We start from the raw sequence: 57,541 nt of genomic DNA, 5'->3' as shown, positions 1-57,541 counted from the left end.
GCGCAGAACGTCGACCAGTACAAGGACAAGCTCGCACCGGGTCAGTACGCGATGTTCAAGCGCTACCCGGAAACCTACAAGATGCCGGTATACCCGTCTCATCGCGGTTCTACCGTGCCGGATGAGGTGTTCGCCGCCATCAAGAAAAACGCCACCAACACCAAGCTGGTGTCCGGTGGCAACGGCCTGGAAAACTTTGAAACCGCCATTCCGTTCCCGATTCCAAAAAGCGGCGTTGAAGTCATCTGGAACCACATCACCCGCTATCGGGGTGGTAGCGTGACCCGTCTGGTGGCCCAGGCCACGCCACAGCCGAACGGCTCGTTCAGCCTGGTGTACTTCCAGGACCAGTTCGTGTTCCGTGACAAGATGAAGGACTACGATCCGGCGAACCCGGGCAACATCCTGTTCTACTACAAGCAGAAAGTGCTCGCCCCGGCACGTCTGGCCGGTGGTGTGCTGCTGGTGCACGAAACCCTCGACCAGGTGAAGGAACCACGTTCGGCGTGGGTCTACAACGCCGGCCAACGTCGAGTGCGTCGTGCACCACAAGTGTCCTATGACGGCCCGGGTACCGCAGCCGACGGCCTGCGTACTTCCGATAACCTGGACATGTTCAACGGTGCACCGGATCGCTACGACTGGAAACTCGAAGGCAAGAAAGAGATGTACATCGCCTCCGACAGCTACAAGCTCGACGATCCGAAGCTCAAGTACTCCGATATCATCAAGGCCGGTCACATCAACCAGGACCTGGCTCGTTACGAGCTGCGCCGGGTATGGCATGTGGTTGCCACCTTGAAGGAAGGTCAGCGCCACATCTACGCCAAGCGTGACATCTACATCGACGAAGATACCTGGCAAGCGGCGGTGGTCGATCACTACGACGGTCGTGGTCAACTGTGGCGCGTCGCCGAGGCACATGCCGAGGATTACTACGACAAGCAAGTGCCGTGGTACGCCCTGGAAGCCTTGTACGACCTGCAATCTGGCCGTTACCTGGCGCTGGGTATGAAGAACGAAGAGAAGTCGTCGTATGACTTCGGCTTCACTGCCACTACCAGCGACTTCACCCCGGCGGCATTGCGTCAGGACGGTATTCGCTAACGAGCACCGAAACGAGGCCGCACCCTCTGGAAACGCCCCGACTGGTTCGGGGCGTTTTTTTTTGCTTGTAGACTTTTTGTAGCCATTTGTAGCAATTACCTTCATTCCCTATCCGTTTACGGCTAGTCTGCGGACATCTGCAACGCCGCCACCCGCAATTCAAACAAGAGCCGGCTATGACTGATTTGTCTACACCCCCAGGTTCTGCACAGGTTGCCGTCGCGACATTCGACGGGCGGTTTTTCCGTCCGCCGTTGCCCGACGGCCATGTGCTGCGTCCACGTTTGTGCGAGCGTCTGAGTGCCGGGCTTGCAGGGAGGTTATTGCTGGTCAGTGCCCCGGCAGGGTTCGGCAAGAGTTCGCTGGCGGTGGAGTTTTGTCAGGGATTGCCGGCGCACTGGCAAAGTCTCTGGCTGGGGTTGAGCCCGCGAGACAGTGACCCGGGACGCTTTCTCGAGCGGTTGTTGGAAGGCCTTCAGGACTATTTCCCGCAGCTGGGCAGGCAATCCCTCGGGCTGTTGAAAATGCGCCAGCGCCATCAGCCGTTCGCATTCGAAGAATGGCTCGACGGCTTGCTCGACGAACTGGCCGTACACCTGTCCACGGCGACGCCCTTGCTGCTGGTGCTGGATGATTACCACCTGGCTCAGGGGCCGGTGCTGGACCGTTGCCTGCAGTTTTTCCTCAATCATCTTCCCGATGGTTTGCTGGTGATGGTCACCAGCCGCCAACGTCCCGACTGGCACCTGGCGCGGCTGCGGCTATCGCGGCAGCTGCTTGAGCTGCATGAACAGGATCTGCGCCTGACCCACGACGAGGCCTTGAGCCTGCTCGACCGGCACAGCAGCTCCTTGCGCGGTGAGGCACTGGAAAACCTGATCCAGCGCAGCGAGGGCTGGGTTGCAGGGTTACGCTTCTGGCTGCTGGCGGCTTCGGAGGCGGGCACCGATGGCGCGCTGCCGCAATCGTTGCATGGCGGGGAAGGGCTGATCCGCGATTATCTGCTCGAAGAAGTCATCGATTGCCTGCCCGCCGAGGTCCAGTCGTTCCTTTATGACACGGCGCCCCAGGAGCGTTTCTGCAGCGAACTGTGCGATGCCGTTCGCGATGCCCATGACAGCGGAGAGATCCTGCGCTTCCTGCTGGCCCATCAAGTGTTCCTGGTGCCACTGGACGAACACGGTCATTGGTATCGTTATCACCATCTGTTTTCCGATCTTTTGCGCACGCGGCCGACGTCCCAGTCGATGGTGCCGGCCGCGAGCCTGCACCTGCGTGCCTGCCGCTGGTTCAATGCCCAGGGACTGCTCGATGAGGCGGTGGAGCAAGCTTTGCGTGCCGGTCACCTGGACGTGGCGGCGAACCTGGTGCAGAACCTCTCCGAAGAGCAGCTGCTGGCCGAGCAGAATGTCGGCATGTTGCTGCGCTGGAAAATGGACTTGCCCGACAGCTTGCTGATCAGCACGCCGCGCCTGATTGTGCTGTATAGCTGGGCGCTGGGCTTGGCTTGCCAGCTGGATGCTGCCGAAGAGCTGGCCAGCCATTTGAGCCGCTTCCTGCCCGCGCCGTCGGCCACCGCCCAGAAGTCCATGCTGGCTCAATGGCTGGCGTTGAGTGGCATCATTGCCCGTGGGCGCGGCAATCGCGAACTGACGCTGCAGTACTGCCGCGAGGCATTGGATAGTCTTCCGGCCAAGCGTTACGGCCAGCGCCTGATGTGTCTCTCGACCTTGTCCAACCTGGCCATTGCCGATGGTGATTTATGGCGGGCGCGGGGGCTGAACCGCGAATCGCTGGAACTGGCGCAACGTGTCGGCAACCCGTTGTTCGAAGCGCTGGCGCACTACGATCGCGCACGGGTGCTGCAAGCGCGCGGAGAAATCTGTCGGGCACTGGAAGAGGTCCGTCAGGGCCTGCAACGCCTGCAGAGTTTGTCTGCACAGCGGCTGTATGCGGTTCGTGCCCGGCTGACCTTGTACGAAGGCTTTTTGCTGGCCCTGCGCATGCAGCCGCAATTGGCGCGGGTGCGCTTGCAGGCCGGCCTGAGCGAGGCGCGCGCCTGTCGTGACATCAGCGTGCTTATCGGCCACTGCGTGATTGCCAGGCTGGAAGGCAGCAGCGGAGAGTTCGCCAAAGCCTTTGCCGAATTGGCCGAAGCCGAGCGGCTCATGCACATCTGGGACGTGCCGCCGATCTACTACCTGGCCATGATCACCCTGGTCAAATGTGAGCTCTGGCTGGCCCAGGGGCGTACCGATCTGGCCGAAGCCTGGCTGGCGCGCCTGGGGCAGACTTACAACGGCGAAAACGCGGCGGCACCGCCGGAGTTCCATCCGCAATTGCCGCTGCATATCGAATTGCAGCAAGCTTTGCTGGACGTCATCCAGGGCCAGCCGATGCTGGCCGAAGGGCGTTTGAATGCGCTGCTCGAACATGGCCAGCAAAGCGGTCGGCAGATGCTCAGTGCCATGGCACTGACCCAGAAAGTGGCGTTGTTGCTGGGCAGCGGACGGGAGCCGGAAGCACGCAAGGCACTGGTCCAGGCGCTGGACGCCGCTGGCGGAGGCGTGCTGCAACCCTTCGAGGGCTTGCTGGCCGAGCACCCGGACTGGCTGCGTGGGCAGCTTCAACAGTGTTCGCCAACCCCTGTTTCCCTGAGCCTCAGTGAAAAACTTCCGGCATTGACTGCCCGCCCAGGACCGGAATCCTGCGCGACTGCGGAGCAACTCAGCACGCGGGAATTGGCGGTTCTGCGATTGATCGCCCAGGGCTGTTCGAACCAGGAAATCAGCGATCAGCTGTTTATTTCCTTACACACGGTCAAGACCCACGCCAGCCACATCAACAGCAAACTCGGGGTCGAGCGGCGTACCCAGGCCGTGGCGCGGGCGAAGGAATTGGGGGTGCTGGGTTAAGGATTTTTCACGTTACACATCGCGGCCATTGGCTGGATACTCAATTGTGCGAAAATCGCCCGTCCCCCGTTTATCGAGCAGGCCCCCGATGTCCCAGCATCCCACCCTCATCCGCGAAACCTTCCCCGTCGGCCCTTTGCAGTGCAACTGCACGATCATCGGCGATCCGGTGACGAAAAAGGCCATCGTTGTCGATCCGGGTGGAAATCATGAGCTGATCCTGGCGCGTCTCGATGCCCTGGGGCTGAAAGTGGTCAGCATCATTCACACCCACGCGCACCTCGATCATTTCCTGGCTTCCGGTCAACTCAAGGAGAAAACCGGCGCAACCTTGCATCTGCACAAGGAAGACCAGTTTCTCTGGGACAACCTGGAAATGCAGTGCCAGATGTTCGGTGTGCCCTTCACCCCGGTGCCGTCCCCGGACCGCTGGCTGGCCGATGATGAAGAGCTGGCCTGCGGTTGTGGCGTGGCGCTTCACACGCCTGGGCACACACCGGGGTCGATGAGTTTCTGGTTTGCCGATGCCAAGCTACTGATTGCCGGTGACACGTTGTTCAAGCGTGGGGTAGGGCGCACGGATTTGTGGGGCGGCGACCAGGCGACCATCGTGCGTTCGATCAAGCAGCGTTTGTACACCCTCGACGAAGAGGCGACGGTGGTGGCCGGGCATGGTCCGGACACCCGTCTGGGCGATGAAATGCGCGAAAACCCCTTTGTACGGGCCTGATTTGTAACGAGCGGAATTTTTGTTCCCGGAAGTGATCCAACACCCGCAAAGGCTGTGCCTTGGTCCGTTGCACCACAGAATGCAAAAAAGTAGGAGCTATACATGTTCACCACGCGTCGTTTGATTATTGTCGCTACGGCTGTGGCCGTTTTGTCCGGTTGTGCCTCGCCCAACCCTTACGGCGGTCAAGGCCAGGCTCAGGGGCAGGCGGACAGCGGCTCCGAAGGCATGAGCAAGACCGCGAAGTACGGTGGTCTCGGCGCTCTGGCCGGTGCGCTGGCCGGTGCTGCGATCAACCACGATAACCGTGGCAAGGGCGCGCTGATCGGTGCGGCAGTGGTCGGTGCTTCGGCGGCCGGTTACGGCTACTACGCCGACCAGCAAGAGAAAAAACTGCGCGCCAGCATGGCCAATACCGGTGTTGAAGTTCAGCGCCAGGGCGACCAGATCAAGCTGATCATGCCGGGCAACATCACGTTCGCTACCGATTCGGCCAACATTGCCCCAAGTTTCTATCAGCCGCTGAACAACCTGGCGGGCTCGCTGAAAGAGTTCAACCAGAACCAGATCGAAATCGTGGGCTACACCGACAGCACCGGCAGCCGCCAGCACAACATGGACCTGTCCCAGCGTCGTGCACAAAGCGTGGCCACCTACCTGACCTCGCAAGGGGTCAGCGGTGCCAACCTGAGCGCTCGTGGTGCGGGGCCGGATAGCCCGGTTGCCAGCAACGGCGACGCCAATGGCCGGGCGCAGAACCGTCGTGTAGAGGTTAACCTCAAGGCGATTCCGGGCCAGCAGTATGGTGGTCAGCAGCAAGGTCAGGTTCAGCAGTACCCTTGATCGCCTGATTGAACCCCAGGCGTAAATAAACCGCCCGATCCTCATCAGATCGGGCGGTTTTTTTGTGCGCGCTTATCTCTTATCTGTAGGAGCTGCCGGAGGCTGCGATCTTTTGATCTTGCTTCTGAAAATCAAAAGATCGCAGCCTCGTTGCACTCGACAGCTCCTACAAGAAACCATCCATATCCACATCAATGAAGAATCCAGAAACGAAAAAGCCCCCGGATAATCACTCGTCCGGGGGCTTTTTCACACCTGCAGCCTGATTACTTCTTCAGGCCGTAATGCTCATCGAGCATGCCGGGCGCGTTCGGGGCTTTCGGTGCGTAGTCGCGCGGCGGCTCCTGATCGCGCGGTGGCGTCAGGCGTTCACGGGGTGCCTGCGCTGCATCGGCGTGCAGGGAGGCCAGCAGGCGTTGGCGAGTCTGTTCGTCCAGGGCCAGGCGGTTGGCGCCCTCGGCGAGATGGTCCTGCACTTCCTGATAGCTCGCAGTCAGTTTCTTGACCAATGTCGCAGTGCTGTTGAAGTGGGTCACCACTTCGTTCTGATAACTGTCGAAACGTTCCTGAATATCGTCCAGCTGACGTTGCGTGCTGCTAGGCGCGGCATTCGGCGCAAGGCGAGCGATCAGGAACCCAATGGCGACACCCACAACCAGGGCAAGAGTCGGTAGCAACCAAACTAAGAGCGAGTGTTCCACGAGTCCTTCCTCTATAAACGGCTTTGCTTTACGTTAACGGCTCGAACCTGCGCTGTATACCGCGATTCACTCGCAATAGACAGCCACAGACAATTTGCTAGACGAGTCGACCCGATTCGAGGTCACGGAGTTCCTTCCTTGCTTATGCGCGAAACCCCTGTAGTGATTGATGGCCCGGTGGGTCAACTGGAAGCCCTTTACCTGGACAACGAGCAGCCTCGCGGCCTGGCGCTGATCTGCCATCCGAACCCGGTACAGGGCGGCACCATGCTCAACAAAGTGGTTTCGACCCTGCAGCGCACTGCGCGTGACGCCGGGCTGGTCACCCTGCGCTTCAACTATCGTGGCGTCGGTGCCAGCCAGGGCTCCCACGACATGGGCACCGGTGAAGTTGATGATGCCCAGGCTGTCGCCGAATGGTTTCGCAGCAAACACCCGGAGTTGCCGCTGACCCTGTTCGGTTTCTCCTTCGGTGGATTTGTTGCAGCAAGTCTCGGCGGACGTCTTGAGGCCAAGGGCGAGCAGCTCAAGCACCTGTTCATGGTCGCGCCGGCGGTCATGCGCCTGGGGGACCAGGATCAGTTGCCGCAGCGCGGCGAGTTGACCTTGATCCAGCCGGAAACCGACGAAGTGATCGATCCACAAGTCGTTTACCAATGGTCCGAGAAGCTCGAACGTCCCCATGAGCTGCTGAAAGTGGCAGAATGCGGACACTTTTTTCATGGCAAGCTGACCGATCTCAAGGATCTGATCCTGCCGCGTCTCTCGAATTGATTGCAGTCTGACAAGCGATTACCCATGACGACTCGTACCCGTATCCTCACCGGCATCACCACCACCGGCACGCCGCACCTGGGCAACTACGCTGGCGCCATCCGCCCGGCGATCGTCGCCAGCCGTGACAGCAATGCCGATTCGTTCTACTTCCTGGCCGACTACCACGCCCTGATCAAGTGCGATGACCCGCTGCGCATCCAGCGCTCGCGTCTGGAAATCGCCGCGACCTGGCTGGCCGGTGGCCTGGATGTCGACCGCGTGACCTTCTACCGCCAGTCCGACATCCCGGAAATCCCCGAGCTGACCTGGCTGCTGACCTGCGTCGCCGCCAAGGGCCTGCTCAATCGCGCCCACGCCTACAAGGCTTCCGTGGACAAGAACGTCGAGACCGGCGAAGACCCGGACGCTGGCATCACCATGGGCCTGTACAGCTACCCGGTGCTGATGGCGGCGGACATCCTGATGTTCAACGCGCACAAGGTGCCGGTCGGTCGCGACCAGATCCAGCACGTGGAAATGGCGCGGGACATCGGCCAGCGCTTCAACCACCTGTTTGGCCAGGGCAAAGAGTTCTTCACCATGCCCGAGGCGTTGATCGAAGAGAGCGTCGCCACGTTGCCGGGCCTGGATGGCCGCAAGATGTCGAAGAGCTACGACAACACCATTCCGCTGTTCTCAAGCGCCAAGGAAATGAAGGACGCGATTTCGCGGATCGTCACCGACTCCCGCGCGCCGGGTGAAGCCAAGGATCCTGATAACTCGCACCTGTTCACCTTGTTCCAGGCATTCGCCACCCCGGCGCAGGCCGACGAGTTCCGCAGCGAATTGTTGCAGGGCCTGGGTTGGGGCGAGGCGAAGAATCGCCTGTTCCAGCTGCTCGACAACGAATTGGGTGAATCCCGCGAGCGCTACAACCAGTTGATCGAGCGTCCGGCGGATCTGGAAGACATCCTGCAACACGGTGCGAAAAAGGCCCGTGCGGTAGCGACACCCTTCCTCAATGAACTGCGTGAAGCGGTGGGCCTGCGCTCCTTCGTTGCTCAGACTCAAGTCGCGGCGACCACCAAGAAGAAGGCCGCGAAAGCCGCACGTTTTGTCAGCTTCCGCGAAGACGACGGCAGCTTCCGTTTCCGTCTGCTGGCGGCCGATGGAGAGCAACTGCTGCTGTCGCGCAACTTCGCCGACGGCAAGACCGCCGGTCAGGTGACCAAGCAACTGCAATCGGGTCAGCCACTGGACGTACGCAGTGAAGAGCTGAATTTCAGCGTCTGGCTTGAGGGCGAGTGCGTTGCCGACAGCCCGGCCTTTGTCGACAGTGCTGCGCGTGATGCTGCCGTCGAGGCTTTGCGCATCGCCCTGACGCCGGTTCAGGAATAAACAACGGTCCGGCCCGACCAAGGGCCGATTGCCATTCCTCGGGGCCGTCGCTACAGTGTCGGCCCGTTTTTGTTGCCTTGCTAACGAATTATGACGCCCCTAGAACGATATCAAGCTGATCTGAAACGCCCGGAATTCTTCCATGATGCCGCGCAGGAAACTGCCGTGCGTCATTTGCAGCGCCTGTACGACGATCTGGTCGCGGCTGAGCAAAACAAGCCGGGCCTGCTGGGCAAGTTGTTTGGCAAGAAGGATCAGACCCCGGTCAAGGGTCTGTATTTCTGGGGCGGCGTAGGTCGCGGCAAGACTTACCTGGTGGACACCTTCTTCGAAGCGCTGCCCTTCAAGGAAAAGTCCCGTACCCACTTCCACCGCTTCATGAAGCGCGTGCACGAAGAGATGAAAACCCTGGGCGGCGAGAAAAACCCGCTGACCATCATCGCCAAGCGCTTCGCCACCGAAGCCCGGGTCATCTGCTTCGATGAATTCTTCGTTTCCGACATCACCGACGCCATGATCCTTGGCACCTTGATGGAAGAACTGTTCAAGAACGGCGTGACCCTGGTCGCGACGTCGAACATCGTGCCGGACGGCCTGTACAAGGACGGCCTGCAACGCGCGCGCTTCCTGCCGGCCATTGCGCTGATCAAGCAGAATACCGAGATCGTCAACGTCGACAGCGGCGTCGACTATCGTCTGCGTCACCTCGAACAAGCCGAGCTGTTCCACTATCCGCTCGACGAAGCCGCCAACGAAAGCCTGCGCAAGAGCTTCCGTGCGCTGACGCCGGAATGCACGGCAGCGGTCGAAAATGACGTGCTGATGATCGAAAACCGAGAAATTCGTGCCCTGCGCACCTGCGATGACGTGGCCTGGTTCAACTTCCGTGAACTGTGCGACGGCCCGCGCAGCCAGAATGACTACATCGAACTGGGCAAGATCTTCCACGCCGTGCTGCTCAGCGATGTCGAGCAGATGAGCGTCACCACCGACGACATCGCCCGGCGCTTCATCAACATGGTCGACGAGTTCTACGACCGTAACGTGAAGCTGATCATTTCTGCCGAAGTCGAACTCAAGGATCTGTACACCGGCGGGCGCTTGAACTTCGAGTTCCAGCGTACCCTGAGCCGTCTGCTGGAAATGCAATCCCACGAATTCCTGGCCCGGGCGCACAAGCCGTAAGCGTTTAAATCGGTAGAGCGATTCGGAAAATGAAAGAGGCCTGCAAATGCAGGCCTTTTTTGTCAGCGAAAATCGCCCTCCCACAGGTTTGTACATTGTTTTGAAGTCAAATGCCTTCGTTGAGATACCGCTCAAGCTCGTGCTGCCGTTGGCAACCGAGTAGCAGCCAAAGCAGAATCCGGGCCTTTCGCGGACATAGAAAACCCGCCATCGATGCACCCTTGCGGATCAAGTCCATCTCCCCGCCGTCAAAACCGTAAGAGGCACGTGCGGTGGAGCCGGAACCGGTTCGGGTCGCAATGATCACGGGGATTCGTTCGGCAATATGCTCAATCCTTGTCGCCCAGCGCTGCGAGATGTGGCCGGCGCCAAAACCGCTGATCACCAGCCCGTCGTAACCGAGTGCGAAAATATTCTCCAGTAGCAGGGTGTCGGCCGAAAGTGAGGCTTCAAGCAGCGCAACTTTCTGTGTGGTCTGTTGCGGCAAAGGCAACACCGTGCGTGGCCCCGGCGGGCGCAGGTAGCGAACACGGTCTTCCAGCAGCAGGCCTGCGGGCCCCACAACCGGAGAGGAAAACGCCTGCAATGCCAGCGAATCGGTTTTGCGAACGCTGCACGCTTGATGAATCTGTCCGTTCATCACGACCTGGACGCCGCGCTGCCGGCTGTTCTGCGCCAGGGCAACGCGACATGCATCCAGCAGATTGGCCGGTCCATCGGCACCTGGCTGCGCTGCGGAACGCATGGCGCCGGTCAGCACCAAGGGGGTGTCGTAGGGCCACAGGTAATCCAAAAACACTGCGGCCTCTTCGAGGGTGTCGGTGCCTTGGGTTATCACGACCCCAGTAGCGCCCTTTTTGACCTGAAACTCAGCCCAGGACAATACGTCCAGCAAAAACTCGAAATCCAGGGATGCACTGGGCAGCAGGCCGAGGGTCTCAACGGTGACTCCGGCCAGCGTCGTCAGTTCCGGTATGGAGGTCAGCAGGGCTTCGCCGCTGACGGTCGGGATGACGCCTTCACCGGCATTGCTCGCTTGCATGCTTACCGTGCCGCCAAGTGCCGCGATGGACAGTTTGGGCAGGTCCATGGGATACCTCGCTTGTTTGTAATGAAAAGTGGCTGTATTCGCTTTTGAGGCCGCGATATAGCTGAATGGCTGGCACGTTAATCAGCGATCAGAAAGCCGATCAGCGGCACGATCAGCAGTGTGCTGATGGCCATCGACATTACATTGGCGATGTAGGCGTGCATGTCGGCCGGTAATTTTTTGGCAATCACACAAGCCAGCGGTGGTGCGAGCAATGCCCCCAGCAGTGCACTTGAGACGATAATCTGCCAGCTGCCGCCATAGGCCAGAATCGCCGCGGGCACCACTGAAACCAACGGGATGTAAGTGGGATACCAGCCGCGCAACATCCATTGTCGACGCCAGATCAGCACGCCGATGGCCGAGGCCAATGCCTGCGCACCGATGATGTGCAGTAACAGGCCCGATCCGTACGCGGGGCTTGAAGGGTTCAAGCTGTACGCCAGCAATGCACCCAGTATCAGGCCAAGGCTGGCCAGTTCATTGCCGAAGAACGGTGCTTCGGAAAAGTCCGCCAGAATCCGGCGCAGGCTCCAGAAGACGCCATAGTCGGGCGCCTTGGCGGTGGCGATCAAGGTGGGGGGCGTTTGCGAAGGCCTGGATTTCACCAGGTTCGGCCAATAGCGGCAGAACAGAAACGCCAGGACGCTGGCAACCGCCATGCCCAGTACATTGCCAATTACCGCAGGCAGGGCCAGCGGTTGGCACACGTAATTGACGATCAGCAGGCACATCGGTGTGACGAGTACGGCGCCCATGAGTGCGCCGTTGATCGTGACCTTCCAGCCTCCGCCAAACATCAACACCATCGCTGCTGGCAGCGAGACGAATGCTACGAATGTGGGTTGCCAGGTTGTGGCTGTCACCGTCCAGCCCCATAGCAGATTGCTCAGCAGCAGCCCGAGCAACGAGCTGGTGACCAGCCAGGGCCAAAGCCCCGTTCCATAAGAGATGGCAAATCCTTGCCAGGATTTCCCCGTTCGATTCGCCCAGTAAGCCAGATATGCGCCCGCCAGCAGACCGATCGAGGCGAACTCGTGCTTGTAGAAAGCCACCTCGCTGATGTCACCTAACACCCAGCGCAACCAGGCACTCGGTTCGGGTAGCAGCGATACCATGTCGCCGTAGCCGGGCCAATGCGCTCCCCAGAAAGTACGGTTGCTGAAAGAAAGCCAGACGATCAGCAGTGTCGCGCCGATTATTAGCAGGACGACGGCTGTATCAATTGGTGATTTGCGCGATGGTTGGTTTTTGTCGGTTGTAACTTCCATGCGATAGGCCTCCTGATCAACGTGGGAGGCAAGGGTGTTGGGTGTAGCCGAGCATCTGATCGTAAAGATCGGATCGGCGATCGCGATGCAGATCGTTCAGGTTGTTCCAGATGGGCGCACTGCGGGAGCTGGTCAGGTCGACATCGGCAAACAGGATTTCCTGCTTGTCTGCCGAAGCCACGGTGCCAATCGGCCAGCCGTTGGTTCCGGCAATCAACGAGCAACCCAGGTAGCGCGCGCCGCGCTCCTCGCCGATTCGGCTGGCAGCAGCGATAAACACATTGTTGACGTGAGCGGCGGTCATCGTCAGATAAGACGCCATGCACTTACCGGCATCGTCGAACAGCGGCGGCGGTGTCCAGACCCAGTTGTTCAGGCTGCAAATGATATCCGCGCCTTGCTGGGCGAGGATCCGTGGCACTTCTGGGAACCAGATGTCCCAGCAGATCAACAGCCCGATGCGGCCGATCGGTGTGTCGAAAACCGGGAAACCCAGGTCGCCGGGGGTGAACCAGAGCTTCTCCAGATTCCACAAATGGGCTTTGCGGTACTTGCCGATAAAACCGTCTGGTCCCACCAGAACACCGGTGTTGAAGAGTCGCATGCCGTCGCGTTCGGCCAGACCGGCCACGAGGTAAACGTTGTGTTCGCGGGCGAAGTCGATCCAGCACTGCACGCTTGGTCCGTCGGGAACCGCTTCGGCATGGGCGAAGGCATCCTGTCGATTGCTGAAGAAATAGCCGGTATTGGAAAGCTCGGGCAGAACGATGAGATTCGCCCCGCCGTTTACCGCTTCAAGCGCCAATTCCAGGCTGCGACGCAGATTACCTGCACATTTCTCGATGCCGACTTGTGGATCGAATTGCACGACTGCTACACGAGCAGGGCTTGTTGGCTCAGACATTCCGTCGTTCCTCTTTTTATTGTTTTTCAAGCTGTTAAATGGCGTGTGTATAAGAGGGGAATCAGGAATGGGGTGTAAGTCAGCTACTTCCGTTTAGGTCGTAGTCCTTGTCCGAAAATGGATCAGCGTGATGTTTGATGGCAGTGGGTGGCAGGCACGAGAGGTAGAGCCATGTATTGCGTGCATGGCTCTGGAGCGGGGATGTGATCAGGTTTTGAGTTGGTAGTGCGGGTAGTCGCTCAAGGAAAATCCGCCATTGAAGGTCGCGGCGGTTTTGTTGCAGATATGAATCACTGCATCGACAGCACCGCGAAAACATGGCTCCGTCCAACCGGCATCGACAGAAAATGATTCACCAGACAAATACAAGCCTGATACATGGGCGAGGTCCCGGTTGTACTTCATCAGGCCGACGGCATCGTAGTAGGTGCCCGGTCGGTAAAGCTTGGCACAGCCCAGAGCATTTTTATCGGTGATCCAACGCTGAACCACCGCTTGATCAATGCCGATGTAGGGAGAAATTCTCTCTTGGATATTGGTAGAGTTCATGAGTATGCGATCCAGCTCTTCGGCGCATTTTGATACCAATGCCTTATCGCTGAATGAGGCGAGCTTGGTTGCATCATCTTCCCAGGTATAACTTAGCAGGATTCGTGGATAAAACTGTCGGTTACGATGGCTTGCGGGATGTTTTTGTTTTTCGAGAGAAATGATTTCTTCAGCGGTGCAAACACTTTGCAGCTAGTTTCCCAGTGTGCGGTTTTGTAAGCGTTAATCGTCTCGAAAGGCAGCATCTCCCGGGTGAAGTTTTCGAGCTTGATTCGAGTTTCAATCAGCCAGGAGGGTAGTGTCATGATGACCGAGTCATAGTCATCAAATTGCTCCTGGATGTGCTCGGGTTGACTGTGTTTCCAGTTGTAATAGACGCGTATTTTTTGATTGGTCAGCTTTTCCAGTTTTGTGACGGATGAGTCGGTGAGAAGCCCATTGCTTCTTTCGAGGCTATGTTCGTAGATGGACCTTCCGGTTTCGTCGGTTTTCACAAACAGCAGGCATTCGTCCAACGCGGCGAGGCCGATGTAGCGGGGCTTGTCGAAACTCTGCCCCATTGAGTCAAAAACGGCTTTGCTATTCAGGTAGGGCGAATCCAGTGGATCGCCGTTTGAGTCCACTCGACCATGGATCAGTTGCAATTGGCTGCTGAAACCGAAAATCGCGGTACGCAGGGGGTAGAGGCAGCACACGTCGTAAAAAGCTCCCCAGCTACCGTCACCGATACCTATCGCGTAAAAAATTGCGGACTCTTGTGCAGTCATTCCCATTCCGCCGAAATCTCCGGGTGAGCGGCCATCCCAAGCTTCCAGTGCTGGCATGCTGACCAGGTCACGGAACGAGATACTCTCGTATTTTTCGACGATAGAAGCCCATGTGTTCTCCCATTCCTGGCTCGCATAAAGCTCCGCAACGTGGCGGGTCATGCGATCGGCAAAGGTTTTCCACTTGGAATAAACCTTTTGCAATTCATCGCCGGGAGGCGGTGTTTCGCCGTCTTCGTTTTTCCATATCAACATTTGCGGCGCCGATCCGCCGCCCATGCTGCCCTCCCGGAGATAGATGCCTGTCGAGCTAACCCATTGGCTACCGGGGTTGGCGAAGTCTGAAAACGCCAATTCAAATTGATTGGCGTAGTAAGCCATCAGCGACCGACCTTCTGTCGGCGACTCATCCGCCCGGTTGAAGAAGGGCATGCGCATGGCACCCATTTCAAACGGTGTATGACTTGTTGCTGAGTTTCGGCTACCGGGAACGGTCAGATGCCTGCCGCCGATGCGTCTGGATTGTTCGATGAGAGTGATATGGGTAAAACCGCAGCGATAGAGTTCTCTGGCGGCGGTCAGGCCTGTGACGCCGGCGCCGATGATGCAGATTTTATGTTGCGGGTCAGTTGCCCTGGCGATGCCGTTTTCCTGTTCTACCAGTGCACGATAGTCAAAGCACAAATCCGGCGGATTGGGAAAGCGAGCTGCCCATTTGTTTTTAGCCGAACGCTTTGTTCGGGCGGCCTCTTTGGCGATGTATGAAGGGTAGTTGTAGCTTGATCCGATAGTCACCTTTGATCTTCCCTGATGGTGTTTGAAGGGGAAGATGTTGAAGCTCTGGATGGCCTGCGTACATTAGTCGGACGAGATGCGTTGATGCTCTATATTCGTTTTTTATCGTAAGAAAAGACGCTGTATGGAGGTCACTGGCGTTTCCGCGCCCAGCGTGGGAATGCACGCCATGACCTTTTTTATCGCATGTCAAAGCGGAACGCAGAGCGTCTCTGGCTGCATTCGCACGTGAACGTGGAAATGCAGCCAGAGCAAGTTTGCGGGATTTTATGCAGCCTGCTGAAACTGCTGCCGATACTGGTTCGGCGACAGCTCCGTGTGCTGGCGGAACAGCCGTGCAAAGAAGCTCGCATCGTCATAGCCCACCTCATAGCTGATGGTCTTGATGCTCTTGCGGCTGCCGGACAACAAACCCTTGGCGGTTTCGATGCGCAGGCGCTGCAGATAATGCAGTGGCTTGTCACCGGTGGCGGTCTGGAAGCGGCGCATGAAGTTGCGGATGCTCATGCCGTGTTCGCGGGCGACGTCTTCGAAGCGGAACTTGTCGGCGAAGTGTTCTTCGAGCCAGTGCTGGATCTGCAGGATGATCACGTCCTGGTGCAGCTTCTGGCCGCCAAAACCGATGCGTCCCGGCGAGTAGCTGCGCTGCACCTCATACAGAATGTCCCGCGCTACGGCCTGGGACACATTGGCGCCACAGAAACGCTCGATCAGGTAAATGTACAGGTCGCACGCCGAGGTGGTGCCGCCGGCGCAGTACAGGTTGTCGGCGTCGGTCAGGTGTTTGTCCTGATTGAGCTGGACCTGTGGGAAGCGTTCGGCGAAGGCATTGAAGAAGCGCCAGTAGGTGGTCGCTTCCTTGCCGTTGAGCAGCCCGGCTTCGGCCAGCCAGAACACACCGGTGGCCTCGCCGCACAGCACGGCGCCGCGCGCATGCTGTTGGCGCAACCAGGGCAGGACTTGCGGGTAACGTTTGCAGAGGCTTTCAAAATCGTCCCAGAACGCGGGAAGAATGATGATGTCGGCGTTTTCCAGCCCGCCGTCCACCGGAATCATCACATCGCTGAAGGTGTTGACCGGTTTGCCATCGGGGCTGACCAGGCGGGTTTCGAACGCCGGTGTCAGGCCCTGGCCCAGCTGTTTGCCGTAGCGCAGGCTGGCGAGGTGGAAGAAATCCTTGGCTTGCATGAGGGTGGAAGCGAAAACCCGGTCGATGGCCAGGATGCTGACGCGCCGCAGGGGCGTGGAGGCTTGGTTAGACATAATTCAACTTTATTTTTATAGGGGGAAGTGGTCACCAGACGGCTGGATCGTCTTATTTTTTGTCGGATGTGTCCAGTGTCCTGTATCGGAAGCGAGGCATAGTCTCTGAAGGTCAACTCCTTCTAAAAACAAAGAAAAGGTGCCGCATGATCCCCAGAACCTTGTTCAGTTCCGAGCACGAGCTTTTCCGCGACAGCGTGCGGACGTTTCTCGAAAAGGAGGCGGTGCCCTTCCATGGGCAATGGGAAAAACAAGGCTATATCGACCGCAAGCTGTGGAACAAGGCAGGGGAGGCGGGGATGCTCTGCTCACACCTGCCGGAAGAGTACGGTGGCCTGGGGGCGGACTTTCTCTACAGCGCGGTGGTAATCGAAGAAGTAGGCCGGCTTGGCCTGACGGGTATCGGTTTCTCCCTGCACTCGGACATCGTGGCGCCGTACATCCTGCATTACGGCAGTGAGGCGCTGAAGCAGAAGTACCTGCCGAAACTGGTGTCCGGCGAGATGGTGACCGCGATCGCCATGACCGAACCGGGCGCCGGTTCCGATCTGCAGGGCGTGAAAACCACGGCCGTGCTCGATGGCGATGAGTATGTGATCAACGGCTCCAAGACTTTCATCACCAACGGCTACCTGGCCGATCTGGTGATCGTTGTCGCCAAGACCGATCCGAAGGCCGGCGCGAAGGGCACCAGTCTGTTTCTGGTGGAAGCCGATACGCCGGGCTTCGACAAGGGCAAGCGCCTGGAGAAGGTCGGGATGAAAGCCCAGGACACCTCGGAGCTGTTCTTCCAGGACGTGCGTGTGCCCAAGGAAAACCTGCTGGGCCAGGCCGGGATGGGCTTTGCCTACCTGATGCAGGAACTGCCCCAGGAGCGCCTCACAGTGGCCATTGGCGGCCTGGCTTCAGCCGAAGCGGCGCTGCAATGGACGCTGGACTACACCCGCGAGCGCAAGGCGTTCGGCAAGTCGATCGCGGATTTCCAGAATACCCGGTTCAAACTGGCGGAGATGGCCACGGAAATCCAGATCGGCCGTGTCTTCGTCGACCGCTGCCTGGAACTGCATCTGCAAGGCAAGCTCGACGTGCCGACGGCGGCGATGGCCAAGTACTGGGGCACCGACCTGCAGTGCAAGGTGCTCGACGAGTGTGTGCAGTTGCACGGTGGCTACGGGTTCATGTGGGAATACCCGATCGCGCGGGCATGGGCGGATGCGCGCGTGCAGCGGATCTATGCCGGGACGAACGAGATCATGAAGGAGATCATTGCGCGGTCGCTTTGATTCATTTTTGATGGCTGAAAAGATCGCAGCCTGCGGCAGCTCCTACATGGGTTTGGCGTAAACCCTGTAGGAGCTGCCGCAGGCTGCGATCTTTTAAAATTATGGCGCAGGATTCGGATGATCCTGGTGAATCGCCTCGATCCCCTCCAGCACTTCCTCCGACAGCTTCAAGTCGAAACTGGCGATGTTGCTTTCCAGTTGCTCCATGGTGGTCGCGCCAATGATGTTGCTGGTCACGAACGGCTGCTGCGTCACGAACGCCAGGGCCATTTGCGCCGGGTCCAGGCCGTGTTCGCGAGCCAGGGCCACGTACCGGCTGCAGGCCGCTTCCGACTGTGGGTTGAAATAGCGGCTGAAGCGGCTGTAGAGGCTCAGGCGACCTTTAGGCGGGCGGGCGCCACCTTCGTACTTGCCTGACAGGAAACCGAACGCCAGCGGTGAATAGGCGAGCAGGCCGCACTGCTCGCGGATGGCGATCTCCGCCAGGCCGACTTCGAAGCTGCGATTGAGCAGGTTGTACGGGTTCTGGATCGATACGGCGCGCGGCCAGCCTCGGGCTTCGGCCAGGGCCAGGAAGCGCATGGTGCCCCATGGCGTCTCGTTGGACAGGCCGATGTGGCGGATCTTGCCGGCGCGGACCTGTTCGTCCAGCGCTTCGAGGGTGTCCTCCAGTGGCGTCAGGTTGGCTTCGGTCTGGTGTTTGTAGCCCAGTTGCCCGAAGAAGTTGGTGCTGCGCTCCGGCCAGTGCAGCTGGTACAGGTCGATGTAGTCGGTTTGCAGGCGCTTGAGGCTGGCGTCCACGGCTTCGGTGATGTGCTGCCGATTGTGCCGCAGGTTCTTGTCGCGGATGTAATCGATGGTATTGCCGGGGCCGGCGATCTTGCTGGCCAGGATCCAGTCGGCGCGATCGCCGCGGCTTTTGAAGTAGTTGCCGATGTAGCGTTCGGTGGTGGCGTAGGTTTCGGCCTTGGGCGGCACCGGGTACATTTCGGCGGTATCGATGAAGTTGATCCCGGCGCTCTTGGCTCGTTCAATCTGGGCGAAGGCGTCTGCCTCGCTGTTTTGCTCGCCCCAGGTCATGGTTCCGAGGCAGAGGGCACTCACATTCAGATTGGTTCGGCCTAGCTGGCGATAGTCCATCGGGGTGCTCCTTGGGCAAAACAATCATAAAAGCAGGTTGAATTATTTTTCGCAATCTGCATAATTGCGCACCTCTTTCTGCAGTGGAAGTGATGCGCCGCCGCCGAAGAATCTTGCCGTTGAACGGACGCGCCGACCCGAGCCCCCGAAAGCGTCTGTATCCGGCTGCCTTTGACTTGTCAAAGTACGCACTATTCAGTAAGATCCGCCGTCTAATTTACAGGGCGGCCCCTGAGGCTATAAAGAATGAAGACTTTTACTGCTAAACCGGAAACAGTAAAGCGCGACTGGTTTGTCGTCGACGCTGCTGGTCAGACCCTGGGTCGTCTGGCCACCGAAATCGCGAGCCGTCTGCGTGGCAAGCACAAGCCTGAGTACACTCCTCACGTTGACACTGGCGACTACATCGTCGTAATCAACGCTGAGCAGATCCGTGTTACCGGTGCTAAAACCACTGACAAAATGTACTACTCCCACTCCGGTTTCCCGGGCGGCATCAAGTCGATCAACTTTGAAAAGCTGATCGCCAAGGCCCCTGAGCGCGTGATCGAGACCGCGGTAAAAGGCATGCTGCCTAAGAACCCGCTGGGTCGCGACATGTACCGTAAGCTGAAAGTCTATGCGGGCGCTGCACACCCACATACTGCTCAGCAGCCCCAAGAACTGAAGTTTTAACGGAATAGTACATTATGTCGGCGACTCAAAATTACGGCACTGGCCGTCGCAAGACCGCAACCGCACGCGTTTTCCTGCGTCCGGGTACTGGTAACATCTCCATCAACAACCGTTCGCTGGATAATTTCTTCGGCCGCGAAACTGCCCGCATGGTAGTTCGTCAGCCGCTGGAATTGACTGAGACTGTCGAGAAGTTCGACATCTACGTCACCGTGATCGGCGGTGGTGTGAGTGGTCAAGCTGGCGCAATCCGCCACGGCATCACTCGTGCTCTGATGGACTACGACGAGACTCTGCGCAGCGCCCTGCGTAAAGCCGGCTTCGTAACCCGCGATGCTCGTGAAGTTGAACGTAAGAAAGTCGGTCTGCGTAAAGCGCGTAAGCGTCCGCAGTACTCGAAGCGTTAATTCGCTTTCACGTTCAAAAAAGAACGCCCAGTTTCCTCACGGAGCTGGGCGTTTTTTTATGCCTGAGATTTATCAAAGAATTGCGCTGTGACAACTTGCCACATCCGTAGACGCCCTATACTCCAAGGCTTGAGGGTGGTGGGCTCCGGTAATTACCTTGTCAGAATTGGGGCTTTTCATTACCATTCGGCAAAATTTTTATAAGTACATAGTTTTACTTAGTAGATGCCTGATTTAACAGGCCACAAAGCTGATGGGAGAGGACTGAATGAGCAATGACGGCGTGAATACAGGCCGGCGTCGCTTCTTGGTAGCAGCCACATCCGTGGTGGGTGCTGCAGGAGCGGTGGGGGCTGCGGTCCCGTTCGTGGGGTCATGGTTTCCCAGTGCCAAGGCGAAAGCCGCTGGTGCACCGGTGAAAGTGAATGTCAGCAAAATCGAGCCAGGCCAGCAGATGATTGCTGAGTGGCGCGGTCAGCCGGTGTTCATCGTCCGCCGTACACCGGAAATCCTGGGGAATCTGAAAAAGATCGAAGGTGATCTCGCCGATCCTGATTCCAAACAATCGACGCAACCGGCTTATGTCAACCCGGAAACACGTTCGATCAAGCCAGAAGTTCTGCTGCTGATCGGCATTTGCACGCACTTGGGTTGTTCGCCTACTTTCCGTCCGGAAGTGGCACCTGCGGATCTTGGTCCGAAATGGGTAGGTGGATATTTCTGCCCGTGCCACGGCTCCCATTACGATCTGGCTGGCCGCGTCTACAAGTCGCAACCTGCGCCTTTGAACCTGCCAGTTCCCCCGCATTCCTATGAGACCGATGAGATCATTGTCATTGGCGTCGATACGGAGAAAGCGTGATGAGCAAGTTCATGGATTGGGTTGATGCGCGCTTTCCCGCGACCAAGATGTGGGAAGACCATCTCAGCAAGTATTACGCTCCGAAAAACTTCAACTTTTTCTACTTCTTTGGTTCCCTGGCATTGCTCGTTCTGGTCAACCAGATCGTTACCGGTGTCTGGCTGACCATGAGCTACACCCCGTCGGCGGAAGAGGCGTTTGCCTCTGTCGAATACATCATGCGCGACGTCGAGTACGGCTCGATCCTGCGTCTGCTGCACTCCACCGGCGCTTCGGCGTTCTTCATCGTGGTCTATCTGCACATGTTCCGTGGCCTGCTCTACGGTTCGTACCAGAAGCCGCGCGAGCTGGTGTGGGTCTTCGGCATGCTGATCTACCTGGCGCTGATGGCCGAAGCCTTCATGGGTTACCTGCTGCCGTGGGGCCAGATGTCCTACTGGGGTGCCCAGGTGATCATCTCGCTGTTCGGTGCGATCCCGGTCATCGGCAACGACCTGACCCAGTGGATTCGTGGTGACTACCTGATTTCCGGCATTACCCTGAACCGCTTCTTCGCCCTGCACGTGGTTGCCCTGCCGATCGTCATCCTCGGTCTGGTGGTACTGCACATCCTGGCGTTGCACGAAGTCGGTTCGAACAACCCGGACGGCGTGGACATCAAGAAGCACAAGGACGAAAACGGTATACCGCTGGACGGCATCGCCTTCCACCCGTACTACACCGTGAAAGATATCGTCGGCGTGGTGGTGTTCCTGTTCATCTTCTGCTCGATCGTGTTCTTCTTCCCGGAAATGGGTGGTTACTTCCTCGAGAAGCCGAACTTCGAAGTGGCGAACGCCTTCAAGACCCCAGAGCACATCGCTCCGGTCTGGTACTTCACCCCGTTCTACGCGATCTTGCGTGCGGTTCCGGACAAGCTCCTGGGTGTCATCGCCATGGGCGCGGCCATCGCTGTGCTGTTCGTGCTGCCGTGGCTCGATCGTAGCCCCGTCAAGTCCATGCGCTACAAGGGCTGGCTGAGCAAGATCTGGCTCTGGGTGTTCTGCATCTCGTTCGTGATCCTGGGTGTGTTGGGCGTGCTGGCTCCGACTCCAGGCCGTACGCTGCTGTCGCAGGTATGCACGTTCCTGTACTTCGCCTACTTCATTCTGATGCCGTTCTACACCAGGCTCGAGAAGACCAAACCGGTTCCGGAAAGGGTGACTGGCTGATGAAAAAACTATTTGCTGTATTGATGCTTGCTGCGCTGCCAGTGTTCGCTTTCGCAGCCGAACACGGTGGTCCTGAGCTGGAAAAAGTCGACATTGACGTTTCCGATAAGGCAGCCATGCAGGACGGTGCGCGTACGTTCGCCAACTACTGCATGGGTTGCCACAGTGCCAAGTTCCAGCGCTATGAGCGTGTTGCCGACGACCTGGGTATTCCCCATGAGTTGATGCTGGAGAAGCTGGTGTTCACAGGTGCCAAGATCGGTGACCACATGAGCATCGGCATGCAGCCTGCGGACGCCAAGGCCTGGTTTGGTGCTGCACCGCCAGACCTGACCCTGGTTGCCCGTGTGCGTGGCACTGACTGGCTCTACGGTTACCTGAAGTCGTTCTATGAAGATCCTTCGCGCCCATGGGGTGTGAACAACAAGGTCTTCCCGAACGTGGGCATGCCTAACGTCCTGGCCGGCCTGCAAGGTCGCCAGATAGTGGGATGCAAACAGGTTCCGATCGTCGAAGACGGCAAGAAGCAATATGATCCGCTGACCGGCACGCCGTTGACTCATGAAGCGTGCGATCAACTGACCATCGTGCCGAAAAGCGGTGCTCTGACTGAAGAGCAGTTCGATGAGAAGGTCAAGAATCTGGTAACCTTCCTGGCTTACTCGGCTAACCCGGTTAAGCTGCAACATCAGCGCATCGGTACGTACGTATTGTTGTACCTGGCGTTCTTCTTCGTATTCGCTTACCTGCTCAAGCGCGAATACTGGAAAGACGTGCACTGATAAAGCTTCAAGCTATTGCTGTTAATCGCGCGCGCCCAAGGGCGCCTCTGAATAGGTAGCGATACTGGTGATCCAGTCGTTACGGGAGGCGCCCTCTGGGCGCGCTCGTTTTTCCGCTTTCGATAATTTCTACAAGCGAGGAGGATCGCCATGGGCGTGACCAATCGGTTGGCCTGTTACTCCGACCCCGCCGACCACTATTCCCACCGAGTGCGCATCGTACTGGCAGAGAAGGGTGTCAGCGCCGAGATCATTTACGTGGAAGCTGGACGCCAGCCGCCTAAACTGATTGAAGTGAACCCTTACGGCAGCTTGCCCACCCTGGTCGATCGCGACCTGGCGTTGTGGGAGTCGACTGTGGTGATGGAATATCTGGATGAGCGTTACCCGCACCCGCCGCTACTGCCGGTTTATCCCGTGGCGCGTGCCAACAGTCGCCTGCTGATACACCGCATTCAGCGGGACTGGTGTGGTCTGGTGGATCTGATTCTGGATTCGCGGACCAAGGAGGCGGCCCGTGCCGTGGCTCGCAAGGAGTTGCGCGAAAGCCTGACGGGTGTGTCGCCACTGTTTGCCGACAAGCCGTTTTTCCTCAGTGAGGAACAAAGCCTGGTGGACTGCTGCCTATTGCCAATACTCTGGCGATTGCCGATTCTGGGTATAGAACTGCCGCGGCCGGCCAAGCCGCTGCTTGATTATATGGAGCGCCAGTTTGCGCGTGAGGCTTTCCAGGCGAGTCTGTCTGGTGTCGAACGCGACATGCGCTAAGGCTTAAGGAGCCGCTATGAACTCCAGTCGACCTTATCTGGTCCGCGCGCTCTATGAGTGGATTGTGGACAACGATTGCACCCCGCATATGCTGGTCAATTCCGAGTATCCGTCGGTGCAGGTGCCTCAAGGCTTTGCCAGTGACGGCCAGATCGTCCTGAACGTATCGCCACAAGCCGTGCGCCACTTGCACATGGACAACGAGGCGGTCAGTTTCGAGGGGCGCTTCGGTGGCGTGCCGCACACCTTGTACGTGCCTATCGCATCGATCCTGGGTATCTACGCCCGGGAGAACGGCCAGGGCATGGTGTTTGATCTGGAGTCGCCGATGGGCGAGGACGACGACATCGAACCGGATGACGACCTTCCGCCACCGGACAGCGAGCCACCGCGTCCAAGCGGTCGCCCCAGTTTGAAGGTGGTGAAGTAATAAAAAAGGCGATCCGGATGGATCGCCTTTTTTATTACTTCACCACCTTCAAACGATGTAGGAGCGAGCCTGCTCGCGATGGGCGTGAACGATGGCGCGGGCTGTCTGAATGGGCGCATTCACCGGACGTTTTTCGCGAGCAAGCTCGCTCCTACAAGATGTGGATCAATCGATGTACTCGAACAGCTTCACAATCTTCTGCACGCCGGATACGCCTTGCACCAGGTTGGTCGCCTGTGCAGCTTCCTGTTTGGTCAGCAGGCCCAGCAAGTAGACGATGCCGTTTTCAGTGACGACCTTGATGCGCGAACCAGGGATGTTCGCGTCAGCGAGCATCTGGGTCTTGATCTTGGTGGTCAGCCAGGTGTCGTTCTGGCGCGCCAGCAGCGAGGAGGGGGCCATGATTTGCAGCTCGTTGTGCACCTGCTTCACGCGCTGGACCGCGGCGGCGGCCTGTTCGGCCTTGGCCTTGAGGTCTGCGCGTGGCGTTTGCCCGGCGAGCAGCACGACACCGTTGTAGCTGGTGACGACGATGTGCGAGTCCTTGTCCAGGGCCGGGTCGGCCTTGGCGATGTTCACGCCAACCTTGGTGTCGATCAGGGAGTCGTCGATCTTGCTGCCCAGTGTGCGAGTGCCGCGGTCATCTTCAATGGGTGCTTCACGGCTGGCAGTCACCACCGAGGTGCAACCGCTGATGCCGAGGCACAGAGTCAAGGCCAGTAGGCCAAGGCGATTAGGGGTCATTCTTCACTCCCGAACAATTGGCTGTCGATCAAGTCGCAAAGGCAATGGATCGCCAGCAGGTGGACTTCTTGAATACGAGCGGTGACGTTGGCCGGTACGCGAATCTCCACGTCCTCGGGCAACAGCAGCGACGCCATGCCGCCACCATCACGTCCCGTCAATGCTACGACAATCATTTCGCGATCATGTGCGGCCTGGATCGCTTGAATTATGTTGGCCGAGTTGCCGCTGGTGGAGATAGCCAGCAACACATCGCCCGGTTGGCCCAGTGCGCGGATCTGCTTGGAGAAGATTTCGTTGTAGCTGTAGTCGTTGGCGATCGAGGTGATCGTCGAGCTGTCGGTCGTCAAGGCAATGGCCGGCAGGCTCGGGCGCTCGCGCTCAAAGCGATTGAGCAGCTCGGACGAAAAGTGCTGGGCGTCGCCGGCTGAGCCGCCGTTGCCACAGGAAAGCATTTTGCCTTCGTTGAGCAGGGCGTTGACCATGACCTGGCTGGCTTGCTCGATGTGCGGTGCAAGAACTTCCATCGCCTGTTGCTTGGTGTCGATACTGGCCTGAAAAAGCTGGCGAATTCGGGATTGCATGTCCATCTGTGTGACCTTAATTAGCGCGGCTGTTCGGCACGTGAATGTGCAGCCCGCAAAGCAAAGAGCAAAAGTGTTGGGTGATAGTGTCCGGTTCGTGATGCCGGTGATCAGCCGTCGAAGGCATTCTGTAGCCAGTTCAGCTGATCGAGGTGGCTGTCGATGGCAATCACGTCGAAGCGGCAAGGGGAATTGGCCCAGCGCGACTCGCGCTGAAGAAAATATTGCGCGGCGAAAATCAGCTTTTGCCGTTTGCGCTCATCGATGCTATCGAGCGCGCCACCCCATTGAGTGTCTTTTCGGTAGCGGACTTCAACGAATACTACTGTATCGCCATCTAGCATGACCAGATCAAGCTCGCCGCGTTTGCACCACCAGTTCTGCGCCAGCAGGCGCAGACCCTGTTGTTGAAGATGCTCGAGCGCGTGGCGCTCGGCATCCATGCCGCTTTGCTGGCGTGACCTGTCAGGCATCAGCGGGCGGTATCCGGCAGGCGCTGGATCTGGCCATTGGCGAACTGGGCCCATGGCAACTGGCGCACGACCCGCTGGCTCTGAGTCATGCCGAGGCTGCCCGACTCACCGTCGATGCGGCTGTCCGGCAGAGACTTCAGCTGGCCGAGGCGCGGTGCCAGTCGATAGGCGTCCACGCCCATGGCGTACAGACGTCCCAGGCTACCGGCGGCTTGTGGCCACTGGGCGGTGACCTGGCGGCGCAGTGGATCGTTGGCGTCCAGCAACCAGGGTGTTTCGCAGAAACGAATGCCGTTCATGTCGTTGTATTGGTTGACGTCGCCGCTGGCACTGAACACGTGAGAGGTGGCGTAGACCGGTACATCGCCCGCGTACTGGAAGTTCAGGGTCGGTTTGATCTGTTGGGCCTGTTGCGGCGTTGCGGCGAGGAAGATGAATTCGATGTCCTGGCGACGCGACGGCTGGGCCGCTACTTGCGAGCCAACAGTGCTTTGCAGGCTCTTGGCGCGACCTTCGCTCTGGCGCAACTGGAACATGTCGGCAATCTGCTGGGCCAGCTGGACTGGTTGGTCGACGCGTTCGGTGGCGACGATGGTGCCGCCATTGGCTTGCCAATCCTGGCTGAACGCCTTGAGCACGCGATCGCCCCATTCGCCTTTCGGCACCATGATGGCTGCGCGATGCAGGCCGTCGGCGCGAGCGCGGCGCGACACTTCGCGGGCTTCGTCTTCTGCGGCAAGACCGAACTGGAACAGCTGCGCCGGGCCTTGATCGCCTTCGCTGTAGTTCAGCGCCAGGGTGGTGATCGGGAGTTGCGGGCGAGTGCTCAGCTGTTTGACCAGCGGCTTCTCCAGCGGGCCGACGACCAGTTGCACGCCATCGGCCTGGGCCTTGCGGTAGAACTCGTCCATGGACGTCAGGCGCGAGCTGTCATAAAACTCGATGGCGGGTGGTTTCTGCCCGGCCTGTTGTGCCTGGTAGTGGGCAGCCATGAAACCGTCGCGCAGTGCTTTGCCAACCGAGGCCAGCTGGCCATCCTGGGGCAGCAGCAGGCCAATCTTGCTCAAGGGCTGGCTGGCCAGTTCCTTGAGTTGGGTCAGTGGCTGCGGTAATTGAAGGGCGGCCGGGTGTTTCGGGTTCTGCGCGCGCCAGTTGTCGATGGCGGCCTGTTGCTGCTCCAGGGTGCCGGCGGATTTCACGGCCAGGGCCAGGGCCATCCAGCCGCCGAGATCGTCGGTGGAGTTCGGCTGCAATTGCGCGGTCGGCAGCGAAGCGATCAGGGTCCAGATCGCTTCGTGGTTTTTGCTCGCGGCTTCACCTTTAAGCATCGGGGCAATGAAAATGCGCTCGCGAGCGGCGGCGAGGGTCTGGCCATCGGCTTCCAGGGCGCGGGCGTGAACAGTGCCGGTGCGGACCTGTTGCTCGACGGGCAGTTCGCTCAAGTATTGCATGCTTGGGTGGCTCAAGGCGGCCAGTGCGGCCTTGGGCTGATTGCGGGTCATGGCCAGTTCGGCTGCCAGGGTGTTGGCGAAAATCTGTGGGCCCGGCTTGAGCTGCTCAACCGGGACCTGTTGCAGGATTTGCGCGGACTGGCCGGCATTGCCCTGGCGATAGGCCAGGTCGGCAGCGCTCAAGCGCAGCAGGGCGGCATCTTCCGCAGATTTGCTTTGGGCGGCCTTCTCAAGCAGTTGCTCGATACTGGCGTCCGGTGTCCGTGGAAGTTCGCCAAGGCTGGACGAGGGCGAGCTGGCGCAAGCCGCCAGCAAGGCAGCGAGGCAGAGGGCAGATAACAGCCGCAGGCAAGCGATCATGTAAGCGTTCCTGATACTCGATCAAATTAGCGTGGAATTGTACCCAAGCACTGGCCGGGGCGCGATGTTACTGGCGTGAATCGATCAATTTAGCTGGTGTAAATGTTGCGCCAGCGCACAAACGGTCGCCGATGCCTCGTTTGCTTGCGGGTATCGTGAGCCTCGCTACGCGCTACAATGGCGACTTTTACCGATCATGAGGTGTGCGCTTTGACTGCTCCAGGTGCTTTGAATTCCGCTGCTGGCTCGCTTTATGTGGTGGCGACGCCCATCGGCAACCTGGATGACATCAGTGCGCGGGCGCTGAAGATTCTGCGTGAAGTGGCCTTGATTGCCGCGGAAGACACCCGTCATTCCCAGCGCTTGATGCAGCACTTCGGCATTTCGACGCCATTGGCCGCCTGTCATGAACACAACGAGCGGGATGAAGGTAGTCGCTTTATCACGCGTCTGCTTGCCGGTGACAACGTGGCATTGATCTCTGACGCCGGGACGCCGCTGATTTCCGATCCGGGTTATCACTTGGTGCGACAGGCTCGAGCGGCAGGCATCAATGTGGTGCCGGTTCCGGGTGCCTGCGCCTTGATTGCGGCGTTGTCGGCGGCGGGGTTGCCTTCCGACCGTTTCATTTTCGAGGGCTTTCTCCCGGCCAAGGCGGTGGGGCGGCGAGCACGCCTCGAGCAGGTAAAGGAAGAACCTCGTACATTGATCTTCTATGAGGCCCCACATCGCATACTTGAGTGCCTGCAAGACATGGAGCTGGTGTTCGGCCCCGAGCGCCCGGCACTGCTTGCCCGTGAGCTGACCAAGACCTTTGAAACCCTCAAGGGGCTGCCTCTGGCCGAGCTGCGCGAGTTTGTCGAGTCGGACAGCAATCAGCAGCGCGGCGAGTGCGTCGTGTTGGTGGCGGGCTGGTCCGCCCCCGAGGAGGAGGGTGCTGTCAGCAGCGAGGCGATGCGCATCCTCAATCTGTTGCTCGAAGAAATGCCGCTCAAGCGTGCGGCGGCTTTGGCGGCGCAAATCACCGGCGAACGAAAGAATGTGCTGTATCAGATCGCGCTGGATAAGCAGAAGGGTGAGTAAAACCCGACGCGCAGGCGTGCGCACCGGCGCTTAACGCTTGTTCTTCGGGCGCTCTGCCGGTAACCTTCGCGGCGGAGAGTCGATCGGACAGTCGCTGCCCTCTATGAAAATTAGGGGGGGGAGGAAAGTCCGGGCTCCATAGGGCGAAGTGCCAGGTAATGCCTGGGAGGCGTGAGCCTACGGAAAGTGCCACAGAAAATAACCGCCTAAGCGCTTCGGCGCCGGTAAGGGTGAAAAGGTGCGGTAAGAGCGCACCGCACGTCTGGCAACAGTTCGTGGCTAGGTAAACCCCACTTGGAGCAAGACCAAATAGGGTCCCAAGGCGTGGCCCGCGCTGGGACCGGGTAGGTTGCTAAAGATGTCCAGTGATGGCCATCGTAGACGAATGACTGTTCAAGACAGAACCCGGCTTACAGATCGACTCTCCACCTTTTTCTCCTCTCTGCTTAAATCATTGAGCAAGGGGATTGGTGATAGCAATTTCCCTCCTTGCACATTCATCCGCAGAACCTCTTTTGTAATACCAAAAAAATCTTACTCTTAATAAATTACTTTAACTTCCGAACGCAGCCTCCTGTGCTGATTCAAGTTATCGGGCAGTTTCATGTGCCGGATTCTCGTTGCCCCTCCGTTAATGCTCCTAAATCTCAGTTCTGTAAGGGTTTTCCTTTAATCCGCGCCTTGACGGTGTGGTGGGCGCATTCCTATAGTGTGCGCAAGTGGCGGAAAGTGGCATGAAGTGGGTTTTTTGAGCTAAAAACGCTAGAATTTGGAGAAACGCTGACGTGTTTCGCGGAGCCAACGCTATCAGTCTCGATGCAAAGGGCCGTCTCGCAATGCCGAGCCGGTACCGTGACGAGCTCGATTCGCGTAGCTCCGGTCAATTGATCGTAACAATTGATGCCGTTGATCCTTGTTTGTGTGTTTACCCCCTCGATGAGTGGGAAATTATTGAAACCAAACTGCGCGCACTGCCTTCGCTTCGCGAAGAGAACCGCCGCCTGCAACGTTTACTGATTGGTAATGCCGTCGATCTCGAGCTCGATGGCAGTGGTCGTTTTCTGGTTCCACCGCGTCTTCGTGAATATGCCAAGTTGGATAAGCGCGCGATGTTGGTAGGCCAACTGAACAAGTTCCAATTGTGGGACGAGGATGCCTGGAACGCGGTTTCTGCCGCTGACCTGGCTGCTATTCAACAACCGGGCGCGATGCCTGATGAACTGCGTGATTTAATCCTGTGACTATTGATAGCGGCTTTAACCACATCACCGTACTGCTTGACGAAGCCGTCGAGGCTCTCGCCGTACGTCCTGATGGCTGCTATCTGGACGGTACGTTCGGGCGCGGCGGGCACAGCCGGCTGATCCTCAGTCAGCTCGGTCCTGATGGTCGCTTGCTCGGATTCGACAAAGATCCACAAGCGATTGCCACCGGGCAGACGCTAGCGGCCGAAGACGGCCGCTTTGTCGTTGTGCAGCGCAGCTTTGCCGAGCTGGGTTCGGAAGTCGCCGAACGCGGTCTGGCCGGCAAGGTCAGCGGCGTTCTGCTGGATCTGGGCGTGTCTTCGCCACAGCTCGACGACCCTGAACGCGGTTTCAGCTTCCTCAACGACGGCCCGCTGGACATGCGCATGGATCCGTCCCGTGGCATCAGTGCCGCCGAATTCGTCAACACCGCGCCCGTGGAAGAAATCGCCCGGGTGTTCAAGGAATACGGCGAAGAGCGTTTCTCCGGTCGCATGGCCCGGGCCGTGGCCGAGCGCCGTGACATCAAGCCATTCGAACGCACCGGTGACCTGGCAGAAGTCCTGAAGGTCGCCAATCCGGCATGGGAAAAGGGCAAGAACCCCGCAACCCGCGCATTTCAGGGGCTGCGCATTCACGTCAACAACGAACTGGGTGATCTGGAAACCGGTCTCGAAGCCGCGCTGGAGTGCCTGGAAGTGGGCGGTCGCCTGGTGGTGATCAGCTTCCACTCGCTGGAAGACCGTATCGTCAAACTGTTCATGCGCAAGCTGGTGAAAGGCGAAGCCGACAACCTGCCGCGCAACCTGCCGGTTCGGCATGTTGCCTTCGAACCGAAAATCAAAGTCCATGGCAAAGCGCAGACGGCCTCCGACGCCGAACTCAAAGCCAACCCACGTTCGCGAAGCGCTGTCATGCGTGTGGCGGAGAAGCTGCGGTGAGCAAGCTTTTCGCCAAGCCATTGCCCGGCGGAAGCTTCTTCATGCTGCTGCTGTTTGTCGGCGTGCTCGTTTCGGCCATCGGCGTGTCCTACAGCGCGCACTGGAACCGTCAGCTATTGAATTCGCTGTACAACGAGTTGAGCGTGCGCGACAAGGCGCAGGCGGAGTGGGGGCGGTTGATTCTGGAGCAGAGCACCTGGACCGCCCACAGCCGAATCGAAGTGCTGGCCACCGAACAATTGAAAATGCACATCCCCGGTGCCGCTGACGTGAAGATGGTGGCGCCATGATGAAACTCGAAGGTGCACTCTTTCCTTGGCGGTTCCGCGTGGTGCTGGGTTTGCTCGGCATCATGGTGGCCGCGATTGCCTGGCGCATCATCGATTTGCAAGTGGTCGACCGTGCCTTCCTTAAAGGTCAGGGCGATGCCCGCAGTGTTCGTCATATTCCGATTCCGGCTCACCGTGGCCTGATCACCGACCGTAACGGCGAGCCTTTGGCCGTGAGTACTCCGGTCACCACCCTTTGGGCCAATGCCAAGGAAATGCAAACAGCCAAGGAGAAATGGCCGGCACTGGCGGCTGCCTTGGGGCAGGACCCGAAAGCCTTGGCCGAACGTCTCGAAGCCCAGGCCAACAAAGAATTCATTTATCTGGTGCGCGGGCTGACCCCGGAGCAGGGGCAGGCTGTGCTCGACCTGAAAGTGCCGGGTGTTTATGGCATCGAAGAGTTCCGGCGTTTCTATCCGGCCGGTGAAGTGACCGCGCATATGGTTGGCTTTACCGACATCGATGACCATGGGAAGGAAGGTATCGAGCTGGCCTATGACGAATGGCTGGCCGGGGTGCCGGGTAAACGACAAGTCATCAAGGACCGGCGCGGCCGGCTGATCAAGGATGTCCAGGTCACCAAAAACGCCAAGGCCGGCAAGCCCTTGGCGTTGTCCATTGACCTGCGCCTGCAATACCTGGCCAACCGCGAATTGCGCAATGCGATCATCGAGAACGGCGCCAAGGCCGGCAGCCTGGTGATCATGGACGTGAAGACCGGCGAGATTCTCGCGATGGTCAACCAGCCGACCTACAACCCGAACAACCGTCGCAACCTGCAACCGGCGATGATGCGTAACCGCGCGATGATCGACGTGTTCGAGCCGGGCTCGACCATGAAAGCGATCTCGATGAGTGCCGCCATCGAAACCGGCCGCTGGAAACCGAGCGATACCGTCGAGGTGTATCCGGGCTCCTTGCAGATTGGCAAGTACACCATCAAGGACGTCTCCAAGACCGAAGGCCCGGTGCTCGACCTGACCGGCATCCTGATCAACTCCAGTAACGTCGGGATGAGCAAGGTCGCGTTCGATATCGGCGGCGAAACCATTTTCCGTCTGGCACAGAAAGTCGGCCTCGGCCAGGACACCGGCCTGGGCTTCCCGGGCGAGCGCGTCGGCAACCTGCCGAACTACCGCGAGTGGCGCAAGGCCGAGACTGCGACGCTGTCCTATGGCTACGGTGTTTCAGTGACCGCGATCCAGTTGGTCCACGCCTTCTCGGCCCTGGCCAACAATGGTCGCCTTGCACCGCTGACCCTGATCAAGACCGACAAGGCACCGCAAACCACCCAGGTGCTGCCGGAGGCCGTCGCGAAAACCATGCAAGGCATGCTGCAGCAAGTGATCGAAGCACCGCGTGGTGTGTTCCGCGCGCAGGTGCCGGCGTATCACGTGGGCGGCAAGTCCGGTACTGCGCGTAAAACCTCGGTCGGCACCAAGGGTTACGCCGAGAACTCCTACCGTTCGCTGTTCGCCGGTTTCGGCCCGATGAGCGATCCACGCTACGCCATAGTGGTGGTCATCGATGAACCGACCAAGGCTGGTTACTTCGGCGGCCTGGTATCCGCGCCTGTGTTCAGCCGCGTGATGTCGGGCACTCTGCGCCTGATGAACATCACCCCGGACAACCTGCCACCTACTCAACAAGCGAACGCAACACCGGTCGTTCCGCTGAAAGCCAATGGAGGGCGCGGCTGATGTCTCTGAGCCTGAACAAGATTTTCCCTCACGCCGGCCACGATCTACTGATTCGTGAACTCGCCCTGGACAGCCGCAACGTGCGCGCGGGTGATCTGTTCCTCGCCGTGCCGGGCGGGAAGTTCGATGGGCGTGCGCATATTGCCGACGCCTTGCAGCGCGGTGCTGCCGCGGTGGCCTATGAAGTAGAAGGTGCCACGGTCCTGCCAATCACTGAAGTACCGCTGATTCCGGTCAAAGGTCTGGCGGCTCAGCTGTCGGACATCGCCGGGCGTTTTTATGGCGAGCCGAGCCATCACCTGAACCTGATCGGCGTAACCGGCACCAACGGCAAGACCAGTGTCACTCAACTGGTTGCCCAGGCGCTGGATCTGCTCGGCCAGCACTGTGGCCTGGTCGGCACGCTCGGTTGCGGTTTCTACGGCGCGCTGGAAAGCGGCCTGCACACCACACCGAATCCGATTGCCGTGCAAGCGACCCTGGCGGACCTGAAAAAGGCCGGCGCCAAAGCCGTCGCCATGGAAGTTTCTTCCCATGGCCTGGATCAGGGCCGTGTGACTGCCCTGGCGTTCGATGTGGCGGTGATGACCAATCTGTCACGCGATCACCTGGATTACCACGGCACCATGCAGGCTTACGGCGAAGCCAAGGCCAGGCTGTTTGACTGGAATGACTTGAAATGCCGCGTGGTCAACCTCGACGACGAGTTTGGTCGGCAACTGGCCGCCGACAAGCGCGAGTCGCGGTTGATCACCTACAGCCTGGAAGATTCCAGCGCCTACCTGTATTGCCGCCAGGCGCAATTCGACGACGAAGGCGTGCGCGCCACGCTGGTCACGCCACAGGGCGAGCACCACTTGCGCAGCACCTTGCTCGGTCGCTTCAACCTGAGCAACGTCCTGGCGGCGGTCGGCGCGTTGCTCGGTCTGGATTACGCACTGGACGAAATCCTCAAGGTGCTGCCGAAACTCGAAGGCCCGGCCGGTCGCATGCAGCGCTTGGGCGGTGGTTCGCAGCCGCTGGTGGTGGTCGATTACGCCCACACCCCGGATGCCCTGGAAAAAGTACTGCTGGCCCTGCGTCCACACGCCAAGGGTCGGTTGCTGTGCCTGTTCGGCTGTGGCGGCGACCGTGATCGCGGCAAGCGTCCTTTGATGGCCGAAGTGGTCGAGCGCCTGGCCGATGGCGTGCTGGTGACCGACGACAACCCGCGCACTGAAGATCCATCGGTGATTTTCGATGACATCCGCGCCGGTTTCACGGCTGTGGATAAAGTGGAGTTCGTTGCCGGTCGTGGTCAGGCGATTGCCCGGCTGATTGCCAGTGCCTCGGTGGATGACGTGATTGTCCTGGCTGGCAAAGGTCACGAGGACTATCAGGAAATCAACGGCGAGCGTCATGCCTTTTCCGATCTGGTCGAGGCCGATCATGCCTTGACCGCGTGGGAGGTGGCCCATGCTTAAGGCCTTGCAACTGAGCGAACTGACCGGCGCGCTGAATGCTCGCCTGGTGTCGACCGATGCCGGTTTCGACGGCGTCAGCATCGACAGCCGCGCAATCAAGCCGGGTCAGCTGTTTATTGCTCTGACCGGTCCGCGCTTCGATGGTCATGATTATCTGAATGAAGTCGCTGCCAAGGGCGCCGTGGCCGCGCTGGTCGAGCGCGAAGTCGCCGACAGCACACTGCCGCAGTTACTGGTCAGCGATACTCGCCAGGCCCTCGGGCAGTTGGGTGCGCTCAATCGCGCCGCCTACACCCATCCGGTCGCGGCTGTCACCGGTTCGAGCGGCAAGACCACGGTCAAGGAAATGCTGGCGAGCATCCTGCGCACCCGTGGCCCGGTACTGGCGACCCGTGGCAACCTGAACAACGATCTCGGTGTGCCGCTGACCCTGCTCGAACTGGCGCCGGAGCATACGGCGGCAGTGATCGAACTCGGTGCATCGCGCCTCGGTGAAATTGCTTACACCGTTGGCCTGACCAAACCGCACGTGGCCATTCTCAACAACGCCGGGACCGCCCACGTCGGCGAGTTCGGTGGCCCGGAAAAAATCGTTGAAGCCAAGGGTGAGATCATCGAAGGGCTGGAGGCCGATGGCGTCGCAGTGCTCAATCTCGACGACAAGGCATTCGGTATCTGGAAGACGCGTGCCGGTGATCGCAAAGTGCTGACGTTTGCGTTGAGCAATACCAGCGCCGATTTCTACGCCAGTGACCTGGCCACCGATCCCCGTGGCTGCCCGGCCTTCAATCTGCACAGCCCTGAAGGTGTAGAGCGCGTTCAACTGAACCTGCTCGGCACCCATAACGTCGCCAATGCCATGGCCGCCGCCGCTGCCGCCCATGCCCTGGGTGTGTCGCTGTTCGGTATCGCCACCGGTCTTGGCGCGGTGCAACCGGTCAAGGGACGCACCGTCGCGCAATTGGCCAGCAATGGCATGCGCGTGATCGATGACACTTACAACGCCAACCCCACCTCCATGTGCGCTGCCGTTGATATACTGGCCGGCTTTTCCGGTCGCACCGTCCTGGTGCTCGGGGATATCGGCGAGTTGGGCGAATGGGCGGAGCAGGGGCACCGCGACGTGGGCGAGTACGCCCGTGGCAAGGTTTCTGCGCTGTACGCCGTCGGGCCAATGATGGCTCACGCCGTGAACGCATTCGGTCCAGAGGCTTTTCACTTCAGCACGCAGGCTGAACTGATCAAAGCCCTGGGCGCCGAGCAAGATACAAACACCACCATTTTGATCAAGGGGTCGCGCAGCGCTGCGATGGAAAACGTCGTCGCCGCTTTGTGCGGGTCCAGTCCGGAGAAACATTAATGCTGCTGCTGCTAGCGGAGTATCTGCAACAGTTCTACAAAGGCTTCGCGGTCTTCCAGTACCTGACCCTGCGCGGGATTCTCGGTGTACTGACCGCGCTGGTCTTGTCGCTGTGCTATGGCCCGTGGATGATCCGCACTTTGCAGAACCGTCAGATCGGTCAATCCGTTCGCAATGACGGCCCGCAGTCGCACCTGTCCAAGTCGGGCACACCGACCATGGGCGGCGCGCTGATCCTGTCGTCCATCGGTGTCAGTACCCTGCTTTGGGCTGACCTGACCAACCGTTACGTCTGGGTCGTACTGCTGGTGACCTTGCTGTTTGGCGCCATCGGCTGGGTTGATGACTACCGCAAGGTGATCGAGAAAAACTCCCGTGGCTTGCCGAGCCGGTGGAAATACTTCTGGCAGTCGGTGTTCGGCCTGGGCGCGGCGATCTTCCTTTATATGACTGCCGCCACGCCGGTGGAGACCACCCTGATCCTGCCGATGCTCAAGGACTACAGCATTCCACTGGGCGCAGGCTTCATCGTCCTGACCTATTTCGTGATTGTCGGTTCGAGCAACGCGGTCAACCTGACCGACGGCCTCGACGGCCTGGCGATCATGCCGACGGTGATGGTGGGCGGCGGCCTGGGTATCTTCTGCTACCTGTCGGGTAACGTGAAATTCGCCGAATACCTGCTGATTCCTTATGTACCGGGCGCGGGCGAACTGATCGTGTTCTGCGGCGCACTGATCGGAGCCGGCCTGGGCTTCCTGTGGTTCAACACCTATCCGGCACAAGTCTTCATGGGCGACGTCGGCGCACTGGCGCTGGGCGCGGCCCTGGGCACCATCGCGGTGATCGTCCGTCAGGAAATCGTCCTGTTCATCATGGGCGGCGTGTTCGTGATGGAAACCCTGTCAGTGGTCATTCAGGTTGCCTCCTTTAAGCTGACCGGTCGCCGCGTATTCCGCATGGCGCCCATTCACCACCACTTTGAACTCAAGGGTTGGCCCGAGCCACGTGTGATCGTCCGTTTCTGGATCATCACCGTGATTCTCGTGCTGATCGGCCTTGCCACCCTGAAGCTGAGGTAGAAACTCGTGTCTCTGATCGCTTCTGACCACTTCCGCATCGTTGTCGGCCTCGGCAAGAGCGGCATGTCCCTGGTTCGCTTCCTGGCGAACCGGGGCGTGGCGTTTGCTGTGGCCGATACGCGGGAAAATCCACCGGAACTGGCCACGCTCAAGCGTGACTATCCGCACGTGGAAGTGCGTTGTGGCGAGCTGGACGTCGAATTCCTGTGCCGCGCCGACGAGCTCTACGTGAGTCCCGGCCTGGCGCTGGCGACCCCGGCCCTGCAGGCCGCCGCCGCTCGTGGCGTGAAATTGTCCGGTGACATCGAGCTGTTCGCGCGTAACGCGAAGGCGCCGATCGTGGCCATCAGCGGTTCCAACGCGAAAAGCACCGTCACCACCCTGGTCGGCGAAATGGCGGCGGCGGCGGGCAAGCGTGTGGCCGTCGGCGGCAACCTCGGTACACCGGCGCTGGATCTGCTGCGCGACGACGTCGAGCTGTACGTGATGGAGTTGTCGAGTTTCCAGCTGGAAACCACCGATCAACTCAACGCCGAAGTGGCGACCGTGCTCAACGTCAGCGAAGACCACATGGACCGTTACAGCGGTCTGCCGGCTTATCACCTGGCCAAGCACCGGATCTTCCGTGGTGCCCGGCAGTTCGTGGTCAATCGCCAGGATGCCCTGAGCCGTCCGTTGATGGGCGAGGGCCAGCCGTGCTGGACCTTCGGCCTGAGCAAACCGGATTTCAAAGCCTTCGGCATCCGTGAAGAAGACGGCGAAAAATACCTGGCCTTCGAATTCCAGAACCTGATGCCGGTGCGTGAGTTGAAGATTCGTGGCGCCCACAACCAGTCCAACGCCCTGGCGGCCCTGGCCCTGGGCCATGCGGTCGGCCTGCCGTTCGATGCCATGTTGTCGAGCCTGCGCACCTTCGCCGGTCTAGAGCATCGCTGCCAATGGGTCCGCGACCTCGACGGCGTGGGCTACTACAACGATTCAAAAGCCACCAACGTCGGTGCTGCACTGGCCGCCATCGAAGGCCTGGGCACGGACATCGACGGCAAGGTCGTGCTGATCGCCGGCGGTGATGGCAAGGGTGCCGAGTTCAAGGACCTGCGCGATCCGGTAGCGGCCAACTGCCGCGCCGTGGTGTTGATGGGCCGCGACTCGGACAAGATCGGCGAGGCCATTGGCGACGCCGTTCCGCTGATCCGCGTCGCTTCCCTGGTCGAAGCCGTCGAACAATGCCGCGCCGCCGCCCAGCCGGGCGACGTGGTGCTGCTGTCGCCAGCCTGCGCCAGCTTCGACATGTTCAAGAACTACGAAGACCGTGGTCACCAGTTCGTCCAAGCCGTGGAGGATCTGGCATGAGCCTCAAAGGCATCATCAAGCCATATCCGTCGCCGCTCATCACCGGGCGCGGTATCGACCTCGACTTCCCGATGCTCGCCGGTTGCCTGACGCTGCTCGGCCTGGGACTGATCATGATTGCCTCGGCATCCACCGAAGTGGCAGCCGTGCAGTCGGGCAGCGCCCTGTATTACATGATCCGCCACCTTATTTACGTGGTGCTCGGCCTGGGTGCCTGCATCGTGACCATGATGATCCCGATCGCCACTTGGCAACGCCTCGGCTGGCTGATGCTGCTGGGGGCGTTCGGCTTGCTGGTGATGGTGATCATTCCAGGGATCGGCCGCGAGGTTAACGGCTCGATGCGCTGGATCGGCTTCAGTTTCTTCAACGTCCAGCCTTCCGAGATCGCCAAGGTGTTCGTGGTGATCTACCTCGCCGGTTACCTGGTGCGCCGCCAGAAAGAAGTGCGCGAAAGCTGGATGGGCTTCTTCAAGCCGTTCATCGTACTGCTGCCGATGGCGGGCCTGCTGCTGATGGAGCCGGACTTCGGTGCCACCGTCGTGATGATGGGCGCTGCGGCGGCGATGTTGTTCCTTGGCGGCGTGGGGCTGTTCCGTTTTTCCCTGATGGTGGTGCTGGCTGTCGGCGCGGTGGTGCTGCTGATTCAAATGCAGCCCTATCGGATGGCGCGCCTGACCAACTTTGCCGACCCGTGGGCCGACCAGTTCGGTGCCGGCTATCAGTTGTCCCAGGCATTGATTGCTTTCGGTCGCGGCGAATGGCTGGGCGTTGGCCTGGGCAACAGCGTGCAGAAACAGTTCTACCTGCCGGAAGCCCACACTGACTTCGTGTTCTCGGTCCTGGCCGAAGAGCTGGGGGCGGTGGGTTCGTTGTGCACCGTGGCACTGTTCGTCTTCGTTTGTATTCGCGGTATGTACATCGGATTGTGGGCCGAGAAGGCCAAGCAGTTTTTTGCCGCTTACGTGGCATACGGTCTGTCGTTCCTGTGGATCGGCCAGTTCCTGATCAACATCGGTGTGAATGTGGGCCTGCTGCCGACCAAGGGCCTGACCCTGCCGTTCCTCAGTTACGGCGGTAGTTCGTTGGTGATCTGCTGTGCCTGTCTCGGCTTGTTGCTGCGCATCGAGTGGGAAAGTCGAACCCACCTGGGCAGCGAGGAGATGGAGTTCCATGAGAGCGACTTCGCCGAGGAGCCGCATCATGGGCGCTAACGTGATGATCATGGCTGGCGGCACCGGTGGCCACGTGTTCCCGGCGCTGGCCTGTGCCCGCGAATTCCAGGCGCGCGGCTATACCGTGCACTGGCTCGGTACTCCGCGCGGTATCGAAAACGATCTGGTGCCGGCAGCCGGCATCGAACTGCACCGGATCAACGCCAGCGGTCTGCGGGGCAAGGGCAAGCTGTCGCTGCTCAAGGCACCGTTCATGTTGTTCAAGTCGGTCTGGCAAGCACGGGCGATCATTCGCCGCCTGCAACCGGTCTGCGTCGTGGGCTTTGGTGGCTTTGTGACCGGCCCTGGCGGTGTCGCAGCCAAACTGGCCGGCGTGCCGGTGATCGTTCATGAACAGAACGCCGTGGCCGGTACCGCCAATCGGTTGCTGGTGCCGTTGGCCGCCCGAGTCTGTGAAGCGTTCCCCGACACCTTTACCCTGTCGGACAGCCGCCGGACCACCGGTAACCCGGTGCGCACCGAGCTGTTCCTCGAGACATCGCGACCAGCCCTGGCCGGTCGCAAGGCGCGTTTGCTGATCCTGGGCGGAAGCCTGGGCGCAGAACCGTTGAACAAGTTGCTGCCTGAAGCCCTGTCGCAAGTCGCTGCCGACTTGCGTCCGGAAGTGTTCCATCAGGCCGGCAAAAACCACGATGAAGTGACTGCAGAGCGCTATCGCGCGGCTGGCGTCGAGGCGCAGGTGCAGCCCTTCATCAAAGACATGGCCCAAGCCTACAGCTGGGCCGACCTGGTGGTCTGTCGCGCAGGTGCGCTGACCATCAGTGAACTGGCCGCCGCCGGTCTGCCCTCGATGCTGGTGCCTTTGCCCCACGCCATCGACGATCACCAGACCCGCAACGCCGAATATTTGGCCCGTGAAGGCGCAGCCTTCCTGATGCCACAAAGAACGACTGGCGCAGCGGATCTTGCCGCTCGCCTGACAGAGGTCCTGATGCAACCACAACGACTCAACGAAATGGCTACCGCGGCACGCCGCCTCGCCAAACCCGATGCCACCCGTAACGTCGTCGATAGCTGCCTGGAGGTGGCCCATGGTTGAGAGTCAGAAAGCCATGCCACAACCGGAAATGCGCCGCATCCGTCGCATCCACTTCGTCGGTATCGGCGGTGTGGGCATGTGCGGGATCGCCGAAGTGTTGCTGAACCTGGGGTATGCCGTATCCGGTTCCGACCTGAAGGCTTCGCCGGTGACCGAACGCCTGGAGTCCTTCGGCGCGCAGATCTTCATCGGCCACCGCGCCGAGAACGCTGCGGCGGCCGACGTGCTGGTGGTGTCGAGTGCCGTGAACACGTCCAACCCGGAAGTCGCTACCGCGCTGGAACGCCGTATCCCAGTGGTGCCGCGTGCCGAAATGCTGGCTGAGCTGATGCGTTATCGCCACGGCATCGCCGTTGCCGGTACCCACGGCAAAACCACCACCACCAGCCTGATCGCCTCGGTGTTCGCCGCCGGTGGCCTGGACCCGACGTTCGTGATCGGAGGCCGTCTGAATGCCGCGGGCACCAATGCCCAGCTTGGCACCAGCCGCTACCTGATCGCCGAAGCCGACGAAAGCGATGCCAGCTTCCTGCACTTGCAGCCGCTGGTGGCCGTGGTCACCAACATCGACGCCGACCACATGGCGACCTACGACGGTGACTTCAACAAGCTGAAGAAAACCTTCGTCGAGTTCCTGCACAACCTGCCGTTCTACGGTCTGGCGGTGGTTTGCCTGGACGATCCGGTGGTGCGTGAAATCCTCCCGCAGGTCAAGCGTCCGACCGTGACCTACGGCTTCGGCGAAGACTGCGACGTGCGCGCCATCAACGTGCGCCAGCAAGGCATGCAGACCTTCTTCACCGTGCTGCGCCCTGACCGCGAGCCGCTGGATGTGTCGGTAAACATGCCGGGCAACCACAACGTACTGAACGCACTGGCAACCATCTGCATCGCCACCGACGAAGGTGTCAGCGATGAAGCCATCGTCCAGGGCCTGTCCGGCTTCCAGGGTGTCGGCCGACGCTTCCAGGTCTATGGCGAACTGCCGGTGGACGGCGGCAACGTGATGCTGGTCGATGACTACGGTCACCACCCGACCGAAGTCGCGGCGGTGATCAAGGCCGTACGCGGTGGCTGGCCGGAGCGCCGCCTGGTGATGGTCTACCAGCCGCACCGCTACAGCCGCACCCGTGACCTGTACGACGATTTCGTCAATGTGCTGGCCGACGCCAACGTACTGCTGCTGATGGAGGTCTATCCGGCCGGCGAAGAGCCGATCCCGGGGGCCGACAGCCGCAAACTGTGCAACAGCATCCGTCAGCGTGGCCAGCTCGACCCGATCTACATCGAGCGTGGTGTCGACCTCGCGCCAGTGGTCAAGCCGCTGCTGCGTGCCGGCGACATCCTGCTGTGCCAGGGCGCCGGTGATATCGGCGGTCTCGCACCGAAACTGTTGAAAAGCGAGTTGTTCGCCGGTGCCGTTGCCGCACCGGAGAAGGGGAAGTTGAAATGACTGCTGCCTACGCCAACCTGTTCTCCACGATCGCGCCGAAAGACTTCGGCCGCGTCGCCGTGCTGTTCGGCGGCAAGAGTGCCGAGCGCGAAGTGTCCCTGAAGTCGGGCAACGCGGTTCTCGACGCGCTGCTAAGCGCCGGTGTCGACGCGTTCGGCCTCGACGTGGGCGATGACCTGCTGCAGCGTCTGCAGAGCGAAAAGATCGACCGCGCCTTCATCATCCTCCACGGTCGTGGCGGTGAAGACGGCAGCATGCAGGGCCTGCTCGAATGCCTGGGCATTCCTTACACCGGCAGCGGCATCCTGGCGTCGGCCCTGGCCATGGACAAACTGCGCACCAAGCAGGTCTGGCACAGCCTGGGCATTCCGACGCCACGTCACGCAGTCCTTTGCAGCGAGGCCGATTGTATTTCGGCAGCGACGGAACTGGGCTTCCCTTTGATCGTCAAACCGGCCCATGAAGGTTCAAGTATCGGTATGGCCAAAGTGAGTTCCGCGTCCGAATTGATCGACGCATGGAAAGCGGCCAGTACCTACGATTCGCAAGTGTTGGTCGAGCAATGGATTCACGGTCCGGAGTTCACCATCGCCACCCTGCGTGACCAGGTGTTGCCTCCGATTGCCCTGGGCACGACGCACAGCTTCTACGACTACGACGCCAAGTACATCGCCAACGATACCCAGTACCGCATTCCATGCGGTCTGGACCGCGCCAAGGAACAGGAACTCATGGACCTCACGGCGAAAGCCTGTGAAGCGCTGGGTATCGCCGGTTGGGGCAGGGCAGACGTGATGCAGGACGCCGAAGGGCAGTTCTGGTTCCTGGAAGTCAACACCGCACCGGGCATGACCGATCACAGCCTGGTGCCGATGGCGGCCCGTGCCGCCGGTCTGGATTTCCAGCAACTGGTCCTGGCCATTCTGGCCGAGAGCGTTGCCGGCAATGCTGCCGGTCACCAAGAGTCGACGAGAGGTTAAGGCCATGCAAGGCGCCCAGCTCAGACATCAGCCCACCGCACCGACCGGCCGCAAGCCGGTACCGCGGGGTGCCAGCCGAATGGTGGCCAAAGAGCCGATGTCCGCGCGCCTGCCGAAAGCCAACTTCGGTTTTCTCAAAGCGTTGTTCTGGCCGGTACTGCTGGTGGCGTTGGGGTTCGGTACTTACGAAGGCGCGACACGCTTGTTGCCGTATGCCGACCGGCCGATCACCAAAATCAACGTGCAGGGCGACCTGAGTTACATCAGCCAGCAAGCGGTGCAGCAGCGGATCGCCCCGTACGTGGCGTCGAGCTTCTTCACCATCGACCTGGCGAGCATGCGTACCGAGCTTGAAACGATGCCATGGATTGCCCACGCCGAAGTGCGCAGGGTGTGGCCGGATCAAGTGGTGATCCGCCTGGAAGAACAACTGCCGGTGGCCCGTTGGGGTGACGAATCGCTGTTGAACAACCAGGGCCAGGCCTTCACCCCGCGCGAGCTGGCGAACTACGAACATTTGCCCCAGCTGTTCGGCCCACAGCGGGCCCAGCAGCAGGTGATGCAGCAGTACCAGGTGTTGAGTCAGATGCTCCGGCCTCTGGGCTTCTCGATTGCACGCCTGGAGTTGCGTGAACGCGGCAGCTGGTTCCTGACCACCGGCCCCGGCAGTGCGGGTCCCGGGATCGAACTGCTGCTGGGACGCGGCAACCAGGTGGAAAAGATGCGCCGCTTCATCGCCATCTATGACAAGACGCTCAAAGAACAGATTACGAACATTGCGCGCATCGATCTGCGCTACGCCAACGGCCTCGCTGTTGGCTGGCGGGAACCTGTAGCGCCCACGGCAGCCCAACCCGCTGTCGCGAAGAATTAAGAAGAGGCAGGACCCATGGCAAACGTGCAAAGCGGCAAAATGATCGTCGGTCTCGATATCGGCACCTCCAAGGTGGTGGCGCTGGTAGGCGAGGTCGCGGACGACGGCACGCTGGAAATCGTCGGGATCGGTACCCATCCGTCCCGTGGCCTGAAAAAAGGCGTGGTGGTGAATATCGAATCCACCGTGCAATCGATCCAGCGCGCCATCGAAGAAGCGCAGTTGATGGCCGGTTGCCGCATTCACTCGGCATTCGTCGGCGTGGCCGGCAATCACATCCGCAGCCTGAACTCTCACGGCATCGTGGCGATTCGTGATCGCGAAGTCAGCTCGGCCGACCTCGAGCGCGTGCTCGACGCTGCCCAGGCCGTGGCGATCCCGGCTGACCAGCGCGTGCTGCACACCTTGCCGCAAGACTACGTGATCGATAACCAGGAAGGCGTCCGCGAGCCGCTGGGCATGTCCGGCGTGCGTCTGGAAGCCAAGGTCCACGTGGTCACCTGCGCCGTCAATGCCGCACAGAACATTGAAAAATGCGTGCGTCGCTGCGGCCTGGAAATCGACGACATCATTCTCGAGCAGCTGGCTTCCGCTTATTCGGTGCTGACCGATGACGAGAAAGAGCTGGGCGTGTGCCTGGTGGACATCGGTGGCGGTACCACCGACATCGCGATCTTCACCGAAGGTGCGATCCGTCACACCGCGGTCATCCCGATTGCCGGTGACCAGGTGACCAACGACATCGCCATGGCGTTGCGCACTCCGACCCAGTACGCCGAAGAAATCAAGATTCGCTACGCCTGCGCCCTGGCCAAGCTGGCCGGTGCCGGTGAAACCATCAAGGTGCCAAGCGTTGGCGATCGTCCACCGCGCGAACTGTCCCGCCAGGCCCTGGCCGAAGTGGTCGAGCCGCGCTACGACGAACTGTTCACGCTGATCCAGGCCGAACTGCGCCGCAGCGGCTACGAAGACCTGATCCCGGCCGGCATCGTGCTGACCGGCGGTACCGCGAAGATGGAAGGTGCCACTGAACTGGCCGAGGAGATCTTCCACATGCCGGTGCGCCTGGGCGTGCCGCATGGCGTGAAAGGTCTGGATGACGTGGTACGCAATCCGATCTATTCCACCGGCGTCGGCCTGTTGATGTACGGCCTGCAGAAGCAGTCCGACGGCATCTCGTTCTCGGGCATCGGCAGCCGCGACAGCTACAGCAACGAAGAGCCACAGGCTCCGCTGCTGGACCGCCTGAAGAAGTGGGTCCAGGGCAATTTCTGAAGATTTACCGCAACACCGTTACACCGAAGCACGCAGTAGGCGAAAAAACTAGAGAATGTAAAGGAGAGGGAAAATGTTCGAACTCGTAGACAACATCCCCGCAAGCCCGGTAATCAAAGTTATCGGTGTCGGCGGTGGCGGCGGCAACGCTGTCAACCACATGGTCAAGAGCAACATCGAAGGCGTCGAGTTCATCTGCGCCAACACCGATGCTCAAGCGCTGAAAAACATCGGCGCGCGTACCATCCTGCAACTGGGCACCGGCGTGACCAAGGGCCTGGGCGCTGGCGCCAACCCTGAAGTCGGCCGTCAAGCCGCTCTGGAAGACCGTGAGCGCATTGCCGAAGTCCTGCAGGGCACCAACATGGTGTTCATCACCACTGGCATGGGCGGCGGTACCGGTACCGGTGCTGCGCCGATCATCGCCGAAGTGGCCAAGGAAATGGGCATCCTCACCGTTGCGGTGGTGACCCGTCCGTTCCCGTTCGAAGGCCGCAAGCGTATGCAGATCGCCGACGAAGGCATCCGCATGCTCTCCGAAAGCGTCGACTCGTTGATCACCATTCCGAACGAGAAGCTGCTGACCATCCTCGGTAAAGACGCCAGCCTGCTGTCGGCTTTCGCCAAGGCTGACGATGTACTGGCCGGTGCCGTTCGCGGTATCTCCGACATCATCAAGCGTCCGGGCATGATCAACGTCGACTTCGCCGACGTGCGTACCGTGATGAGCGAAATGGGCATGGCGATGATGGGCACTGGCTGCGCCAGCGGTCCGAACCGTGCACGCGAGGCCACCGAAGCGGCCATTCGCAACCCGCTGCTGGAAGACGTGAACCTGCAAGGCGCTCGCGGCATCCTGGTAAACATTACCGCCGGTCCGGATCTGTCCCTGGGCGAATACTCCGACGTGGGTAGCATCATCGAGGCGTTCGCTTCCGAACACGCGATGGTCAAGGTCGGTACCGTTATCGATCCGGACATGCGCGACGAGCTGCACGTGACTGTCGTTGCAACCGGTCTGGGCGCTAAAATCGAGAAGCCTGTGAAGGTCATCGACAATACCGTTCACACTTCGATGGCTGCACAGCCACAACAACAGGCCCCTGTTCGTCAGGAAGCTCCAGCGGTGAACTACCGTGACTTGGACCGTCCGACCGTCATGCGCAACCAGGCCCAGGCCGGTGCTGCGACTGCCGCGAAGATGAATCCGCAAGATGACCTGGACTACCTGGACATCCCGGCTTTCCTGCGTCGTCAGGCCGATTGATGAAATGTATCAGGGCTATGAAGGTGATTGGTGTTCAGCAAAGGCGTGGTCTGCTATCATCGCCAGCCTTTGTTGATACCAGTTCGCAATTTGCGCTGAAGCGGCCCATGCCATGATTAAACAACGCACCCTGAAGAATATTATCCGTGCCACAGGTGTCGGCCTGCACTCCGGGGAGAAGGTCTATCTGACCCTCAAGCCAGCGCCTGTCGACACTGGCATTGTGTTTTGTCGCGCCGACCTCGATCCCGTGGTGCAGATTCCTGCCCGCGCGGAAAACGTCGGTGAAACCACTATGTCGACCACGCTCGTTAACGGTGACGTCAAAGTGGACACGGTAGAGCACTTGCTCTCGGCCATGGCAGGCCTGGGCATCGATAACGCCTACGTCGAGCTCTCCGCGTCCGAAGTCCCGATCATGGATGGTAGCGCCGGACCTTTCGTATTCCTGATTCAATCGGCTGGCCTGGAAGAACAGGACGCCGCCAAGAAGTTCATCCGCATCCTGCGTGAAGTGACAGTGGAAGATGGCGACAAGCGCGCTACTTTCGTCCCTTTCGAAGGGTTCAAAGTGAGCTTCGAGATCGATTTCGATCACCCGGTTTTCCGTGACCGCACCCAAAGTGCAAGCGTGGATTTTTCCAGCACTTCGTTCGTAAAAGAAGTCAGCCGCGCCCGTACCTTTGGTTTCATGAGTGACATCGAGTACCTGCGCAAGCACAACCTCGCACTCGGCGGCAGTGTTGAAAACGCTATTGTGGTCGACGCCGATGGCGTACTGAACGAAGACGGCCTTCGTTATGAAGACGAATTCGTGAAGCACAAGATTCTCGATGCAATTGGTGACCTCTACCTGCTGGGCAATAGCCTGATTGGTGAGTTCAAGGGCTTCAAGTCCGGCCACGCACTGAACAACCAGCTGCTGCGCAAGTTGATTGAGCAGACAGATGCCTGGGAAGTCGTGACGTTCGAAGACGCCAGCACTGCACCGATCTCTTACATGCGCCCGGTTGCGGCCGTGTAAGCAAAAAACCTCTCTAGTTTTTTAAAGGCTACCTTCGGGTGGCCTTTTTTTATGCCCGAAGTTTGTAGTGCCTGGGCTGGCCTCATCGCGAGCAAGCTCGCTCCCACAGTTGATTGCATTCCCCTGTGGGAGCGAGCTTGCTCGCGATGGCGTCCTCCCATCCAATGAAAATCCTATTCGGCACAAACAACCCGGTTACGCCCCCTCTCCTTGGCCTGATACAGCGCCTTGTCCGCACTGAACAGCAATTGCTCCAGGTTGAAGTCGCTGGCCGCCGTCCAGGTGGCAATACCGATACTCACGCTCATCGGTCGCTCACCGGCGTCGACCAGTGGCAGTTTTTGCACCGCTTCACGAATATGTTCGGCAATCTGCCGTGCACCGTCACTGCCTGTTTCGGCCAGGACCACCGAAAACTCTTCGCCTCCGTAGCGCGCCACCAGGTCTGTGGGGCGATGGACATTGGCACTGATGACCTTGGCCAATGCCCGTAACGCTTCGTCGCCGGCCTGATGCCCGTGCCGGTCATTGAAGGCCTTGAAGTGATCGGCATCGATCATCAGCAACGACAACGGCTTGCCACTGCGCTGCGCGCGAAACCATTCATGGCGCAGGGTCTGATCAAGGGATCGGCGGTTGGCCACGCCGGTCAAGGCATCGGTGGCCGCCAGTTGCGACAATTCCTGCTCGGCACTCTGGCGCAGGCGCAACTCGCGGCAGAGCAGCCAGGTCAACCACAGCAAACCGATGCACAAAACCCCGGTAGCACCGCTGATCACATAGGCCGTACGGTTCCAGGTGGCGAACACCTCATCCACAGAAAGCGCCACGATGACAGTCAGTGGCAGGTTGCCGACCCGGGTAAAGGTGTACAAGCGCCGTTGATGGTCGACACTCGACACACTTTCAAAGGTGCCATTGCGCTCCTGCAGCATGCGTACGACGTTGGGGCGGCTGGAGAAGCTCTTGCCGATGGAGTTCGGTTCCCGGTACGGCTTCTGCGCCAGGAGGATCCCGTCATTGTCGATGATGCCCAGCGTGCTGCCGGTGCCGATGTCGAGGCTGTTGAACAACTGATCGAAGTAGCTCATGCGCATCGAGGCGACCGCGACCCCCAGAAACTCACCCGTGGGCGAGGAAATGCGCCGGCTGAAACTGATGCGCCATTGGTCGCTGTCATCGCAGTCACAGCGCGGCTTGAACGGTCGGCTGATAAACATACCGGTGTCACGATTGAAGACATGGGCCAGGAAATAATCGCGGTCGGCGAAGTTACCCGGTTTCGGTTCGACCAACGATGAGTCGGCCAGCACGTCGCCGTGCTTGTCCAGCAGCAGGATGTCGCCCTTGTAGCGCGCGGTGGTGGAGCGGTCGAACAGCGCCAGATGACGAATCTGCGGCGAAACCTGTTTCAGGTCGTCCCGTTGGGCGGCGGCGATCAGGCCCTGCAAGGTCAGGTCATAGAGCTCGACCGTACGCAGGACATCGGCATCGATCAGTTGCGCAATGGTGGTCGCGCTGCGTGTGGCGCTCTGCTGGGCGTTGGCGTGTTCGCGGATCAGCAGAAAAGTGACGATGCACAGGATCGAGATGACCGTCAGGGTGCTGCCGAAGATCACCAGGATCTCGGGTCGCCCGGACGGGCCTGGAAAATGTGGGGTGCGGCTTGCGGTCATAGGGCTGACGTCTGCTAAAGGGACGCTGTAAGCGTAGTTGCATTAACGTAGCAGCCGGGTGAATCGTGCCTGTTGCTCGAACGATTGATCAATGGCGTGGGCCATCAGCGCTTGTCGTTGCGAAAATTGCAATGAAAGTTGAATCGCCACGATAAAAAAAGCCGCTGAAAGCAGCGGCTTTGCAGACAACTTTTCAAAGGGAAGAGCCGATGAAAAGTGTCGTGGGAAGCGGGAGTGACCGGTGCAGATCAGCTGTCCTTCTCGACCTGTGGCAGGGCCTGAGTGGTCGAGGCTTGCGGGGCTTGGGCGTCTTGCGCAGCCTTGGCCGTCATCTCGATCTGATGCTCTTCGAACGCTGCAGCGCGTGCGGCGTTATGTGCGACGAAAGTCTGCGATTCTTCCGCCATCGCCAATGGCGACAGGAACAAAGAGGACAAAACGAAAGCGCTGGCAATACCCATACTGTTGGACATCTTTAAAACCTTCTTGCTTGGCAAGTGCTGTTTGGTGCGGGCAAAGATAAGGATATGGGGCGAGGGGAAAAAGAGCGGATTCATGAAAGGACTGTTGCTGTTATGGCAACAGTTGGTTGATCGCACACTTGCGTTCAACCCGGAACCAATGTGGGAGCGAGCTTGCTCGCGATAGCATCACCTCGGTTCAGAAGTTGCACCGAGTCGCTTGCATCGCGAGCAAGCTCGCTCCCACAAAGGAAGAGGGGGTCAGACAGGAAGATGAATGCCGAAGGTATTCATCCCATGGTCACTGCGCACGAACACATCCCCGCCATGCATCAACGCAATCGCCTTGACGATGGCCAGCCCAAGGCCATGGTTGTGTCCGCTGTTGCTGCGCGATGCATCAACCCGGTAGAAACGCTCGAACAGCCGTGGCAGATGTTCGCGGGCAATCGGCGAGCCGGGGTTGGCAACGCCGATGCTGACCTGATGTTCTGCGGCTTCAATGTGCACTTCAATCACCTGACCGGGCGCGGTGTGCTGCACCGCGTTGTTCAGCAGATTGATCAATGCCCGGCGCAGATGGGCGATCTCGATGCTCACTTGCGCGTCACCACTGACCTCTACCTGAACCTGAGCGTCCTCGAGAATGAAGTCCAGATATTCCAGGGTCGTGGCCACTTCATCGGCCAGTGACGTGGACGTCAGTTTGGTTGCCTTGCTGCCCTGATCGGCACTGGCCAGGAACAGCATGTCGTTGATGATCGAACGCAGTCGCTCAAGCTCTTCGAGATTTGATTGCAGCACTTCAAAGTAATGCTCGGCGGAGCGTCCGCGGGTCAATGCGACCTGGGTCTGGCCGATCAGGTTGGTCAGTGGCGAGCGCAGTTCGTGGGCGACATCGGCATTGAACGATTCAAGGCGTGAGTAAGCCTGCTCGACCCGTTCCAGGGTCGAGTTGAACGAGCTGACGAACTGATCGAGTTCCGGCGGCAACGGTGACAATCGCAAGCGTCCTGAGCGCAACGGCGGAGCCAGGCGCCGGGCTTCCTGGGACAGTTTGATCAGCGGCTTGAGGCCGATCCGCGCCACCCAGTAACCGAGTGCCGAGGCCAGCAGCACGCCGACAATCGCCAGGCTGATCAGCGCAATCAACAGTTGATGCTGGGTCTGGAAAAACGTCTCGGTGTCGATGGCGATCATGAAGCGCAGCGGTGGGCGCTGGTCCTTGGGCGGGAATTCGCTGACCAGCACTTTCAGCGGATAGGGGTGATCCGGCAGATGCATGTCGCGCATGCCCAGTGGCCCTTGGGCAAAGGTGCGGATTTGCGGGGTCAGGTTGCCGTATTCGTAATGGGGATCGCCGCTGATGATCCAGAAGCTGATGCGCTTGTCTTCTTCGCTCAGCAGGTTGAGCTTGTTGTTGATCTTCACCCAATGCTCAGGCGTGCCGTAACGGCCGACCGTGGATTCGAGCACGCTGTAGCGCGCATCCAGCTCGGCTTCGGGCAACAGGCCCAGGCCTTTGTCGACCTGCTGGTATAACGCCCCGCCGATCAACAGGAACACCAGCAGCGCCACCAGCGTGAACATCCCGCTCAGGCGCAAGGCGATGCTGTTACTGGACACCACGGCTCTCCAGCACATAACCCATGCCGCGAATGGTGTGCAGCAGTTTCTCTTCGAACGGCCCGTCAAGCTTGGCCCGCAGGCGTTTGATCGCGACTTCGACGACGTTGGCGTCGCTGTCGAAATTGATGTCCCAGACCATCTCGGCAATGGCGGTTTTCGAGAGGATTTCACCCTGGCGCCGGGCCAATACGCTGAGCAGCGAGAACTCCTTGGCGGTCAGGTCCAGCCGTGCGCCGCCGCGAGTAGCCTTGCGGCTGATCAAATCTATCCACAGGTCGGCAATGCTCACTTGCACCGGTTCATGACCGCCGCTGCGGCGGGTCAGCGCTTGCAGGCGTGCCACCAGCTCAAGGAAGGAAAACGGTTTGCCCAGGTAATCATCGGCGCCGTCACGCAGGCCCCTGATGCGATCTTCCACACGTTCGCGGGCAGTGAGCATGATCACCGGGGTCTGCTTGCGCGCACGCAAGGCGCGCAACACGCCGAAGCCGTCGAGGCCCGGCAACATCACGTCGAGGACGATCACCGCGTAGTCGCTTTCCAGCGCCAGATGCAGGCCTTCGACCCCATCCCGCGCCAGGTCCACGGTGTAACCCTGTTCCGTCAGGCCGCGGTGCAGATAGTCCGCGGTTTTTTCTTCGTCTTCGATAATCAGGACGCGCATGACCCCGCCTCAGTCTGTGGTCGCCAGCGCCGGTACTGGCGAGGGTTTTGGCCGATGGAACAGCCGCTCCAGCCACAAGTATATGACCGGCGTGGTGAACAGCGTCAGCGCCTGGCTCACCAGCAAGCCGCCGACTACCGCGATCCCCAGGGGTTGGCGCAACTCGGCGCCGGTGCCGTAGCCGAGCATCAGCGGCAGGGCGCCGAGCAGGGCGGCGAGGGTGGTCATGATGATCGGCCGGAACCGCGTGATGCAGGCCTTGAAGATCGCTTCTTCAGGCGACAGTCCGCCATTGCGCTGCGCTTCGAGGGCGAAGTCGATCATCAGGATGCCGTTTTTCTTGACGATACCGATCAACAGCACCAGGCCGATCAAGGCCATGATCGAAAAGTCCTGACCGCAGATCCACAACATGATCACCGCGCCGAGGCCCGCCGACGGCAAGGTCGAAATGATCGTCAGTGGATGCACGAAGCTCTCATAGAGCACACCGAGAATGATGTACACCGCTACCAGCGCCGCCAGGATCAGCCACGGCTGGCTGGCCAGCGAACTCTGGAACGCCTGGGCCGCGCCCTGGAAATTACCGCTGATGGCGGTTGGCATGCCGATGTCGGCCTTGGCCTGGTCGAGCATGATCACCGCATCGCCCAACGCCACGCCGGGTGCCAGGTTGAACGACAGGTTGGCGGCCGGGAACATGCCGTCATGGGCGATGGACAGTGGGCCGATGGTGGGCGCATCGAACCTGGCCAGGGCCGACAGCGGTACCATTTCCCCGCTCAGGGGGGAGCGCAGGTAGAAATAGTTGAGGCTTTCGGCTTTGCCGCGTTGCTGGGTGTCCAGCTCCAGGATCACGTTGTACTGGTTGACCTGGGTCTGGAATTCATTGATCTGGCGCTGGCCGAAGGCATCGTACAGGGCTTCGTCGACGTCGCTGGCGGTCAGGCCGAAACGCGCCGCGGCGCTGCGGTCGATGCTGATGTGGGTGATGCTGCCGCCCAGTTGCAAGTCGTTGGAAATATCGCGGAAGGCCGGGTTGGCGCGCAGTTTATCCGTCAGGCGCTGGGTCCAGGTGCTCAGGGTCGGGCCATCGTTGCTCTTGAGCACATATTGATACTGGGCACGGCTCGGGCCGGAACTGAGGTTGATGTCCTGGCCGGCGCGCAGGTACAGGACGATGCCCGGCACTTTCATCAGTTGTGGACGAATCCGGTCAATGAACTGACTGGCCGAGACATCGCGGTCGCTGCGTTTTTTCAGGGTGATCCAGAAGCGGCCGTTGGCGATGGTCTGGTTGCTGCCGGAGACACCGACCGAGTGAGAGAACGTTTCCACGGCAGGGTCGGCGGCGACGATTTCCGCCATGGCGAGATGTTTTTTCACCATGTCGCCGTAGGAAATGTCAGCAGCGGCTTCGGTGGTGCCGAGGACGAAGCCAGTGTCCTGGATCGGGAAGAAGCCTTTAGGAATGAAGATGTAACCGGCCACGGCCAGACCCAGTGACAGGCAGAATACGCCGATCATCAAGCGCTGATGGGCGAGGGCGTGGCGCAGGCCTTTTTCGTACCAGGCCAACAGACGCTCACCAAAGCCCGGTTTGTCGTGGGCATGATGCACCGGCGCGCGCATGAACAGAGCGGCCAGGGTTGGCGCCAGGGTCAGCGACACCACCACCGAAATCAAGATGGTCGAGGTGGCGGTCAGGGCGAACTCCTTGAACAGTCGCCCGACCACGCCCCCCATGAACAGCAGCGGAATGAACGCCGCCACCAGTGAAAAGCTGATCGACACCACGGTGAAACCAATCTCGCCCGCGCCCTTGATCGCTGCTTCGCGCATGCCGTCGCCGGCCTCAAGGTGCCGGTGAATGTTTTCCACCACCACGATCGCATCGTCGACCACAAAGCCCACGGCCACCACGATCGCCACCAGCGTCAGGTTGTTCAGGCTGAAGCCCATGACGTACATCAGCGCAAAACTGGCGACCAGCGAAACCCCCAGCACCGCCGACACAATCAGGGTCGCCGACAACTGGCGCAGGAACAGCGCCATCACCGCCACCACCAGCATGATCGCGATCAGCAGGGTGATTTCCACTTCATGCAGAGACGCGCGAATGGTCTGGGTCCGGTCGATCAGCACCTTGACCTGCACCGAGGCGGGGAGCATCGCTTCCAGCGCCGGCAAGGCGGCCTGGATGCGGTCCACGGTTTCGACGATGTTGGCCCCCGGTTGGCGGAAGATCACCAGGTTCACCCCCGGTTGCGAGCCCGCCCAAGCCTGGACGTAGGCATCTTCCGAACCGTTGACGACTTTGGCGACATCGCGCAGATGAACCGGCGCGCCATCCTTGTAGGAGACAATCAGTTGGCTGTAGTCCTCCGGGTGGAACAACTGGTCGTTGGTGGACAGGGTCGAGATGTTCGACTCCCCGTACAGCGCACCCTTGGCCAGGTTGAGGCTGGTCTGCTGGATCGCCAGGCGGATGTCGGCGAGGGTCAGGCCGATGGCGGCGAGTTTGTCCGCCGAAACCTGGACGCGGATCGCCGGCCGCTGCTGACCGGTGATGGCGACCTGGCCTACACCGTCGACCTGACTGAGCTGACGGGACAACAGGGTTTCCGTCAGGTCGCTGAGCTCCGGACCGGGCATCAGCGAGGAGTTGACGCTGAGGATCAGCACCGGGCTGTCGGCCGGGTTGACCTTGCGCCAGGTCGGCAGGTTCGGCATGTCCTTGGGCAGCTTGCCCGCGGCCGTATTGATCGCCGCCTGTACTTCCTGGGCGGCAGTGTCGATGCTCTTGTCGAGGGTGAATTGCAGGGTCAGGATGGTCGAGCCCAGAGCGCTGCTCGAGGTCATCTGGGTCACGCCGGGAATGGCACTGAATTGCACTTCAAGGGGGGTGGCCACCGAGGACGCCATGGTTTCCGGGCTGGCGCCGGGCAATTGCGCGGCCACCTGGATGGTCGGGAATTCTGCCTCTGGCAACGGCGCTACCGGCAGGCGCGGAAACGCGATGACGCCCAGCAGCACCAGGGCGAACGTCAGCAAGATCGTGGCCACCGGGTGGTCGATGCACCAGGCGGATATCGAACCGTGGCCCTTCATTGTGCGGCCTCCGATTGCACCACTTGCGGCGGCTCGGTCATCACCTGCACCGTCGACCCCGGCTTGAGTCGCGACTGACCATCGCTGACCAGTACATCACCTGGTTTCACGCCCTTGATGATGTCCTGGCCGCTGCCTTGATAGACCATTTGCACCTGAACGGCTTCGACCTTGTCGCCATTGACGCGGTACACGAAGTGTTGGTCCAGACCGCGTTGTACGACTGTCGGCGGTACCACCAGCGCATCTTTATCCAGGGCTGTCTGAATCTTTACCGTCACCAGCAGACCCGGCCACAGCTTCTGCCCCGGATTGTCGAACTCGGCCTTGGCGCGGATGGTGCCAGTGTTGGCATTGATCTGGTTGTCGATCAGGGTCAGGTGACCTTCGCCGAGCAGGTTGCCGGTTTCGCCGTCGGTGTCAGCTCCGATGTAGGCCTTGACCCGGGCGTGCTGTGGGTCGTTGATCAGGCCCTGCAAGGTCGGCAGCATTTGCTGCGGCAGGGAGAACTCCACGGCGATCGGGTCGATCTGGGTCACGGTGAACAGGCCTTGGGTGTCGGTCATGCGCAGGAAGTTGCCTTCATCCACGGTGCGAATGCCGACGCGACCGGTCACTGGGGAGCGAATCTGTGTGTAGGAAAGTTGTACCTGAGCTGCGTCGATTGACGCCTGATTGCCTTGGGCGGTGGCTTTGAGTTGGTTCACCAGCGCCTGTTGCTGGTCGTAGGTCTGCTTGGAAACGCCGTCGTCAACGCTCAGCAATTTGTAGCGTTTAAGGTTGACCAGCGCCACTTGCAGCTGCGCCTGGCTTTCGCCCAGCTGTGCCCGGGCCTGGTCGAGGCTGGCGCGGATCGAGCGGTCGTCGATGGTGGCCAGCAGGTCGTCTTTTTTCACCAGTTGGCCTTCCTTGACCATGATTTTGGTGAGGATGCCGTCGATTTGCGGGCGGACCACGACGCTGTGCAGGGACAGCACCGAACCGATGCCGCTGACGTAGCGCGGCACGTCTTTTTCGGCGACGGCGACCACGCGCACCGGGATGGCGGTGGGGGTGGCGAGTTTGGTCTTGACCGGTTTGGTGGCGTACCACAGGCCCAGCGCTGCCAGGACGATCAGAAGGGCGACGAGCAGGGCGGGTTTTTTCTGGGTTCGCATGCGAGTGGGGCGCCGGGGCTGGGTTTTTGGTCGAAGGGGAGTTTCCTTTATAAACCTGTTTGGCGGTCAGGAGGGTGACGGCTAACTGACGGCGCTGTCAGTTTGTGTGTCTTGGCGGCCTTTGGGCCGACCAGGCTTTGGGGTGATGGAGTACATATCCGTTTTTTGGGTAACGGCGGCTTATGGTTTCGCCCTTACGGCGACTCACTTTTTTTACAAACGCCTAAAAAAAGTAAGCAAAAAAAACGCTCGCCCCTTACGTACGGCCCCTCGCTGAGGCTCGGGGTTCCTTCGCTCCGGCATTCATCCGGGGGCATTGCCCTCCGGTCGGCTTCGCTTCGACCTACATGCAATGAGTTCGACTGCGTCGAACGGCGCTGCGCGCCCATCCCCGGATGAACACCTCCGCTCAGCCTGCCGAGGGGGCGGGTAGATCAAAAGCTGCAGGCGAGCTAACGCTCGGCCTGTTGAGTGGTGAAGAGCGTTTGTGTACACCGTTCGGCTAAACGCACGCCCCCTGTAGGAGCTGCCGAAGGCTGCGATCTTTTGATCTTGATCTTCCGCTCTTAAAAATAAAAATCAAAAGATCGCAGCCTTCGGCAGCTCCTACAGGGTCAGGATTTGGCTCAATTCGCCAGCCGAACTCCGCCCAGACTCCCGCTCAATTCATAAGCCGCCAATTCCGCCTGATGCGCCGCCAGCAACTCCGGCAGCGATCCACGCAAATACTCGACCCAGGTCTTGATCTTCGCATCCAGGTACTGGCGCGAAGGGTAGATCGCATACAGGTTCAGTTCCTGCGAGCGGTATTTGGGCATCACCCGCACCAGCGTGCCGTTGCGCAGGCCTTCAATGGCGGCGTACAGCGGCAGGACGCCAACGCCCATGCCACTGATGATCGCGGATTTCATCGCGTCGGCGGAGTTCACCAGGAACGGTGAGCTGTTGATGGTGACCATTTCCTGGCCATCAGGGCCGTCGAAGGCCCATTTTTCCAGCGGGATCACCGGGCTGACCAGGCGCAGGCAGGCGTGGTTGAGCAGGTCGCTGGGTTTTTGTGCGCAGCCGTTGGCTTTGACGTAGGCCGGCGAGGCGCAAACGATGCTGTAGGTGATGCCCAGGCGCTGGGAGACGAAACCCGAGTCCGGCAGTTCGCGGGCGAGGACGATGGACACGTCGTAACCCTCGTCGAGCAGGTCCGGCACGCGGTTGGCCATGGTCAGGTCGAAGGTCACGTCCGGGTGGGTCTTGCGGTAGCGGGCAATGGCGTCGATCACGAAGTGCTGGCCGATGCCGGTCATGGTGTGCACTTTCAGTTGCCCGGCCGGGCGTGCGTGGGCGTCGCTGGCCTCGGCTTCGGCTTCTTCGACGTAGGCCAGGATCTGTTCGCAGCGCAACAGGTAACGCTTGCCGGCTTCGGTCAGGGCGATGCGGCGGGTCGTTCGGTTGAGCAGGCGGGTTTGCAGGTGGGCTTCCAGGTTGGAGACCGCGCGCGAGACGTTGGCCGTGGTGGTGTCCAGTTGCACGGCGGCGGCGGTGAAGCTGCCGGCTTCGGCCACGTAACTGAAGGCGCGCATGTTTTGCAAAGTGTCCATGGGGTGCTCTCTCGTCGAATGACAAATTGTGACACGAAGTTTCTGTTTATTTACAGGCGACTAAAGATCGACTTACGGATTATCGCGTTAACGGTAACAAAG

The 57,541-nt window shown here is 59.9% G+C and carries 49 protein-coding genes, 1 other RNA gene and 1 pseudogene (1 of these 51 cut by a window edge); 33 read left to right on the top strand and 18 right to left on the bottom strand.

The window, feature by feature from the left end; genetic code table 11:
* From KW838_RS07455 to KW838_RS07440, 4 genes are all read left to right on the top strand, one after another.
* On the top strand, positions 1-1,107 hold the 3' portion of the coding sequence (locus tag KW838_RS07455; protein ID WP_102701917.1) for a DUF1329 domain-containing protein. Its footprint begins 258 nt before the window's first position; 1,107 of the gene's 1,365 nt are visible here — the last part of the coding sequence; its start codon lies beyond the left edge, outside the window; it ends in the stop codon at positions 1,105-1,107.
* 176 nt (positions 1,108-1,283) lie between these two features.
* Complete coding sequence (locus KW838_RS07450) at positions 1,284-4,022, top strand: LuxR C-terminal-related transcriptional regulator (protein ID WP_218500804.1); 2,739 nt, start codon at positions 1,284-1,286, stop codon at positions 4,020-4,022.
* 88 nt (positions 4,023-4,110) lie between these two features.
* Positions 4,111-4,752 carry an MBL fold metallo-hydrolase gene (locus KW838_RS07445; RefSeq protein WP_218500803.1) on the top strand — a complete coding sequence of 214 codons (642 nt, stop codon included), beginning with the start codon at positions 4,111-4,113 and terminating at the stop codon, positions 4,750-4,752.
* A 102-nt stretch (positions 4,753-4,854) separates the two neighbouring features.
* Positions 4,855-5,595 carry an OmpA family lipoprotein gene (locus KW838_RS07440; RefSeq protein WP_007972558.1) on the top strand — a complete coding sequence of 247 codons (741 nt, stop codon included), beginning with the start codon at positions 4,855-4,857 and terminating at the stop codon, positions 5,593-5,595.
* A gap of 266 nt (positions 5,596-5,861) precedes the next feature.
* On the opposite strand, the gene KW838_RS07435 is transcribed toward KW838_RS07440, so the two are convergent.
* Complete coding sequence (locus KW838_RS07435; protein ID WP_102701919.1) at positions 5,862-6,296, bottom strand: YhcB family protein; 435 nt, start codon at positions 6,294-6,296, stop codon at positions 5,862-5,864.
* A gap of 144 nt (positions 6,297-6,440) precedes the next feature.
* Between KW838_RS07435 and KW838_RS07430 the strand changes: the two genes are divergently transcribed.
* From KW838_RS07430 to zapE, 3 genes are all read left to right on the top strand, one after another.
* Entirely contained in the window at positions 6,441-7,070 is a 630-nt protein-coding gene (locus tag KW838_RS07430; protein ID WP_218500802.1) for an alpha/beta hydrolase, read from the top strand.
* 24 nt (positions 7,071-7,094) lie between these two features.
* The gene (locus KW838_RS07425; RefSeq protein WP_218500801.1) at positions 7,095-8,450 is read left to right on the top strand and encodes a tryptophan--tRNA ligase; all 1,356 of its coding nucleotides are present in this window, start codon (positions 7,095-7,097) and stop codon (positions 8,448-8,450) included.
* Between the two features lie 90 nt (positions 8,451-8,540).
* A complete protein-coding gene (gene zapE / locus KW838_RS07420) occupies positions 8,541-9,635 on the top strand; it encodes a cell division protein ZapE (RefSeq protein WP_033047639.1) in 1,095 nt (364 codons plus the stop codon).
* A gap of 106 nt (positions 9,636-9,741) precedes the next feature.
* Here the strand turns inward: zapE and KW838_RS07415 are convergent, their stop codons facing one another.
* The 5 genes and pseudogenes from KW838_RS07415 to KW838_RS07395 all read right to left on the bottom strand — a co-directional run bounded on the left by KW838_RS07415 (position 9,742) and on the right by KW838_RS07395 (position 16,199).
* A complete protein-coding gene (locus tag KW838_RS07415) occupies positions 9,742-10,725 on the bottom strand; it encodes an asparaginase (RefSeq protein ID WP_218500800.1) in 984 nt (327 codons plus the stop codon).
* Positions 10,726-10,802: 77 nt separating this feature from the next.
* Entirely contained in the window at positions 10,803-11,996 is a 1,194-nt protein-coding gene (locus KW838_RS07410) for a hypothetical protein (protein ID WP_218500799.1), read from the bottom strand.
* 16 nt (positions 11,997-12,012) lie between these two features.
* Positions 12,013-12,900: a nitrilase family protein gene (locus KW838_RS07405; protein WP_218500798.1), complete on the bottom strand. Its 888-nt coding sequence runs from the start codon at positions 12,898-12,900 to the stop codon at positions 12,013-12,015.
* Positions 12,901-13,107: 207 nt separating this feature from the next.
* A pseudogene (locus KW838_RS07400) lies at positions 13,108-15,011 on the bottom strand (flavin monoamine oxidase family protein).
* Between the two features lie 267 nt (positions 15,012-15,278).
* Complete coding sequence (locus KW838_RS07395; protein ID WP_172435712.1) at positions 15,279-16,199, bottom strand: GlxA family transcriptional regulator; 921 nt, start codon at positions 16,197-16,199, stop codon at positions 15,279-15,281.
* Between the two features lie 221 nt (positions 16,200-16,420).
* Between KW838_RS07395 and KW838_RS07390 the strand changes: the two genes are divergently transcribed.
* Positions 16,421-17,557, top strand: a complete 1,137-nt coding sequence (locus tag KW838_RS07390; RefSeq protein ID WP_007972572.1) for an acyl-CoA dehydrogenase family protein — start codon at positions 16,421-16,423, stop codon at positions 17,555-17,557.
* A 99-nt stretch (positions 17,558-17,656) separates the two neighbouring features.
* Here KW838_RS07390 and KW838_RS07385 read toward each other — a convergent pair whose 3' ends face one another.
* Positions 17,657-18,697, bottom strand: coding sequence for an NADP(H)-dependent aldo-keto reductase (locus KW838_RS07385; protein WP_218500797.1), 1,041 nt, complete (start codon positions 18,695-18,697; stop codon positions 17,657-17,659).
* 246 nt (positions 18,698-18,943) lie between these two features.
* On the opposite strand from KW838_RS07385, the gene rplM reads away from it, so the two are divergent.
* From rplM to KW838_RS07350, 7 genes are all read left to right on the top strand, one after another.
* Positions 18,944-19,372, top strand: coding sequence for a 50S ribosomal protein L13 (gene rplM / locus KW838_RS07380; RefSeq protein WP_007917032.1), 429 nt, complete (start codon positions 18,944-18,946; stop codon positions 19,370-19,372).
* A gap of 14 nt (positions 19,373-19,386) precedes the next feature.
* Complete coding sequence (rpsI, locus tag KW838_RS07375; protein ID WP_003228056.1) at positions 19,387-19,779, top strand: 30S ribosomal protein S9; 393 nt, start codon at positions 19,387-19,389, stop codon at positions 19,777-19,779.
* Between the two features lie 268 nt (positions 19,780-20,047).
* Positions 20,048-20,641 carry a ubiquinol-cytochrome c reductase iron-sulfur subunit gene (petA, locus tag KW838_RS07370; RefSeq protein WP_007972576.1) on the top strand — a complete coding sequence of 198 codons (594 nt, stop codon included), beginning with the start codon at positions 20,048-20,050 and terminating at the stop codon, positions 20,639-20,641.
* On the top strand, positions 20,641-21,852 hold the full coding sequence (locus tag KW838_RS07365) for a cytochrome bc complex cytochrome b subunit (RefSeq protein ID WP_034149536.1): 1,212 nt from the start codon (positions 20,641-20,643) through the stop codon (positions 21,850-21,852). The genes petA and KW838_RS07365 overlap by 1 nt, the downstream gene beginning before the upstream one ends.
* Entirely contained in the window at positions 21,852-22,634 is a 783-nt protein-coding gene (locus KW838_RS07360) for a cytochrome c1 (protein ID WP_102698529.1), read from the top strand. The genes KW838_RS07365 and KW838_RS07360 overlap by 1 nt, the downstream gene beginning before the upstream one ends.
* A gap of 150 nt (positions 22,635-22,784) precedes the next feature.
* Positions 22,785-23,402: a glutathione S-transferase N-terminal domain-containing protein gene (locus KW838_RS07355; protein WP_007972581.1), complete on the top strand. Its 618-nt coding sequence runs from the start codon at positions 22,785-22,787 to the stop codon at positions 23,400-23,402.
* A 16-nt stretch (positions 23,403-23,418) separates the two neighbouring features.
* The gene (locus KW838_RS07350) at positions 23,419-23,832 is read left to right on the top strand and encodes a ClpXP protease specificity-enhancing factor (protein WP_007972582.1); all 414 of its coding nucleotides are present in this window, start codon (positions 23,419-23,421) and stop codon (positions 23,830-23,832) included.
* 165 nt (positions 23,833-23,997) lie between these two features.
* Here KW838_RS07350 and KW838_RS07345 read toward each other — a convergent pair whose 3' ends face one another.
* The 4 genes from KW838_RS07345 to KW838_RS07330 form a co-directional block, all read right to left on the bottom strand.
* Complete coding sequence (locus KW838_RS07345; protein ID WP_102698528.1) at positions 23,998-24,576, bottom strand: BON domain-containing protein; 579 nt, start codon at positions 24,574-24,576, stop codon at positions 23,998-24,000.
* Positions 24,573-25,166 (bottom strand): phosphoheptose isomerase, encoded by a 594-nt coding sequence (locus tag KW838_RS07340; protein WP_007972584.1) that lies wholly within the window; start codon positions 25,164-25,166, stop codon positions 24,573-24,575. Before KW838_RS07340 ends, KW838_RS07345 begins: the two co-directional genes overlap by 4 nt.
* A 104-nt stretch (positions 25,167-25,270) precedes the next feature.
* Positions 25,271-25,633: a YraN family protein gene (locus KW838_RS07335; RefSeq protein WP_218500796.1), complete on the bottom strand. Its 363-nt coding sequence runs from the start codon at positions 25,631-25,633 to the stop codon at positions 25,271-25,273.
* Positions 25,633-27,444, bottom strand: a complete 1,812-nt coding sequence (locus tag KW838_RS07330; protein ID WP_102698527.1) for a penicillin-binding protein activator — start codon at positions 27,442-27,444, stop codon at positions 25,633-25,635. Before KW838_RS07330 ends, KW838_RS07335 begins: the two co-directional genes overlap by 1 nt.
* A 177-nt stretch (positions 27,445-27,621) precedes the next feature.
* Between KW838_RS07330 and rsmI the strand changes: the two genes are divergently transcribed.
* The 18 genes from rsmI to lpxC all read left to right on the top strand — a co-directional run bounded on the left by rsmI (position 27,622) and on the right by lpxC (position 47,146).
* The gene (gene rsmI / locus KW838_RS07325; RefSeq protein WP_173900780.1) at positions 27,622-28,527 is read left to right on the top strand and encodes a 16S rRNA (cytidine(1402)-2'-O)-methyltransferase; all 906 of its coding nucleotides are present in this window, start codon (positions 27,622-27,624) and stop codon (positions 28,525-28,527) included.
* Positions 28,528-28,602: 75 nt separating this feature from the next.
* Positions 28,603-28,956, top strand: an RNA gene (gene rnpB / locus KW838_RS07320) — RNase P RNA component class A.
* A 356-nt stretch (positions 28,957-29,312) separates the two neighbouring features.
* The gene (mraZ, locus tag KW838_RS07315) at positions 29,313-29,768 is read left to right on the top strand and encodes a division/cell wall cluster transcriptional repressor MraZ (protein ID WP_007917012.1); all 456 of its coding nucleotides are present in this window, start codon (positions 29,313-29,315) and stop codon (positions 29,766-29,768) included.
* A complete protein-coding gene (rsmH, locus tag KW838_RS07310; protein WP_007972589.1) occupies positions 29,765-30,712 on the top strand; it encodes a 16S rRNA (cytosine(1402)-N(4))-methyltransferase RsmH in 948 nt (315 codons plus the stop codon). Before mraZ ends, rsmH begins: the two co-directional genes overlap by 4 nt.
* Positions 30,709-31,002, top strand: coding sequence for a cell division protein FtsL (ftsL, locus tag KW838_RS07305; protein ID WP_007998257.1), 294 nt, complete (start codon positions 30,709-30,711; stop codon positions 31,000-31,002). The genes rsmH and ftsL overlap by 4 nt, the downstream gene beginning before the upstream one ends.
* The gene (locus tag KW838_RS07300) at positions 31,002-32,741 is read left to right on the top strand and encodes a penicillin-binding protein 2 (protein ID WP_173900782.1); all 1,740 of its coding nucleotides are present in this window, start codon (positions 31,002-31,004) and stop codon (positions 32,739-32,741) included. The genes ftsL and KW838_RS07300 overlap by 1 nt, the downstream gene beginning before the upstream one ends.
* Complete coding sequence (locus KW838_RS07295) at positions 32,741-34,204, top strand: UDP-N-acetylmuramoyl-L-alanyl-D-glutamate--2,6-diaminopimelate ligase (RefSeq protein ID WP_102698525.1); 1,464 nt, start codon at positions 32,741-32,743, stop codon at positions 34,202-34,204. The genes KW838_RS07300 and KW838_RS07295 overlap by 1 nt, the downstream gene beginning before the upstream one ends.
* The gene (gene murF / locus KW838_RS07290; protein WP_218500795.1) at positions 34,197-35,564 is read left to right on the top strand and encodes a UDP-N-acetylmuramoyl-tripeptide--D-alanyl-D-alanine ligase; all 1,368 of its coding nucleotides are present in this window, start codon (positions 34,197-34,199) and stop codon (positions 35,562-35,564) included. The genes KW838_RS07295 and murF overlap by 8 nt, the downstream gene beginning before the upstream one ends.
* The gene (gene mraY, locus KW838_RS07285; protein ID WP_008016698.1) at positions 35,564-36,646 is read left to right on the top strand and encodes a phospho-N-acetylmuramoyl-pentapeptide-transferase; all 1,083 of its coding nucleotides are present in this window, start codon (positions 35,564-35,566) and stop codon (positions 36,644-36,646) included. The genes murF and mraY overlap by 1 nt, the downstream gene beginning before the upstream one ends.
* Positions 36,647-36,652: 6 nt before the next feature.
* Positions 36,653-37,999, top strand: a complete 1,347-nt coding sequence (murD, locus tag KW838_RS07280; protein WP_218500794.1) for a UDP-N-acetylmuramoyl-L-alanine--D-glutamate ligase — start codon at positions 36,653-36,655, stop codon at positions 37,997-37,999.
* The gene (gene ftsW / locus KW838_RS07275; RefSeq protein ID WP_007972603.1) at positions 37,996-39,213 is read left to right on the top strand and encodes a putative lipid II flippase FtsW; all 1,218 of its coding nucleotides are present in this window, start codon (positions 37,996-37,998) and stop codon (positions 39,211-39,213) included. Before murD ends, ftsW begins: the two co-directional genes overlap by 4 nt.
* Complete coding sequence (gene murG / locus KW838_RS07270; protein ID WP_046041926.1) at positions 39,203-40,273, top strand: undecaprenyldiphospho-muramoylpentapeptide beta-N-acetylglucosaminyltransferase; 1,071 nt, start codon at positions 39,203-39,205, stop codon at positions 40,271-40,273. Before ftsW ends, murG begins: the two co-directional genes overlap by 11 nt.
* Positions 40,266-41,726: a UDP-N-acetylmuramate--L-alanine ligase gene (gene murC, locus KW838_RS07265; RefSeq protein WP_007989894.1), complete on the top strand. Its 1,461-nt coding sequence runs from the start codon at positions 40,266-40,268 to the stop codon at positions 41,724-41,726. Before murG ends, murC begins: the two co-directional genes overlap by 8 nt.
* Entirely contained in the window at positions 41,723-42,706 is a 984-nt protein-coding gene (locus tag KW838_RS07260) for a D-alanine--D-alanine ligase (RefSeq protein WP_102698521.1), read from the top strand. The genes murC and KW838_RS07260 overlap by 4 nt, the downstream gene beginning before the upstream one ends.
* Before the next feature lie 4 nt (positions 42,707-42,710).
* Positions 42,711-43,580 (top strand): cell division protein FtsQ/DivIB, encoded by an 870-nt coding sequence (locus tag KW838_RS07255; protein WP_095965529.1) that lies wholly within the window; start codon positions 42,711-42,713, stop codon positions 43,578-43,580.
* Positions 43,581-43,595: 15 nt separating this feature from the next.
* Positions 43,596-44,855 (top strand): cell division protein FtsA, encoded by a 1,260-nt coding sequence (gene ftsA / locus KW838_RS07250; RefSeq protein ID WP_007972611.1) that lies wholly within the window; start codon positions 43,596-43,598, stop codon positions 44,853-44,855.
* A 73-nt stretch (positions 44,856-44,928) separates the two neighbouring features.
* Positions 44,929-46,122, top strand: coding sequence for a cell division protein FtsZ (gene ftsZ / locus KW838_RS07245; protein WP_007972612.1), 1,194 nt, complete (start codon positions 44,929-44,931; stop codon positions 46,120-46,122).
* Positions 46,123-46,234: 112 nt separating this feature from the next.
* Entirely contained in the window at positions 46,235-47,146 is a 912-nt protein-coding gene (gene lpxC / locus KW838_RS07240) for a UDP-3-O-acyl-N-acetylglucosamine deacetylase (protein ID WP_007939852.1), read from the top strand.
* Positions 47,147-47,319: 173 nt separating this feature from the next.
* On the opposite strand, the gene KW838_RS07235 is transcribed toward lpxC, so the two are convergent.
* From KW838_RS07235 to KW838_RS07205, 7 genes are all read right to left on the bottom strand, one after another.
* On the bottom strand, positions 47,320-48,822 hold the full coding sequence (locus KW838_RS07235; RefSeq protein ID WP_218500793.1) for a sensor domain-containing diguanylate cyclase: 1,503 nt from the start codon (positions 48,820-48,822) through the stop codon (positions 47,320-47,322).
* A 248-nt stretch (positions 48,823-49,070) separates the two neighbouring features.
* The gene (locus KW838_RS07230; protein WP_102698518.1) at positions 49,071-49,295 is read right to left on the bottom strand and encodes a hypothetical protein; all 225 of its coding nucleotides are present in this window, start codon (positions 49,293-49,295) and stop codon (positions 49,071-49,073) included.
* Positions 49,296-49,544: 249 nt separating this feature from the next.
* Entirely contained in the window at positions 49,545-50,909 is a 1,365-nt protein-coding gene (locus tag KW838_RS07225) for a heavy metal sensor histidine kinase (RefSeq protein WP_218500792.1), read from the bottom strand.
* Entirely contained in the window at positions 50,899-51,576 is a 678-nt protein-coding gene (locus tag KW838_RS07220; RefSeq protein ID WP_102698516.1) for a heavy metal response regulator transcription factor, read from the bottom strand. Before KW838_RS07220 ends, KW838_RS07225 begins: the two co-directional genes overlap by 11 nt.
* Positions 51,577-51,585: 9 nt before the next feature.
* Positions 51,586-54,687 (bottom strand): multidrug efflux RND transporter permease subunit, encoded by a 3,102-nt coding sequence (locus KW838_RS07215; protein ID WP_218500791.1) that lies wholly within the window; start codon positions 54,685-54,687, stop codon positions 51,586-51,588.
* Entirely contained in the window at positions 54,684-55,844 is a 1,161-nt protein-coding gene (locus tag KW838_RS07210) for an efflux RND transporter periplasmic adaptor subunit (RefSeq protein WP_218500790.1), read from the bottom strand. Before KW838_RS07210 ends, KW838_RS07215 begins: the two co-directional genes overlap by 4 nt.
* 626 nt (positions 55,845-56,470) lie before the next feature.
* Entirely contained in the window at positions 56,471-57,439 is a 969-nt protein-coding gene (locus KW838_RS07205; protein ID WP_102698513.1) for a LysR family transcriptional regulator, read from the bottom strand.
* Positions 57,440-57,541 lie beyond the last annotated feature (102 nt).

It is taken from the genome of Pseudomonas sp. PDM27 (genome assembly GCF_019219205.1).
Taxonomy (GTDB): Bacteria; Pseudomonadota; Gammaproteobacteria; order Pseudomonadales; family Pseudomonadaceae; genus Aquipseudomonas; species Aquipseudomonas laurylsulfatiphila.
This window is presented reverse-complemented; position numbering and strand designations above follow the sequence as displayed.

What these genes read in the sequence shown, in the direction of transcription:
- KW838_RS07385 (WP_218500797.1), bottom strand. Translation starts at nt 18,697, where the DNA reads ATGGACTATCGCCAGCTAGGCCGAACCAATCTGAATGTGAGTGCCCTC.
- KW838_RS07410 (WP_218500799.1), bottom strand. Translation starts at nt 11,996, where the DNA reads ATGGAAGTTACAACCGACAAAAACCAACCATCGCGCAAATCACCAATT.
- KW838_RS07255 (WP_095965529.1), top strand. Translation starts at nt 42,711, where the DNA reads ATGCAAGGCGCCCAGCTCAGACATCAGCCCACCGCACCGACCGGCCGC.
- rpsI (WP_003228056.1), top strand. Translation starts at nt 19,387, where the DNA reads ATGTCGGCGACTCAAAATTACGGCACTGGCCGTCGCAAGACCGCAACC.
- KW838_RS07300 (WP_173900782.1), top strand. Translation starts at nt 31,002, where the DNA reads ATGAAACTCGAAGGTGCACTCTTTCCTTGGCGGTTCCGCGTGGTGCTG.
- ftsA (WP_007972611.1), top strand. Translation starts at nt 43,596, where the DNA reads ATGGCAAACGTGCAAAGCGGCAAAATGATCGTCGGTCTCGATATCGGC.
- KW838_RS07450 (WP_218500804.1), top strand. Translation starts at nt 1,284, where the DNA reads ATGACTGATTTGTCTACACCCCCAGGTTCTGCACAGGTTGCCGTCGCG.
- murF (WP_218500795.1), top strand. Translation starts at nt 34,197, where the DNA reads ATGCTTAAGGCCTTGCAACTGAGCGAACTGACCGGCGCGCTGAATGCT.
- KW838_RS07365 (WP_034149536.1), top strand. Translation starts at nt 20,641, where the DNA reads ATGAGCAAGTTCATGGATTGGGTTGATGCGCGCTTTCCCGCGACCAAG.
- KW838_RS07445 (WP_218500803.1), top strand. Translation starts at nt 4,111, where the DNA reads ATGTCCCAGCATCCCACCCTCATCCGCGAAACCTTCCCCGTCGGCCCT.
- KW838_RS07295 (WP_102698525.1), top strand. Translation starts at nt 32,741, where the DNA reads ATGTCTCTGAGCCTGAACAAGATTTTCCCTCACGCCGGCCACGATCTA.
- KW838_RS07395 (WP_172435712.1), bottom strand. Translation starts at nt 16,199, where the DNA reads ATGCAAGCCAAGGATTTCTTCCACCTCGCCAGCCTGCGCTACGGCAAA.
- ftsW (WP_007972603.1), top strand. Translation starts at nt 37,996, where the DNA reads ATGAGCCTCAAAGGCATCATCAAGCCATATCCGTCGCCGCTCATCACC.
- mraY (WP_008016698.1), top strand. Translation starts at nt 35,564, where the DNA reads ATGCTGCTGCTGCTAGCGGAGTATCTGCAACAGTTCTACAAAGGCTTC.
- KW838_RS07335 (WP_218500796.1), bottom strand. Translation starts at nt 25,633, where the DNA reads ATGCCTGACAGGTCACGCCAGCAAAGCGGCATGGATGCCGAGCGCCAC.
- KW838_RS07340 (WP_007972584.1), bottom strand. Translation starts at nt 25,166, where the DNA reads ATGGACATGCAATCCCGAATTCGCCAGCTTTTTCAGGCCAGTATCGAC.
- KW838_RS07205 (WP_102698513.1), bottom strand. Translation starts at nt 57,439, where the DNA reads ATGGACACTTTGCAAAACATGCGCGCCTTCAGTTACGTGGCCGAAGCC.
- KW838_RS07210 (WP_218500790.1), bottom strand. Translation starts at nt 55,844, where the DNA reads ATGCGAACCCAGAAAAAACCCGCCCTGCTCGTCGCCCTTCTGATCGTC.
- rsmI (WP_173900780.1), top strand. Translation starts at nt 27,622, where the DNA reads ATGGCGACTTTTACCGATCATGAGGTGTGCGCTTTGACTGCTCCAGGT.
- KW838_RS07230 (WP_102698518.1), bottom strand. Translation starts at nt 49,295, where the DNA reads ATGTCCAACAGTATGGGTATTGCCAGCGCTTTCGTTTTGTCCTCTTTG.
- KW838_RS07350 (WP_007972582.1), top strand. Translation starts at nt 23,419, where the DNA reads ATGAACTCCAGTCGACCTTATCTGGTCCGCGCGCTCTATGAGTGGATT.
- KW838_RS07330 (WP_102698527.1), bottom strand. Translation starts at nt 27,444, where the DNA reads ATGATCGCTTGCCTGCGGCTGTTATCTGCCCTCTGCCTCGCTGCCTTG.
- KW838_RS07260 (WP_102698521.1), top strand. Translation starts at nt 41,723, where the DNA reads ATGACTGCTGCCTACGCCAACCTGTTCTCCACGATCGCGCCGAAAGAC.
- murG (WP_046041926.1), top strand. Translation starts at nt 39,203, where the DNA reads ATGGGCGCTAACGTGATGATCATGGCTGGCGGCACCGGTGGCCACGTG.
- KW838_RS07215 (WP_218500791.1), bottom strand. Translation starts at nt 54,687, where the DNA reads ATGAAGGGCCACGGTTCGATATCCGCCTGGTGCATCGACCACCCGGTG.
- KW838_RS07345 (WP_102698528.1), bottom strand. Translation starts at nt 24,576, where the DNA reads ATGACCCCTAATCGCCTTGGCCTACTGGCCTTGACTCTGTGCCTCGGC.
- KW838_RS07405 (WP_218500798.1), bottom strand. Translation starts at nt 12,900, where the DNA reads ATGTCTGAGCCAACAAGCCCTGCTCGTGTAGCAGTCGTGCAATTCGAT.
- murC (WP_007989894.1), top strand. Translation starts at nt 40,266, where the DNA reads ATGGTTGAGAGTCAGAAAGCCATGCCACAACCGGAAATGCGCCGCATC.
- KW838_RS07440 (WP_007972558.1), top strand. Translation starts at nt 4,855, where the DNA reads ATGTTCACCACGCGTCGTTTGATTATTGTCGCTACGGCTGTGGCCGTT.
- KW838_RS07220 (WP_102698516.1), bottom strand. Translation starts at nt 51,576, where the DNA reads ATGCGCGTCCTGATTATCGAAGACGAAGAAAAAACCGCGGACTATCTG.
- zapE (WP_033047639.1), top strand. Translation starts at nt 8,541, where the DNA reads ATGACGCCCCTAGAACGATATCAAGCTGATCTGAAACGCCCGGAATTC.
- KW838_RS07390 (WP_007972572.1), top strand. Translation starts at nt 16,421, where the DNA reads ATGATCCCCAGAACCTTGTTCAGTTCCGAGCACGAGCTTTTCCGCGAC.
- petA (WP_007972576.1), top strand. Translation starts at nt 20,048, where the DNA reads ATGAGCAATGACGGCGTGAATACAGGCCGGCGTCGCTTCTTGGTAGCA.
- ftsZ (WP_007972612.1), top strand. Translation starts at nt 44,929, where the DNA reads ATGTTCGAACTCGTAGACAACATCCCCGCAAGCCCGGTAATCAAAGTT.
- KW838_RS07355 (WP_007972581.1), top strand. Translation starts at nt 22,785, where the DNA reads ATGGGCGTGACCAATCGGTTGGCCTGTTACTCCGACCCCGCCGACCAC.
- KW838_RS07425 (WP_218500801.1), top strand. Translation starts at nt 7,095, where the DNA reads ATGACGACTCGTACCCGTATCCTCACCGGCATCACCACCACCGGCACG.
- rplM (WP_007917032.1), top strand. Translation starts at nt 18,944, where the DNA reads ATGAAGACTTTTACTGCTAAACCGGAAACAGTAAAGCGCGACTGGTTT.
- KW838_RS07415 (WP_218500800.1), bottom strand. Translation starts at nt 10,725, where the DNA reads ATGGACCTGCCCAAACTGTCCATCGCGGCACTTGGCGGCACGGTAAGC.
- lpxC (WP_007939852.1), top strand. Translation starts at nt 46,235, where the DNA reads ATGATTAAACAACGCACCCTGAAGAATATTATCCGTGCCACAGGTGTC.
- KW838_RS07235 (WP_218500793.1), bottom strand. Translation starts at nt 48,822, where the DNA reads ATGACCGCAAGCCGCACCCCACATTTTCCAGGCCCGTCCGGGCGACCC.
- KW838_RS07430 (WP_218500802.1), top strand. Translation starts at nt 6,441, where the DNA reads ATGCGCGAAACCCCTGTAGTGATTGATGGCCCGGTGGGTCAACTGGAA.
- KW838_RS07360 (WP_102698529.1), top strand. Translation starts at nt 21,852, where the DNA reads ATGAAAAAACTATTTGCTGTATTGATGCTTGCTGCGCTGCCAGTGTTC.